Annotated in this window: 71 protein-coding genes and 1 pseudogene (2 of these 72 cut by a window edge); 65 read left to right on the forward strand and 7 right to left on the reverse strand. The window is 36.3% G+C overall.

The genetic code is table 11. The annotated features are described in order from the left end of the window. The 21 genes from ymfI to glnA all read left to right on the forward strand — a co-directional run. On the forward strand, positions 1–200 hold the 3' end of the coding sequence (gene ymfI / locus ACFSW4_RS05620) for an elongation factor P 5-aminopentanone reductase (protein WP_377328010.1). It extends 520 nt beyond the left edge of the window; only the last 200 of its 720 coding nucleotides appear in the window; the start codon falls outside the window, past its left edge; its stop codon occupies positions 198–200. Between the two features lie 72 nt (positions 201–272). Beyond that, positions 273–533 carry a DUF3243 domain-containing protein gene (locus ACFSW4_RS05625; RefSeq protein ID WP_054751443.1) on the forward strand — a complete coding sequence of 87 codons (261 nt, stop codon included), beginning with the start codon at positions 273–275 and terminating at the stop codon, positions 531–533. A gap of 208 nt (positions 534–741) precedes the next feature. Then, entirely contained in the window at positions 742–1,539 is a 798-nt protein-coding gene (locus ACFSW4_RS05630; RefSeq protein ID WP_377328012.1) for a DUF3388 domain-containing protein, read from the forward strand. A gap of 18 nt (positions 1,540–1,557) precedes the next feature. Next, the gene (locus tag ACFSW4_RS05635) at positions 1,558–2,460 is read left to right on the forward strand and encodes a helix-turn-helix domain-containing protein (protein WP_279401193.1); all 903 of its coding nucleotides are present in this window, start codon (positions 1,558–1,560) and stop codon (positions 2,458–2,460) included. A 58-nt stretch (positions 2,461–2,518) separates the two neighbouring features. After that, positions 2,519–3,097 carry a CDP-diacylglycerol--glycerol-3-phosphate 3-phosphatidyltransferase gene (gene pgsA, locus ACFSW4_RS05640; protein ID WP_054751440.1) on the forward strand — a complete coding sequence of 193 codons (579 nt, stop codon included), beginning with the start codon at positions 2,519–2,521 and terminating at the stop codon, positions 3,095–3,097. Next, on the forward strand, positions 3,094–4,347 hold the full coding sequence (locus ACFSW4_RS05645) for a competence/damage-inducible protein A (RefSeq protein ID WP_377328014.1): 1,254 nt from the start codon (positions 3,094–3,096) through the stop codon (positions 4,345–4,347). The genes pgsA and ACFSW4_RS05645 overlap by 4 nt, the downstream gene beginning before the upstream one ends. A gap of 168 nt (positions 4,348–4,515) precedes the next feature. Continuing rightward, a complete protein-coding gene (recA, locus tag ACFSW4_RS05650; protein ID WP_377328016.1) occupies positions 4,516–5,556 on the forward strand; it encodes a recombinase RecA in 1,041 nt (346 codons plus the stop codon). Between the two features lie 488 nt (positions 5,557–6,044). After that, positions 6,045–7,604, forward strand: a complete 1,560-nt coding sequence (rny, locus tag ACFSW4_RS05655) for a ribonuclease Y (protein ID WP_377328018.1) — start codon at positions 6,045–6,047, stop codon at positions 7,602–7,604. A 96-nt stretch (positions 7,605–7,700) separates the two neighbouring features. Beyond that, entirely contained in the window at positions 7,701–8,498 is a 798-nt protein-coding gene (locus ACFSW4_RS05660; RefSeq protein WP_377328020.1) for a TIGR00282 family metallophosphoesterase, read from the forward strand. Positions 8,499–8,616: 118 nt separating this feature from the next. After that, a complete protein-coding gene (spoVS, locus tag ACFSW4_RS05665) occupies positions 8,617–8,877 on the forward strand; it encodes a stage V sporulation protein SpoVS (RefSeq protein ID WP_054751438.1) in 261 nt (86 codons plus the stop codon). A 201-nt stretch (positions 8,878–9,078) separates the two neighbouring features. Then, positions 9,079–10,662 (forward strand): tRNA (N6-isopentenyl adenosine(37)-C2)-methylthiotransferase MiaB, encoded by a 1,584-nt coding sequence (miaB, locus tag ACFSW4_RS05670; protein WP_054751436.1) that lies wholly within the window; start codon positions 9,079–9,081, stop codon positions 10,660–10,662. Continuing rightward, positions 10,663–11,085 (forward strand): RicAFT regulatory complex protein RicA family protein, encoded by a 423-nt coding sequence (locus tag ACFSW4_RS05675; RefSeq protein ID WP_054751434.1) that lies wholly within the window; start codon positions 10,663–10,665, stop codon positions 11,083–11,085. A 187-nt stretch (positions 11,086–11,272) separates the two neighbouring features. Continuing rightward, on the forward strand, positions 11,273–11,800 hold the full coding sequence (cotE, locus tag ACFSW4_RS05680) for an outer spore coat protein CotE (RefSeq protein ID WP_054751432.1): 528 nt from the start codon (positions 11,273–11,275) through the stop codon (positions 11,798–11,800). 132 nt (positions 11,801–11,932) lie between these two features. Continuing rightward, on the forward strand, positions 11,933–14,479 hold the full coding sequence (mutS, locus tag ACFSW4_RS05685) for a DNA mismatch repair protein MutS (RefSeq protein ID WP_377328023.1): 2,547 nt from the start codon (positions 11,933–11,935) through the stop codon (positions 14,477–14,479). Positions 14,480–14,491: 12 nt separating this feature from the next. Then, complete coding sequence (gene mutL, locus ACFSW4_RS05690; RefSeq protein ID WP_377328025.1) at positions 14,492–16,315, forward strand: DNA mismatch repair endonuclease MutL; 1,824 nt, start codon at positions 14,492–14,494, stop codon at positions 16,313–16,315. Between the two features lie 7 nt (positions 16,316–16,322). Then, complete coding sequence (gene miaA, locus ACFSW4_RS05695; RefSeq protein WP_377328027.1) at positions 16,323–17,273, forward strand: tRNA (adenosine(37)-N6)-dimethylallyltransferase MiaA; 951 nt, start codon at positions 16,323–16,325, stop codon at positions 17,271–17,273. Between the two features lie 38 nt (positions 17,274–17,311). Beyond that, the gene (gene hfq / locus ACFSW4_RS05700) at positions 17,312–17,533 is read left to right on the forward strand and encodes an RNA chaperone Hfq (RefSeq protein WP_054751429.1); all 222 of its coding nucleotides are present in this window, start codon (positions 17,312–17,314) and stop codon (positions 17,531–17,533) included. A 170-nt stretch (positions 17,534–17,703) separates the two neighbouring features. Then, entirely contained in the window at positions 17,704–18,936 is a 1,233-nt protein-coding gene (gene hflX / locus ACFSW4_RS05705; RefSeq protein ID WP_054751427.1) for a GTPase HflX, read from the forward strand. 14 nt (positions 18,937–18,950) lie between these two features. After that, positions 18,951–20,198, forward strand: a complete 1,248-nt coding sequence (locus ACFSW4_RS05710; protein WP_377328029.1) for a methionine gamma-lyase family protein — start codon at positions 18,951–18,953, stop codon at positions 20,196–20,198. 115 nt (positions 20,199–20,313) lie between these two features. Further along, on the forward strand, positions 20,314–20,724 hold the full coding sequence (locus ACFSW4_RS05715; protein ID WP_377328031.1) for a MerR family transcriptional regulator: 411 nt from the start codon (positions 20,314–20,316) through the stop codon (positions 20,722–20,724). A 33-nt stretch (positions 20,725–20,757) separates the two neighbouring features. Beyond that, complete coding sequence (glnA, locus tag ACFSW4_RS05720) at positions 20,758–22,092, forward strand: type I glutamate--ammonia ligase (RefSeq protein WP_054751425.1); 1,335 nt, start codon at positions 20,758–20,760, stop codon at positions 22,090–22,092. A gap of 118 nt (positions 22,093–22,210) precedes the next feature. On the opposite strand, the gene ACFSW4_RS05725 is transcribed toward glnA, so the two are convergent. Next, a complete protein-coding gene (locus ACFSW4_RS05725; protein ID WP_377328033.1) occupies positions 22,211–23,359 on the reverse strand; it encodes a tyrosine-type recombinase/integrase in 1,149 nt (382 codons plus the stop codon). Positions 23,360–23,374: 15 nt separating this feature from the next. Then, a complete protein-coding gene (locus ACFSW4_RS05730; protein WP_377328035.1) occupies positions 23,375–23,998 on the reverse strand; it encodes a LexA family protein in 624 nt (207 codons plus the stop codon). 132 nt (positions 23,999–24,130) lie between these two features. Here ACFSW4_RS05730 and ACFSW4_RS05735 point away from each other — a divergent pair, with 132 nt between their 5' ends. The 3 genes from ACFSW4_RS05735 to ACFSW4_RS05745 all read left to right on the forward strand — a co-directional run bounded on the left by ACFSW4_RS05735 (position 24,131) and on the right by ACFSW4_RS05745 (position 25,093). After that, on the forward strand, positions 24,131–24,367 hold the full coding sequence (locus ACFSW4_RS05735; protein ID WP_377328037.1) for a helix-turn-helix domain-containing protein: 237 nt from the start codon (positions 24,131–24,133) through the stop codon (positions 24,365–24,367). A gap of 109 nt (positions 24,368–24,476) precedes the next feature. Then, the gene (locus tag ACFSW4_RS05740) at positions 24,477–24,734 is read left to right on the forward strand and encodes a group-specific protein (protein WP_054751422.1); all 258 of its coding nucleotides are present in this window, start codon (positions 24,477–24,479) and stop codon (positions 24,732–24,734) included. Between the two features lie 125 nt (positions 24,735–24,859). Continuing rightward, a complete protein-coding gene (locus ACFSW4_RS05745; protein WP_054751420.1) occupies positions 24,860–25,093 on the forward strand; it encodes a hypothetical protein in 234 nt (77 codons plus the stop codon). Between the two features lie 5 nt (positions 25,094–25,098). Here the strand turns inward: ACFSW4_RS05745 and ACFSW4_RS05750 are convergent, their stop codons facing one another. Continuing rightward, a complete protein-coding gene (locus ACFSW4_RS05750) occupies positions 25,099–25,353 on the reverse strand; it encodes a hypothetical protein (protein ID WP_054751418.1) in 255 nt (84 codons plus the stop codon). A 67-nt stretch (positions 25,354–25,420) separates the two neighbouring features. Between ACFSW4_RS05750 and ACFSW4_RS05755 the strand changes: the two genes are divergently transcribed. Both ACFSW4_RS05755 and ACFSW4_RS05760 read left to right on the forward strand, forming a co-directional pair. Further along, positions 25,421–25,633 carry a hypothetical protein gene (locus tag ACFSW4_RS05755; RefSeq protein WP_054751416.1) on the forward strand — a complete coding sequence of 71 codons (213 nt, stop codon included), beginning with the start codon at positions 25,421–25,423 and terminating at the stop codon, positions 25,631–25,633. 15 nt (positions 25,634–25,648) lie between these two features. Then, complete coding sequence (locus ACFSW4_RS05760) at positions 25,649–25,813, forward strand: hypothetical protein (RefSeq protein ID WP_377328040.1); 165 nt, start codon at positions 25,649–25,651, stop codon at positions 25,811–25,813. Between the two features lie 29 nt (positions 25,814–25,842). Here ACFSW4_RS05760 and ACFSW4_RS05765 read toward each other — a convergent pair whose 3' ends face one another. Beyond that, positions 25,843–26,058, reverse strand: coding sequence for a hypothetical protein (locus tag ACFSW4_RS05765; RefSeq protein WP_054751414.1), 216 nt, complete (start codon positions 26,056–26,058; stop codon positions 25,843–25,845). Between the two features lie 69 nt (positions 26,059–26,127). Here ACFSW4_RS05765 and ACFSW4_RS05770 point away from each other — a divergent pair, with 69 nt between their 5' ends. The 8 genes from ACFSW4_RS05770 (at position 26,128) to ACFSW4_RS05805 (ending at position 30,768) form a co-directional block, all read left to right on the forward strand. Then, on the forward strand, positions 26,128–26,259 hold the full coding sequence (locus ACFSW4_RS05770) for a hypothetical protein (RefSeq protein WP_279401188.1): 132 nt from the start codon (positions 26,128–26,130) through the stop codon (positions 26,257–26,259). A 2-nt stretch (positions 26,260–26,261) separates the two neighbouring features. Continuing rightward, on the forward strand, positions 26,262–26,474 hold the full coding sequence (locus tag ACFSW4_RS05775; RefSeq protein WP_377328042.1) for a hypothetical protein: 213 nt from the start codon (positions 26,262–26,264) through the stop codon (positions 26,472–26,474). Continuing rightward, positions 26,471–27,244, forward strand: coding sequence for a phage antirepressor KilAC domain-containing protein (locus ACFSW4_RS05780; RefSeq protein ID WP_054751412.1), 774 nt, complete (start codon positions 26,471–26,473; stop codon positions 27,242–27,244). The genes ACFSW4_RS05775 and ACFSW4_RS05780 overlap by 4 nt, the downstream gene beginning before the upstream one ends. 14 nt (positions 27,245–27,258) lie before the next feature. After that, positions 27,259–27,510, forward strand: coding sequence for a hypothetical protein (locus ACFSW4_RS05785; protein WP_377328044.1), 252 nt, complete (start codon positions 27,259–27,261; stop codon positions 27,508–27,510). Positions 27,511–27,623: 113 nt separating this feature from the next. Next, entirely contained in the window at positions 27,624–28,331 is a 708-nt protein-coding gene (locus ACFSW4_RS05790) for a hypothetical protein (protein WP_377328139.1), read from the forward strand. A gap of 121 nt (positions 28,332–28,452) precedes the next feature. Then, entirely contained in the window at positions 28,453–29,514 is a 1,062-nt protein-coding gene (locus ACFSW4_RS05795) for a DnaD domain-containing protein (RefSeq protein ID WP_377328046.1), read from the forward strand. Further along, the gene (locus ACFSW4_RS05800; protein WP_054751407.1) at positions 29,511–29,714 is read left to right on the forward strand and encodes a hypothetical protein; all 204 of its coding nucleotides are present in this window, start codon (positions 29,511–29,513) and stop codon (positions 29,712–29,714) included. Before ACFSW4_RS05795 ends, ACFSW4_RS05800 begins: the two co-directional genes overlap by 4 nt. A 238-nt stretch (positions 29,715–29,952) precedes the next feature. Next, the gene (locus ACFSW4_RS05805; RefSeq protein WP_054751405.1) at positions 29,953–30,768 is read left to right on the forward strand and encodes a DNA adenine methylase; all 816 of its coding nucleotides are present in this window, start codon (positions 29,953–29,955) and stop codon (positions 30,766–30,768) included. A 92-nt stretch (positions 30,769–30,860) separates the two neighbouring features. Here ACFSW4_RS05805 and ACFSW4_RS05810 read toward each other — a convergent pair whose 3' ends face one another. Next, complete coding sequence (locus ACFSW4_RS05810) at positions 30,861–31,400, reverse strand: CBO0543 family protein (RefSeq protein WP_377328048.1); 540 nt, start codon at positions 31,398–31,400, stop codon at positions 30,861–30,863. Between the two features lie 335 nt (positions 31,401–31,735). Then, the gene (locus ACFSW4_RS05815; RefSeq protein ID WP_279401185.1) at positions 31,736–31,891 is read right to left on the reverse strand and encodes an aspartyl-phosphate phosphatase Spo0E family protein; all 156 of its coding nucleotides are present in this window, start codon (positions 31,889–31,891) and stop codon (positions 31,736–31,738) included. Positions 31,892–32,135: 244 nt separating this feature from the next. Between ACFSW4_RS05815 and ACFSW4_RS05820 the strand changes: the two genes are divergently transcribed. The 31 genes and pseudogenes from ACFSW4_RS05820 (at position 32,136) to ACFSW4_RS05970 (ending at position 56,443) form a co-directional block, all read left to right on the forward strand. After that, the gene (locus tag ACFSW4_RS05820; RefSeq protein ID WP_377328050.1) at positions 32,136–32,339 is read left to right on the forward strand and encodes a hypothetical protein; all 204 of its coding nucleotides are present in this window, start codon (positions 32,136–32,138) and stop codon (positions 32,337–32,339) included. Positions 32,340–32,358: 19 nt separating this feature from the next. Further along, positions 32,359–32,709: a DUF7694 domain-containing protein gene (locus ACFSW4_RS05825; protein ID WP_377328052.1), complete on the forward strand. Its 351-nt coding sequence runs from the start codon at positions 32,359–32,361 to the stop codon at positions 32,707–32,709. 4 nt (positions 32,710–32,713) lie between these two features. Next, entirely contained in the window at positions 32,714–33,097 is a 384-nt protein-coding gene (locus tag ACFSW4_RS05830; RefSeq protein WP_377328054.1) for a hypothetical protein, read from the forward strand. A gap of 12 nt (positions 33,098–33,109) precedes the next feature. Further along, complete coding sequence (locus ACFSW4_RS05835; protein WP_377328056.1) at positions 33,110–33,253, forward strand: hypothetical protein; 144 nt, start codon at positions 33,110–33,112, stop codon at positions 33,251–33,253. Between the two features lie 4 nt (positions 33,254–33,257). Beyond that, positions 33,258–33,605, forward strand: a complete 348-nt coding sequence (locus tag ACFSW4_RS05840) for an HNH endonuclease (RefSeq protein WP_054751395.1) — start codon at positions 33,258–33,260, stop codon at positions 33,603–33,605. Positions 33,606–33,647: 42 nt separating this feature from the next. Then, complete coding sequence (locus ACFSW4_RS05845) at positions 33,648–34,181, forward strand: hypothetical protein (RefSeq protein WP_054751393.1); 534 nt, start codon at positions 33,648–33,650, stop codon at positions 34,179–34,181. 242 nt (positions 34,182–34,423) lie between these two features. Further along, positions 34,424–35,029, forward strand: a complete 606-nt coding sequence (locus ACFSW4_RS05850; RefSeq protein WP_377328058.1) for a hypothetical protein — start codon at positions 34,424–34,426, stop codon at positions 35,027–35,029. A 41-nt stretch (positions 35,030–35,070) separates the two neighbouring features. Continuing rightward, positions 35,071–35,388: an HNH endonuclease gene (locus ACFSW4_RS05855; RefSeq protein ID WP_377328060.1), complete on the forward strand. Its 318-nt coding sequence runs from the start codon at positions 35,071–35,073 to the stop codon at positions 35,386–35,388. Between the two features lie 116 nt (positions 35,389–35,504). Next, positions 35,505–35,852 (forward strand): hypothetical protein, encoded by a 348-nt coding sequence (locus tag ACFSW4_RS05860; RefSeq protein WP_377328062.1) that lies wholly within the window; start codon positions 35,505–35,507, stop codon positions 35,850–35,852. Next, complete coding sequence (locus tag ACFSW4_RS05865; RefSeq protein WP_377328064.1) at positions 35,827–37,485, forward strand: terminase TerL endonuclease subunit; 1,659 nt, start codon at positions 35,827–35,829, stop codon at positions 37,483–37,485. The genes ACFSW4_RS05860 and ACFSW4_RS05865 overlap by 26 nt, the downstream gene beginning before the upstream one ends. Positions 37,486–37,499: 14 nt before the next feature. After that, positions 37,500–38,651, forward strand: coding sequence for a phage portal protein (locus tag ACFSW4_RS05870; RefSeq protein ID WP_377328066.1), 1,152 nt, complete (start codon positions 37,500–37,502; stop codon positions 38,649–38,651). Continuing rightward, a complete protein-coding gene (locus ACFSW4_RS05875; protein WP_377328068.1) occupies positions 38,644–39,411 on the forward strand; it encodes a head maturation protease, ClpP-related in 768 nt (255 codons plus the stop codon). Before ACFSW4_RS05870 ends, ACFSW4_RS05875 begins: the two co-directional genes overlap by 8 nt. 35 nt (positions 39,412–39,446) lie before the next feature. Continuing rightward, positions 39,447–40,610 (forward strand): phage major capsid protein, encoded by a 1,164-nt coding sequence (locus tag ACFSW4_RS05880; RefSeq protein ID WP_279401181.1) that lies wholly within the window; start codon positions 39,447–39,449, stop codon positions 40,608–40,610. After that, positions 40,594–40,875 carry a fibronectin type III domain-containing protein gene (locus ACFSW4_RS05885; RefSeq protein ID WP_279401180.1) on the forward strand — a complete coding sequence of 94 codons (282 nt, stop codon included), beginning with the start codon at positions 40,594–40,596 and terminating at the stop codon, positions 40,873–40,875. Before ACFSW4_RS05880 ends, ACFSW4_RS05885 begins: the two co-directional genes overlap by 17 nt. Positions 40,876–40,895: 20 nt before the next feature. Then, positions 40,896–41,267, forward strand: a complete 372-nt coding sequence (locus ACFSW4_RS05890; RefSeq protein WP_054751381.1) for a hypothetical protein — start codon at positions 40,896–40,898, stop codon at positions 41,265–41,267. Between the two features lie 12 nt (positions 41,268–41,279). Beyond that, on the forward strand, positions 41,280–41,597 hold the full coding sequence (locus ACFSW4_RS05895) for a hypothetical protein (RefSeq protein WP_054751379.1): 318 nt from the start codon (positions 41,280–41,282) through the stop codon (positions 41,595–41,597). After that, complete coding sequence (locus tag ACFSW4_RS05900) at positions 41,581–41,931, forward strand: head-tail adaptor protein (RefSeq protein ID WP_377328141.1); 351 nt, start codon at positions 41,581–41,583, stop codon at positions 41,929–41,931. Before ACFSW4_RS05895 ends, ACFSW4_RS05900 begins: the two co-directional genes overlap by 17 nt. Next, the gene (locus ACFSW4_RS05905; RefSeq protein WP_054751376.1) at positions 41,924–42,319 is read left to right on the forward strand and encodes a hypothetical protein; all 396 of its coding nucleotides are present in this window, start codon (positions 41,924–41,926) and stop codon (positions 42,317–42,319) included. Before ACFSW4_RS05900 ends, ACFSW4_RS05905 begins: the two co-directional genes overlap by 8 nt. Further along, a complete protein-coding gene (locus ACFSW4_RS05910; RefSeq protein ID WP_279401179.1) occupies positions 42,297–42,716 on the forward strand; it encodes a hypothetical protein in 420 nt (139 codons plus the stop codon). Before ACFSW4_RS05905 ends, ACFSW4_RS05910 begins: the two co-directional genes overlap by 23 nt. Further along, positions 42,716–43,303, forward strand: coding sequence for a hypothetical protein (locus ACFSW4_RS05915; RefSeq protein ID WP_054751374.1), 588 nt, complete (start codon positions 42,716–42,718; stop codon positions 43,301–43,303). The genes ACFSW4_RS05910 and ACFSW4_RS05915 overlap by 1 nt, the downstream gene beginning before the upstream one ends. A gap of 13 nt (positions 43,304–43,316) precedes the next feature. Next, positions 43,317–43,562, forward strand: a pseudogene (locus ACFSW4_RS05920) (fibronectin type III domain-containing protein); the annotation flags it as partial. 55 nt (positions 43,563–43,617) lie between these two features. Then, positions 43,618–44,094: a hypothetical protein gene (locus ACFSW4_RS05925; RefSeq protein ID WP_377328071.1), complete on the forward strand. Its 477-nt coding sequence runs from the start codon at positions 43,618–43,620 to the stop codon at positions 44,092–44,094. A 187-nt stretch (positions 44,095–44,281) separates the two neighbouring features. Beyond that, complete coding sequence (locus ACFSW4_RS05930) at positions 44,282–47,602, forward strand: phage tail tape measure protein (RefSeq protein ID WP_377328073.1); 3,321 nt, start codon at positions 44,282–44,284, stop codon at positions 47,600–47,602. Between the two features lie 11 nt (positions 47,603–47,613). Further along, positions 47,614–49,071: a phage tail domain-containing protein gene (locus ACFSW4_RS05935; RefSeq protein WP_279401178.1), complete on the forward strand. Its 1,458-nt coding sequence runs from the start codon at positions 47,614–47,616 to the stop codon at positions 49,069–49,071. A 14-nt stretch (positions 49,072–49,085) separates the two neighbouring features. Continuing rightward, complete coding sequence (locus tag ACFSW4_RS05940) at positions 49,086–52,826, forward strand: phage tail spike protein (protein ID WP_377328075.1); 3,741 nt, start codon at positions 49,086–49,088, stop codon at positions 52,824–52,826. A 1-nt stretch (position 52,827) separates the two neighbouring features. Next, complete coding sequence (locus tag ACFSW4_RS05945; protein WP_377328077.1) at positions 52,828–53,250, forward strand: DUF1617 family protein; 423 nt, start codon at positions 52,828–52,830, stop codon at positions 53,248–53,250. After that, positions 53,243–53,461 carry a hypothetical protein gene (locus ACFSW4_RS05950; protein WP_054751352.1) on the forward strand — a complete coding sequence of 73 codons (219 nt, stop codon included), beginning with the start codon at positions 53,243–53,245 and terminating at the stop codon, positions 53,459–53,461. The genes ACFSW4_RS05945 and ACFSW4_RS05950 overlap by 8 nt, the downstream gene beginning before the upstream one ends. 102 nt (positions 53,462–53,563) lie before the next feature. Beyond that, positions 53,564–53,989: a phage holin family protein gene (locus tag ACFSW4_RS05955; RefSeq protein WP_377328079.1), complete on the forward strand. Its 426-nt coding sequence runs from the start codon at positions 53,564–53,566 to the stop codon at positions 53,987–53,989. Positions 53,990–53,991: 2 nt separating this feature from the next. Beyond that, positions 53,992–54,735 carry a M23 family metallopeptidase gene (locus ACFSW4_RS05960; protein WP_054751350.1) on the forward strand — a complete coding sequence of 248 codons (744 nt, stop codon included), beginning with the start codon at positions 53,992–53,994 and terminating at the stop codon, positions 54,733–54,735. A 368-nt stretch (positions 54,736–55,103) separates the two neighbouring features. Continuing rightward, positions 55,104–55,508, forward strand: a complete 405-nt coding sequence (locus ACFSW4_RS05965; RefSeq protein WP_377328081.1) for a hypothetical protein — start codon at positions 55,104–55,106, stop codon at positions 55,506–55,508. 23 nt (positions 55,509–55,531) lie between these two features. Further along, a complete protein-coding gene (locus ACFSW4_RS05970) occupies positions 55,532–56,443 on the forward strand; it encodes a hypothetical protein (protein WP_377328083.1) in 912 nt (303 codons plus the stop codon). Between the two features lie 26 nt (positions 56,444–56,469). Here the strand turns inward: ACFSW4_RS05970 and ACFSW4_RS05975 are convergent, their stop codons facing one another. Then, positions 56,470–56,863: the 3' portion of a hypothetical protein gene (locus ACFSW4_RS05975; protein WP_377328085.1), read on the reverse strand. It continues 11 nt past the right edge of the window; 394 of the gene's 405 nt are visible here — the last part of the coding sequence; its start codon lies off the right edge, out of view; the stop codon is at positions 56,470–56,472.

Here is a 56,863-nt window from a genome sequence, read left to right on the forward strand (position 1 = left end):
CTGTAAGTCCTGGTTTTATTGAATCCAAAATGAATGGTCATTTATCTTTAAAAGATACACAAGACTATTTAAAGGATGTGCCTTTAGGAAGGTTAGGTACTCCAAAAGATGTTGCGAAAACAGTATTATTTTTATGCCATAAAGACGCTCAGTATATTCACGGGGAAGTGATTAGAGTCAATGGAGGTCAATTAACTTAAATAATCTGTGTATAATGTTAGATCTTCCGTAAAAAATAAGAATTGAAAGTATGTATATAAGGAGGAACTAACATGTCAGTATTAGATAACTTCGAACAGTGGAAAGACTTTTTAGGTGATCGCTTACATCAAGCGCAAGAAAATGGTGTTCCAGACAGTACGATTAACGAGCTTGCTTATGAAGTTGGAGAACATTTAGCAACTCAAGTAGATGCTAAAAATGATGAAGAAGCAATGTTACGTGATTTATGGAATGTAGCTTCTGAAGAAGAACGCCATGTCATTGCGAATATGATGGTTAAGTTAGTACAAAATGAAGGAACTGGTCAATAAGGTTAATCCCGAAAGATATTCTATCTTTCGGGATTCCTTTTATTGTTAAATTTTTAATGAGTCTTTTAATTTATTATTAAATATAAAGGACAAGTTTTTACTAAAATATGATAAACATCCTTTTATTATATAGAAAAATAATTTATTATAGTATTAACATTGTTAATTATTTCATATAAGTTTAGGAAACTTGGTTGGAGGGCCTATGATGGAAGAACGTAAAGATTGGTATCTAGAATATGAAATTTTGTATAACCGACCAGGTTTATTAGGAGACATCTCATCACTTCTTGGGATGTTATCGATTAATATTATTATGATTAATGGTGTAGAAGATGCACATAGAGGAATGCTTTTACTAAGTAAAGAAGATAAAAATATGAAACGTCTTGTGACGATATTAGATACAATGAGGACGATTCAAGTCAAAAAAATTAGACGGCCGAAATTACGTGACCGTTTGGCTGTTATGCATGGCCGTTACATAAAAAGTGACTCGGATGATAAAAAGACGTTTCGTTTCGTTCGAGATGAGTTAGGTATTTTAGTAGACTTTATGGCTGAATTATTTAAAAAAGATGATCATGTTTTAATAGGTATTAGAGGGATGCCACGAGTAGGAAAAACCGAATCTGTCGTTGCTGCAAGTGTATGTGCCAATAAAAAATGGCTGTTTTTATCAAGCACTTTGTTAAAGCAAACAGTCAGAAGCCAACTAATTAAGCATGAATATCATAAAGATTATTTATATATATTAGATGGCGTAGTATCGGTTAAACGCTCGAGTGATAAACATTGGCAAGTCATAAGAGAGGTTATGCAGTTACCTGCAGTTAAAGTTGTAGAACACCCCGATGTGTTCGTGCAACATTCTGAGTATACTTTGGATGACTTTGATTACTTTATTGAACTGCGCAATAATGAAGATGAAGAAATTACGTATGAGAAAATTAATAAACCAGAATTTGATGAGCAAGATGGGTTTTCAATGTTTGATTTTGAATAAAACTGGACGGTGTTAGACATGCAAATAGGCGAAAGACTTAAAGAAGCAAGAATTGAAAAGGATTTAACTTTAGATGATCTGCAAAAGGAAACTAAAATTCAAAAACGTTATCTAGAATCTCTTGAAAATAATGATTGGTCAGTTTTGCCTGGCGTTTTTTATGTGCGAGCATTTGTTAGAGAATATGCAGAAGCTGTTGGCTTAAATGGAGATGAACTATTAGATGAACATAAGGATGAATTGCCTGCATCTCAAGCTGCTCAGCAATATGAATATGTGACGCCATCAAGATCCAGTCGAGCCTCAAGTGGAGGTTCTAATCCACTGTTCAATTACTTACCTAAAGTACTTGTCATTTTACTTGTAGTAGCTATATTATTTGCCATTTACTATGCAGTGATTAACTTCATGGACCCAGGTGAATCTAACCCTGGTAATCAAGTTGATGATAATGAAGTGATTACAGCACCTGAAGAAGATGAACAAGGAACAAGTGGTGAAGAGGAGTCTCAGCAAGAGGAAAATACAACTGAGCAAGAGAATCAAAATGAAGATGAGAATGCTAATGAAGAACCAGAAGAGCCTTCTACTGAGATTAATGTAGTTTCCAGTGATGAAAGTAAAGTGGAAACAATCTATGAAGTTAGTAATGTAGACCAAATAAAACTATCTTTAGCAACTACTAGTGATCAAAATTGGTTACAAGTTCAAGGTAACTCAGAGTATTTTCAGGGAATGCTTACTCCTGATAATTCTCCATTAGAATTTGACATTGAGGAAAATGAAGTATACTTAAACATTGGTAGTGCGCAGGGATTAACTATTACAGTTAACGGAAAAGAACTACAATATGAATTTGATCCTAACGAAGATGACAATTACATTCGTCAACATATCTACATTAGATTAGCGGAAGAATAAGTTATAATCCTTTGCTGTATGCAAAGGATTTATTTCATGTGAAGTTGGAGGGCTACAAATGAATATACCAAATAAGATTACTATTTCTCGTATTTTTTTAATTCCTATTTTTATCATTTTAATTGTTGTTCCTTTTGACTGGGGTTTGCTATCAATTGGAGAGTATGATTTACCAGTTGACCATTTAATTGCAGCGATTTTATTTTTAATTGCATCATTTACAGATTGGGTCGATGGTCACTATGCACGCAAATATAATCTAGTAACGAATTTGGGTAAGTTTTTAGATCCGTTAGCTGATAAGTTACTTGTGTCTGCAGCTTTAATTTGTTTAGTAGAACTAGGGATGGCTCCAGCTTGGATTGTCATCATTATTATTAGCCGTGAATTTGCAGTGACTGGGTTAAGGTTAGTAGCAGCTGGAGAAGGAATCGTGTTAGCGGCAGGTCAAATGGGAAAACTCAAAACAACTTTACAAATTGGAGCAGCGGGCTTCCTTTTATTACATCACTTCCCATTTTCATATATAGGTTTTCCGATTGGAACCGTCTTTTTATATGCTGCTGCACTAATAACGGTTATTTCAGGTGTAGACTACTTTATTAAGAACTGGCATGTCATGAGGGATTCGAAATGATTGAAGACACTAAATGTGAAATTATTACAGTTGGAACAGAATTGCTCTTAGGCCAGATTGTCGATACCAACTCAGCTTGGTTATCGGAAGTGTTAGCAAACTCTGGTATAAATGTTTACTATAAACAAACTGTTGGCGATAATTTTGATCGCTTATATTCAGCTTTTTCTGAAGCACAAAATCGATCGAACATAGTATTTGTAACAGGAGGTTTAGGGCCAACGGATGATGATTTAACTAGAGAAGTGGCTGCTAAGCTATTTGGTACGGAACTTGAAACTGATCAGAGTACAATCAATAAAATTAAACATTATTTTGAACTGAAAAATCAAACTATGACAGAAAACAACCAAAAACAAGCTCTTTGCTTTAAAGGTGGTACGGTTTTTAATAATGAAGTAGGTATGGCACCTGGTTTATTTTATGAATTTAACAACACTTGGTGGATCTTTCTTCCTGGCGTACCACGTGAGATGAAGTGGCTTGTATCAGAACAGGTTGTGCCTTTTTTAGATAAACATGGTGTTTTAACAACTAAATTATATAGTAAAGTGTTAAGCTTTCAAGGTATTGGTGAATCCATTTTAGAAACTGAACTTCAAGATTTAATAAGAAATCAGTCCAATCCTACCATCGCTCCGCTGGCAGGAAACGGTTATGTTACCTTAAGGTTGACAGCTAAAGCAACAAGTGAGATCGAAAGTGATGAATTAATGGCACCAGTTGAACAACAAATCATGGATCGAGTAGGAGGATACTTTACAGGTTATGGGCATATTCCATTAGAAGTTCAGTTAATGAATATATGCAAAGATAAAAAACTGACCATTAGTTCTTGTGAAAGTTTAACAGGCGGATTGTTTGCTTCGACTCTTGTACAACATGATGGTGCATCATCCATATTAAATGGCTCAATTGTTTCTTATACAAATGAAGTAAAAGAACACGTAGTTGGTGTTTCTTCTTCAATATTGGATAACCAAGGTGCTGTTAGTAAAGCATGTGCTAAGGATATGGCTGAGAAGACTAGAGAAAAGTTAAACACTGAGATTGCTATTAGTTTTACTGGAATAGCTGGAGATGATCCTGTAGATGGACATGAACCTGGCACCGTGTTTATTGCAGTTTCATCAGAAGACCATACAAAGGTACACGAAAGACACCTATCGGGTGGAAGGAACATAGTGAGAGAACAAGCTGTTCTAGAAGGTTTTAAGCTTTTAATAAATTTTATAAAAAAATTTTACTAGCTGGGAAAACATCATTTTCTTTTCATTTTTTATCAAAAATGATAGCTTTGGTATGAGAAAATGATGTTTTCTTACGATATAAAACAGAACAAATATTCGCTTTTTTGTTGGCAAATAATCTAAAAAGTAGTATGATAGAGTTACTTAATCGAAGGGGGACTATTTAAGATGAGTGATCGTAAACAAGCATTAGATATGGCTTTAAAACAAATTGAAAAGCAATTTGGTAAAGGGTCCATTATGAAATTAGGAGAACAAGAAGGACAAACGGTTTCAACCGTATCAAGCGGCTCATTATCATTAGATGTAGCACTTGGTGTAGGTGGTTACCCTCGCGGACGCGTTGTTGAAATATATGGTCCTGAATCTTCTGGTAAAACAACAGTTGCCTTGCATGCCATTGCAGAAGCGCAAAAACAAGGCGGACAAGCTGCGTTTATTGATGCTGAGCATGCACTAGATCCTGTATATGCTAAGGCATTAGGAGTAAACATAGATGATTTATTACTTTCTCAGCCTGACACAGGTGAACAAGCATTAGAAATTGCTGAAGCGTTAGTTAGAAGTGGAGCAGTTGATATTATTGTCGTAGACTCAGTAGCGGCATTAGTACCAAAAGCTGAAATCGAAGGCGAAATGGGAGATGCGCACGTAGGTTTACAAGCTAGATTAATGTCTCAAGCGCTTCGTAAACTATCAGGTGCTATTAATAAATCTAAATCTACTGCCATTTTCATCAACCAGATCCGTGAAAAAGTTGGAGTTATGTTCGGTAACCCTGAAACGACACCAGGTGGACGTGCACTAAAATTCTATTCTTCTGTAAGATTAGAAGTACGCCGCGCTGAAACTTTAAAACAAGGTAATGAAATGGTTGGTAATAAGACTAGAATTAAAGTTGTTAAAAACAAGGTAGCACCACCATTCAAGCAAGCTGAAGTAGATATCATGTATGGAGAAGGAATTTCACGTGAAGGTGAAATATTAGATATTGGTTCAAACCTAGACATTGTTCAAAAGAGTGGTGCTTGGTTCTCGTATAATGGTGAGAAACTAGGACAGGGCCGTGAAAACGCTAAACAATTTTTAAAAGACAATCCAGATGTTTATGATGAAGTAACACAAGCAATCAGAGCTCACTATAACTTTGAAAAGAATGATGAGGACGTTGTGGAAGAAGAAGGGCAAGAAGAATTAAATTTAGAATAAATTTGTCGTCTTGTTAATAGTAAAGAGGCTGAGACAAGAAGAAAAATAACTATTTAAAAACCAAACATTGAATGTTATTAGCGTAGTCAAAATGCGAGACTCCAGCAGGAACAGCACGAGCTGAAAATCACTCCATACGTACGGAAGTACGTATGGAGAAGTTGAAGCCGTGCCTGCGGAAAGCGAAGCATTTGATTACGCTAAAAATGAGGACGAACTTTAGGGAGTGATTTATTCTCTAATTTTCGTCTTTTTCTAAATTAATACATATTTTCCCCAGCCTCTTTAAATATAGAGTTAGCTAAGAAAAAATATGTAAAGTACCTGTAAATAGTTTGACAATTCCTTGACACGAAGGATAGACAGGCTTAAAATTAAATTGTATAATTTTCATTTTTACCTAAAAAATGATGAAATGAATGATTGTACTTTACCGACTGAAATGTATGAAAGAAAAAGAAATTTGAATAGCAAGAGGAGGTGAATGTATGGATAGTATGGCAATACTCATCTCCATTTTGCTTTTAGTTGTCGGTATTGTTGTTGGGTATTTGGTTCGCAAATCAATTGCCGAAGCCAAAATTTCTAGTGCAGAAGGACTCGCGAAACAGATTGTCGAAGAAGGCAAACGTAACGCTGATTCGGCAAAGCGTGAAGCTCTTTTAGAAGCGAAAGATGAAAACCATCGTTTGAGGCAAGAACAAGAAAATGAGCTTAGAGAACGTCGAACAGAGGTTCAAAAGCAAGAAAATCGACTCTTGCAAAGAGAAGAAACGCTTGATCGAAAAAGTGAAACATTAGATAAACGTGAGCTAATGTTAGAAAAGAAAGAGGAATCGTTAAGTGAAAAACAACAACAACTAAATGAAACCGAGAGCAAAGTGGATGAGTTATTAAAGACACAACAAACAGAACTAGAACGTATTTCAGGACTGACTCAGGACCAGGCTCGAGAAGAGATATTAGATCGTGTGAAGAAAGAATTAGAACACGAGACGGCTCTAATGGTCAAAGAAGCCGAAAATCGAGCTAAAGAAGAAGCAGACAAGAAGGCAAAGCAAGTCCTTTCACTTGCAATGCAGCGTCTTGCGGCCGAGCATGTATCTGAAACAACTGTTTCTGTTGTTAACTTACCGAATGATGAAATGAAAGGTCGAATTATCGGTAGAGAAGGTCGTAATATCCGTACGCTTGAAACGTTAACTGGTATTGATCTCATCATAGATGATACTCCTGAAGCTGTTATTTTATCAGGTTTTGATCCAATTAGAAGAGAGATTGCAAGAATTGCTCTTGAAAACCTTGTTCAAGATGGACGAATTCATCCGGCTCGAATTGAAGAGATGGTTGAGAAATCTCGTCGTGAAGTTGATGAATATATTCGAGAAGTTGGTGAACAAGCGACATTTGATATTGGATCACATGGGATTCATCCGGATTTAATCAAGATTATTGGGCGTTTGAAGTACCGTACAAGTTATGGTCAAAACGTCTTAAACCATTCATTAGAGGTTTCTTATTTATCTGGATTATTAGCAGCAGAACTCGGAGAAGATGAACAGTTAGCAAGACGTGCAGGATTGTTACACGATATCGGTAAAGCAGTGGACCATGAAGTAGAAGGCAGCCACGTTGAAATTGGTAAGGAATTAGCACAGAAATACAAAGAACACGAAGTCGTAATTAATGCGATCGCATCTCACCACGGTGACGAAGAGGCTACTAGTGTCATCTCAGTTATTGTAGCTGCAGCTGATGCTTTATCTGCCGCAAGACCTGGTGCTAGAAGTGAATCGTTAGAAAACTACATTAAACGACTCGAAAAACTTGAAGAAATAGCGGATACTTATGAAGGCGTTGAAAAATCATTCGCTATTCAAGCAGGACGCGAAGTTCGCATAATGGTGCGTCCAGAAGATATTGATGATGCAAAAGCTACACAATTAGCACGTGAAATCAGACAGAAAATTGAAGATGGCTTGGATTACCCTGGCCACATTAAAGTTACAGTTATTAGAGAGACACGCGCAGTTGAATATGCGAAATAAAAACGGCTATTATAAGCCGTTTTTATTTTTGACTTTAAAACTTGATTGTGTAACTATTTACGTATACATAAGACTAAGCAATAGAAGGGGTCGCGTATGAATATTTTGTTTATCGGAGATGTTGTAGGGAAGCCTGGTAGAGAAGCACTTAGACAAAATCTATCTAATTTACAGGATCAACATAAAGCGGATTTAACCATTGTTAACGGTGAGAATGCTGCTCATGGTAAAGGATTAACTAAAAAACTTTATCACCAATTTTTAGAATGGGGAGCTGACGTTGTTACATTAGGTAATCATGCTTGGGATAAAAAAGAGATTTTTGATTTTATTGATGATGCGGAGTATTTAGTAAGACCAGCCAACTATCCTGAAGGAACACCAGGAGAAGGGTTACGCTTTGTTAAGAAAAAGCAAAAGACAGTAGCTATTATTAATTTAATGGGAAGAGTATTTATGAATCCATTAGATGATCCATTTCAAGTTATAGACTCATTAATAGATCAAGCAAAATCAAAAACTAATTTAATATTTGTAGATTTCCATGCTGAGGCAACAAGTGAGAAACAGGCGATGGGATGGTATTTAGATGGGAAAGTTTCAACAATAGTTGGTACACATACTCATATCCAAACTTCGGATGAACGTATTTTAACGAATGGAACTGGGTATATTACTGATGTTGGGATGACTGGTGCTTACGATAGTATATTAGGGATGGAAAAAGAATCAATCATTCGTAAGTTTAAAACGGGTTTACCCGCTAAATTCGAGGTTCCAGAAACAGAAAAAACAGTTTTAAGTGGAATTAGTGTTTCAATTGATGACCAAACGGGTAAAACTAATAATATAAAACGAATTTTAATCAATGCTGATCATATTAATTTTAATTGATTAAAATTGTAATATTTGAATTTTTCGGAAAACTAGTTCATAATAAAAGGAATAGAACCATAGAATGCTGAATAAATTAGTTATGAAATCATAATAGTCAATTAAGGAGGAACTAGTAATGGAAATATTAAAAGTTTCAGCAAAGTCAAATCCAAACTCTGTAGCTGGTGCGTTGGCAAATGTGTTACGCGAACGCGGATCAGCAGAAATTCAAGCAATTGGTGCGGGTGCTCTTAACCAAGCCGTTAAAGCAGTAGCGATTGCAAGAGGATTTGTTGCTCCTAGTGGTGTTGACTTAATTTGTATACCAGCATTTACGGATATTCTAATTGATCAAGAAGAGAGAACAGCTATTAAGTTAATCGTAGAGCCTAGATAACTTGCAAAATGAACGTTCAAATCCTAGTAATGGGTTTGAACGTTTTTTTGTATGGATTAGTTTTATTTATGACAAATTTAGTATATTTCTTTGGAATTAATGGTTCTGTATTGTTAAAATTCGTTGTAGGATTTATACTGTATTAATGGATAATGCTGTTTAGAATATCCTTAAGTAGTGCGTGAAAGGAGTCTTATATATATGAACGAAAAACAAAGGAAAGAGCAGAGTCAAATTAACCAAGTCGATCCAGCGGACGTAAAATCCGACCAGGATAACTTAAAAAGACTCAAAGATAAAACTTCCGATGATTTTATGAAATACTTTGAAGTAACATATGAACCACCAAATATGAAAAAAGCTAAGAAACGTTTAAGAAAAGAAGTTGAATACCATGATGACTTTGAAATTGAGGAGCAGTTTCAAGGTCTAGGTAAAGGTAAAAAATTCTTAATTAGAACATATGGCTGTCAAATGAATGAGCATGACACAGAAGTTATGTCGGGCATTTTGACTGAAATGGGATATGAAGCAACAGCAGACCAAAATGAAGCTGACATTATCTTGTTAAATACTTGTGCGATTCGTGAAAATGCTGAAAACAAAGTATTTGGTGAGATTGGTCACCTCAAAGCTTTAAAAAGAGAAAACCCAGATTTAATTATTGGTGTTTGTGGCTGTATGTCTCAAGAAGAATCAGTTGTGAATCGTATTCTTAAAAAACACCAATATGTTGATTTGATTTTCGGAACTCATAACATTCACCGTTTACCGCAACTAGTTTACAATGCACTCATGAGCAAAGAGATGGTTGTTGAAGTATGGTCTAAAGAAGGTGACATCATTGAAAATCTTCCTAAACGCCGTGAAGGAAGAATAAAAGCTTGGGTTAATATTATGTATGGATGTGACAAGTTCTGTACATACTGCATTGTGCCTTATACTCGTGGTAAAGAACGTAGTCGTAGACCTGAGGATATCATTCAAGAGATTAGACATTTAGCGGCGCAGGGATATAAAGAAGTGACATTACTTGGCCAGAACGTTAATGCGTATGGTAAAGATTTAGATATGGATTATGGGCTAGGCGATTTAATGGATGAAATTCGAAAAATTGATATTCCGAGGGTTAAGTTTACAACATCTCACCCTAGAGACTTTGATGATCGTTTAATTGAAGTCCTAGCTAAAGGTGGCAACTTAATGCCTTATATTCACTTACCTGTTCAATCTGGTAGCTCTGAAGTGTTACGTGTCATGGCGCGTCGTTATACACGTGAAAGTTACTTAGAACTCGTAAGAAAAATAAAAGAACAAATTCCAAATGCAGCTTTAACTACAGATATTATTGTAGGTTTCCCTAATGAAACAGAAGAACAATTTGAAGAGACAGTCTCTCTATACCATGAAGTAGGTTTTGAAGGGGCGTATACCTTTATCTTCTCTCCTCGTGATGGTACACCTGCGGCAAGAATTGAAGACAATGTATCTGAAGATGATAAGAAGAAACGTTTACACCGCTTAAATGAGGTTGTCAATCAATATTCTAAGCAGGCAATGGAAAAATATAAAGGTAAAGTGGTTAAAGTTCTTGTAGAAGGAACAAGTAAAAGTAATGATGAAAAGTTAGCAGGTTATACTGAGCGCGGCAAATTAGTCAACTTTGTAGGCCCTAAATCAGCTGTTGGTGAAATTGTTAACGTGAAGATTACAGAAACAAAAACTTGGACCCTTGACGGTGAAATGATTGAAGAAACCGTCGCTGAGCCAGTAGAGGTGATATAAATGGCAGAATACACAAGGCAGCAAGTCGTTGCTGAAGCTAAAGAGCTAGCGAAAAAATTATCAAAAATAGACGAGATTGAACGTTTTAAAGAGTTAGAAATTAAAATTAATAACAATAATAAAGTTCAAGCTCATATTAAGAAGATCAAAGCACTGCAGAAACAAGCAGTTAACCTTCAACATTATGGTAAAGGCGAGGCGTTAAAGCGTGTTGAAGAAGAATTAGACAGATTTCAAGCTGAATTAGATGAGATTCCGATTGTACAAGAGTTTAAGGATTCTCAAGTAGTTGTAAATGATATATTACAACGAATTACGAATACGATTGCTAATGAAGTAACTGACGAAATCATTCGCCAAACCGGCGGGAACGTCTTAAAAGGTGAAACAGGAAAAGGTTTAGAAAAAGAAAATTCAATGTAATCTACTACAAAGCCATTAATTGAGGTGCTACCCCTCAATTAATGGCTTTTTTTATGAATTGACTAACACACATTAATGGGCAAATACATATGAATGAGTATGAAAACATAAAACATCGCGGCCAAGAATCACAACAAATACCTAATTTGCATAAAATACATTGGCTAACAAAGGAGGAGGATCACGCATGTTCGACCGCGAATATCGCGAAATTATAACTAAGGCGGTTTGTGGTAAAGGGAAGAAATTCACAGAAACACTTCATATGGTAAACCCAAACCATAAACCTACTAGCATTTTAGGGTGCTGGGTCATTAATCATCAATATGAGGCTAAGAAGAAAGGGCGTTTCGTTGAAGTTACAGGGGCATATGACATCAACGTTTGGTACTCGCACAGTAATAACACAAAAACAGAAGTTGTAACAGAAAGAAAACAATATGTAGATAAGGTACCAATTGTAATGAAGGATGATAAATGTCTTTCAAATTCTTTCGACGTAGTAGCTCGAGCAACTCAACAGCCGAACACGTTAGAGTGCACGATTGATGAAAGTGGTAAGGTGAAAGTTGAGTTAGAAAGAGAATTTGTAGTTGATATTATTGGAGAAACTAAAGTATGGGCTAAAATCGAACCAAACGGTTTCGATGAAGATGATTTTGACTTCGATGATCTTGAAGCTGAATTAGCAGAAATTGATGTAGATAAGGAATAAAAAGGCTGAGACTATCAGCCTTTTTATTTTGGTTAATTTCTTAAATAGAATAGAGCTAGTGATGTTCATGAATTTTGCCTGTTACCTATGCTATAATGACGGATAGACATACATTAATGGGGGATACATACCATGGCAAAATATACGCCAATGATGAAGCAATATCTTCAGATTAAAAAAGAAAATCAAGATTCATTTTTATTTTTTCGATTAGGTGACTTCTATGAGATGTTCTTTGATGATGCGTTAAAAGCAGCTAAGGAACTAGAAATCACCTTAACTCAGCGTGACGGTGGTGATGAGAAAATCCCTATGTGCGGGGTTCCTTATCACTCTGCGGAACGATATATCAAAATATTAATAGAAAAAGGATATAAGGTTGCGATTTGTGAACAGGTTGAAGACCCTAAAACAGCTAAAGGGGTTGTTAAAAGAGAAGTCGTACAAGTGATTACCCCTGGTACGATCATGGAAGGTAGTATGCTAAATGAAGAAGAAAATAACTTCATTGCCTCAATCACACCTGTTATAAATGATTTCGTTATCTCTTATGTAGATTTATCAACCGGTGAAAGTTTTGTAAGTTTTATTGAGCGAGAATTTAAAGATGTCATAAGTGAGCTATATAATAGGCCTGTTAAAGAAATTGTAGTGCCAAGTGAGATTGATAATCAAGCTAAGGCTGATCTATCACTATATCTAAATGCAACTATTTCAACAGAGGATGAAGAAGAAATTCCTTCAGACTATCAATATTTAGTTGAAGATTTCTCAGATGAACGGTTAATTCGAGGTTTTGGACGAGTTTTTCAGTATATCTATAAATCGCAAAAACGTTTTCTATTACATTTACAAAAAGTTGTATATATCGAATTAGCCCAGTACATGAAGTTAGATCTATACTCTAAACGTAATCTTGAATTAATGGAGTCGATTCGGGATAAAAGTAAAAAAGGAACATTGTTATCCGTGCTAGATCAAACCGCAACAGCTATGGGCGCTAGGAAGTTAAAGAAGTGGATTGACAGGCCGTTACTATCGAAAGAGCTTATTGAAGAGCGCCATCAACAAGTACAAGCGTTGATTGATCATTTCTTTGAAAGAGAAGAATTAAAAGATTCATTAAAAGACATGTATGATATTGAAAGGCTTGCAGGCCGTATTTCTTATGGAAATGTTAATGCGCGGGATTTATTACAGTTAAAGCGTTCATTAGCAACATTTCCTAGTGTAAAAGAAATTTTAAATCAAATTAATAACGACTTGCTTCAAAATTTACTCCCAGAAACGAAACCTTATGAGGAAATCTATCAGTTGCTAGATGCGGGTATTAACGAGGAGCCGCCTATATCGATTACAGAAGGTGGAATTATTAAAAATGGTTATCACGAACAACTCGATCAATATCGTGAAGCTTCACGGAATGGTAAAGCTTGGGTAGCCAATCTAGAAGCTGATGAACGTAAGCGTACAGGTATTAAATCATTAAAGGTTGGTTACAACAAAGTATTTGGTTATTATATTGAAGTAACTAAGGCTAATCTTGCTAATGTCGACTTAACTAGATACGAGCGAAAACAAACGTTAACGAATGCGGAACGTTATATTACACCAGAATTAAAAGAGAAAGAGCGATTAATTCTAGAGGCTAATGATCAAAGTGTCGAACTTGAGTACGATTTATTTGTTGAAATAAGAGAGCAAATGAAAAATTATATTCCCGCGTTACAATTATTAGCCGATCGCATTAGTCAATTAGATGTGTTATTAAGCTTTGCTAATGTGAGCGAAACCAATAACTATATTAAGCCTAATATGGTTGATTCGCATGTTGTTCATGTTGAGGATGCACGTCACCCAGTTGTTGAAAAAGTCATGAAAGATGAATTTGTTCCCAATCATTTTAATTTAGATGAGGAAACCAACATCCTTCTCATTACCGGGCCAAATATGGCTGGTAAAAGTACGTACATGAGGCAGCTAGGATTAATTGTGATTATGTCACAGATCGGCTGTTTTGTGCCTGCTAGATCTGCCAAGCTACCTGTTTTTGACCAAATCTTTACTCGCATTGGTGCTGCAGATGATTTAGTGTCAGGACAAAGTACGTTTATGGTTGAGATGTTAGAGGCTGAACATGCCGTTAGAAATGCTACTAATCATAGTTTAATATTATTTGATGAGATCGGTAGAGGTACGAGCACATATGATGGCATGGCCTTAGCCCAGTCAATTGTTGAGCATATTCATGATCATATAGGTGCTAAGACTCTGTTTTCAACCCATTATCATGAACTGACTGCCTTAGAGGATACCTTACATCAATTAACTAATGTACATGTAGAAGTGGATGAACATGATGGTGAGGTTGTGTTCTTACACCATATTAAAGAAGGTAAAGCTGATAAAAGTTACGGCGTTCATGTAGCTAAACTTGCAAACTTACCAGATGATATTATTGACCGTGCTAATTACTTACTCAATACTTATGAAGCAACAAGTAGTATTCGAGAAAAAAGCACGAATGAAGAACAATTAACATTATTCGAGCCGAAAGAAGAGCCACCTATTCAAAGAGATTTACAGGTCGTACACCAATTGCAGGATTTAAATTTATTAAATATGACGCCTATGGATGCGATGAACTTTCTATATGAAATAAAGAAGAAGTTGGACTAAAGGAGGTCAATGATGGGGAAAATTATTCAATTGCCAGATGATTTGTCCAACAAAATTGCAGCAGGTGAAGTCGTTGAAAGACCTGCTTCAGTAGTAAAAGAGCTATTGGAAAACAGCGTGGATGCTGATAGTAAGTGGATTAAGCTAGAGCTTGAAGAAGCGGGTCTTCGTATGATTAAGGTCATTGACGATGGACATGGCATAGAAGCGGATGATTGTGAAAAGGCCTTCTTTAGGCATGCGACGAGTAAAATTACTGATGAATTTGATTTATTTAGAGTGAAAACGTTAGGGTTTAGAGGTGAGGCTTTAGCAAGTATCTCATCTGTCAGCCAATTAACATTAAGAAGCTCCACTGGAGATCAAACTGGTACTGAAATCGTTGTGCATGGCGGGGAAGTTAAGAGCATTCAAAAGCATACCAAGCGTAAAGGAACAGAAATTAGTGTGGAGAATTTGTTTTATAATACACCAGCACGATTAAAATATTTAAAAACGATCCATACTGAGCTAGGTCATATTACAGATACGGTTAATAAAATGGCTTTGTCACACCCAGATATACGTTTTGAGTGCTATCACAATGGCAAAAGAATTTTCTTTACACCAGGTAACGGACAGTTACTTCAAGTCGTCCAGCAAATCTACGGAAAGAAAATCGCTCAAAATATGTTAAACGTTCAAAATGAATCACTAGATTATAGTATTCAAGGATATATAGCGAAACCAGAGATCACACGTTCAAACCGGAACTTCATTTCACTTATTGTAAATGGACGATTTATCAAAAACCCAATTATTAATAAAGCGATTATTGAAGGTTATCATACGTTTTTACCAATAGGTAGGTATCCGATCGTGGTGCTTCAAATAAATATGGATCCCTATTTAGTCGATGTCAATGTTCATCCAGCCAAGACTGAAGTTAGGTTTAGTAAAGAAAAAGAGTTATTTGATATTGTTAAGCAATCTGTTTACGATGTATTACATCGTCAGACTCTGATCCCATCAGGTGCTAAGCAAGAAAAACCAAAATCAACACAGACAAGTTTGTCTTTTGATCCTTTAGAAAACCAAAGTCGTGTATCGGAAGATCGAAAACAACTTGAAGATCTTAGCAACGGTTTTCAAATAAATGAAACATTAAATGATAATGATAACTCCAAATTTATTGCAGACGTAACAATAGACCAAGACAACCCTTATGAAAATATAAAAGAAGAGCCTGCAGAAAGCGAGACAATACAAAACGAGCGTATGCCTGTTATGTATCCAATTGGTCAGCTTCATGGTACATACATATTAGCTCAAAATGAGAAGGGGCTATATATGATTGATCAGCATGCGGCTCAAGAGCGAATTAAATATGAGTTTTTTAAGAAAAAACTCGGAAATCCTGTTAAAGAAGTACAAGAATTATCTGTTCCACTAAGCTTTGAGTTTACAAGTAAAGAGGCTATAACAATTGAGGAAAACAAAGAATTATTCGAGAGTGTAGGTTTATTTTTAGAAAATTTTGGGGATTATAGTTATATCGTTAGAGCTTATCCTAGTTGGTTCCCGAAAGGTGAAGAAGAGCAGATTATTCGAGATATGGTAGATGAATTAATCGATGGCAGGTCAATTAGTATAGAGAAAATTAGAGAAGAAGCGGCTATTCTAATGTCTTGTAAACGATCCATTAAAGCAAACCATTATTTAAATCACCAAGAGATGGAATACCTATTAAATGAGCTTAGAACTTGCCACGATCCATTTACGTGTCCTCACGGAAGACCTATTGTGATACACTTTAGTGAGTATGAATTGCAGCGTATGTTTAAACGAATTATGTAAAGGCTAGGTGTCACAATTGGAGAAACCATTTGTCGTAAGTGTAATCGGTCCAACTGCAGTAGGAAAAACTAAATTAGGAATAGAAATTAGTAAACGATTTAATGGTGAAGTGATAAACGCTGACTCCATGCAATTTTTTAAAGGTTTTGATATTGGTTCTGCTAAAGTAACAGACGAAGAAAAAGATGAAATACAGCATCATTTAATCGATCACTTAGACCCGGAAGAAGATTATTCTGCAGCTGAGTTTAAGACTGATTTAAATAAAACGGTTACTAACTTAAATTCTTCTCAAAAGCTTCCAGTTGTTGTGGGAGGTACTGGATTTTATATCCACTCAGCATTATTCAATTTCCAGTTCTCAGATATTAAACGTGATTCTGAATATGTTGAACAAGCTCTTAAGGAGATTGAAATTAAAGGAATTGACCCGTTTTACAATCGTTTAAGACAAGTAGATCCAAAACAGGCAGAAAAAATACATCCACATAATATAAGACGTGTCATAAGAGCACTTGAAGTATATGATTTGTCTGGAAAAACAATGTCAGAAATAGAGGATCAACAAATCGTAACACCAACTTATCGTTCCTTCATTATAGGTTTAAACATGGAACGTGAAATACTATATCGACGAATTAATAAACGAGTCGATTTAATGGTTGAACAAGGGTTAATTGAAGAAGTGCGGGAACTTTATGAAACATATGGACCTAATGTTCAGCCTATGCAAGGCATTGGCTATAAAGAGTGGATTCCTTATTTTAATGGTGTATATGACCAGAGCAGAGCTATTGAATTGATTAAACGAAATACGAGACGGTTTGCTAAGAGACAATTAACGTATTACCGTAATAAAATCCCAAATGTGAATTGGTTTAACATAAATCCAGACAATTATTGGCCAATATTTGAAAATATTTTCAAAAAAGTAGAAGGAAAGATTAATCATTTATAGAATTATTAATATAACAGATAGATAGAGGAGGAGTTTGTATGGCTAATTCTACAAACGTACAAGATACTTATTTAAACAAATTACGCAAGGAAAAGGTACCATTAACTGTATTTTTGACTAACGGGTTTCAATTACGTGGGGTCGTAAAATCTTTTGATAACTTCACAATTTTAATCGAAGTGGAAGGGAAGCAGCAATTAATTTTTAAACATGCAATCTCTACCTTTGCACCTTCTAGAAATATTGATTTGGAATCATAATATTTACTAAGAGTGTAAATTGATTAAGCCTAACTCTATCACGGGGTTAGGCTTTATTTGATGATAAATACTATTTAAGTATTTTGTTATGAGTTATGTTATAGTAATGATTGCCAAAGAAGATAGTGGTTATATTATATAACAGAGTAGGATAAAAAAGGAGCCATTAAATGAACGAACAAGCCATATTAATTGGATGTCAAATTCAAACAGAACATGATCGGATGTTTCAATCATCTATGGATGAACTCAGAGCATTAGCATTTACTGTTGATGCTGAAATTTTAGAAACGTTCACTCAAAAACGTGATAAAGTACATTCAGCTTATTACGTAGGAACTGGAAAAGTCGAAGAAATTAAGTATTATATTCAGGAGAATGAAGTGGATGTTGCTATCATTAATAACGAGCTAACACCTTCTCAATCTCGTAACTTATCCAATACGTTAGATGTTAAAATCATTGATCGAACACAATTAATTTTAGATATATTTGCTATGAGGGCAAGAACGAAGGAAGGTAAACTCCAAGTCGAGCTTGCTCAATTAGAGTATATGCTGCCTCGTTTACATGGTAAAGGTGTTGAATTGTCCCGATTAGGTGGGGGAATTGGTACAAGAGGTCCTGGTGAAACAAAATTAGAAACAGACAGAAGGCATATAAGGAATCGAATTACGGATATTAAAGCCCAATTAAAACAAGTAGCTAAACATCGGAATCAATATCGAGAAAATCGAAAAAGGCGCTCTGCATTTCAAATCTCGATTGTTGGTTACACCAATGCTGGCAAATCAACTTTGTTTAATCGTTTAACACAAGAAACATCACTAGAAGAAGATAAGCTTTTTGCGACTCTTGATCCGCTTACAAGGAGACTAACCTTACCATCTGGCTTTCAAGCTTTACTATCTGATACGGTTGGATTTATTCAAAAATTACCGACAACATTGATTGCAGCTTTTCGCTCGACACTTGAAGAAGTGACAGAAGCTGATTTTATTTTACATGTCGTTGATTGCTCTGACCCACAAGCAATCGAACATGAAAAAACCGTTAAAGAGTTACTAAATGAATTAGAAGCGGATCACTTACCAATTTTGACGGTGTATAACAAAATTGATTTACTTAAAGACGAATTTATTCCTTATTCTCAGCCGAGCATATCGATCACAGCTAAAGATGAATCTCATTTAAAACAACTGTTATTAAAAATTGAAGATGTATTAAAACACGAATGGAAATCTTATAATTTAGCTTTACAATCTGACCAAGGTAAAGTGTTGAATGAATTAAAACATGAATCCATCGTATCGTCTTATACTTTTGATGAAGAACAAGAAGTGTACCACGTGGAAGGATATATTGATCAAGAGAAACCATTATACAATCAATTAATAAAGTGAGTGAACCAATACTGATGGACGCAAATATTTTACAAGTAATAGAAAATACTGAAGAAAACATCAAAGAGCAGTTGAATAAGATCTCTCAAATCGTAACTGATAATCAAGATAAGGTTTTGAATGCATTTCAAATAGCTAAGGTTGGAGACTATCATTTTAACCCAACAACAGGTTATGGTTACGATGATTTAGGGCGCGATAAACTAGAAGAGGTTTATGCGTCGGTTTTTGGAGCGGAAGACGCACTCGTTAGACCACAGATTGTGTCAGGCACACATGCGATCACGACAGCACTTTTTGGAAATTTAAGGCCAGGGGACGAGCTAGTATCGATTACAGGAAGACCTTATGATACGTTAGAGCAAGTGATTGGTATTAATAAACAAGTCGATGGTTCGCTTAGAGATTTTGGGGTTAACTATAACGAGATTATGTTAACTCAAAGTGGAGGAATTGACTATGAGCAAATAGAACAAGAAATTAGTTCTGATACAAAAATGGTCATGATTCAGCGCTCTAAAGGTTATGCTAACAGACCTTCTTTTTCAATATCTGATACTGAGGAAATGATTCAATTCGTAAAAAATATTAATGAAAATATTATTGTTTTCGTTGATAATTGTTACGGCGAATTTGTTGAAAGACAAGAGCCGACCAATGTAGGCGCTGATTTGATCGCTGGATCACTAATCAAAAATCCTGGAGCAGGTATTGTGAAAACGGGTGGTTATTTAGTTGGAAGAAAAGATTTAATCGAAAGAAGTGCCAATTACTTAGTGGCACCTGGATTAGGAAAAGAGACGGGAGCAAGCCTATATAGCTTGCAAGAGATGTTCCAAGGTCTATTCTTAGCTCCACATATAGTCGGTGAAGCATTAAAGGGAGCCATTTATACTTCTAAGCTATTAAATGAAAACGGGTATGAAACAACTCCAAGTTCATATGATCACCGTACAGATTTGATTCAGTCTGTAACGTTTAACACAAAAGAAGAAATGGTGAAGTTTGCCCAAGTTATTCAAAAACAGTCACCGATTAACTCACATGTTACGCCTCATCCGGACTATATGCCAGGGTATGATCATGATGTCATTATGGCTGCTGGAACGTTCATTCAAGGTGCAAGTTTGGAATTAACCGCAGATGGACCTATAAGACCACCTTACACATTATATGTCCAAGGTGGACTAACATATGAACACGTTAAATTAGCTATCACGAAAGCATTAATCATGTTACAAAACTTAAAATCAGGGGTATAAGAACATAGCAGATAACTGTTATGTTCTTTTTTATCCTTTTGTGTTAACTTTCCTAACATTCGTTGACACCTTTTATTCCGTTGTGTATAATATATACTAATTAGGAGGTGGCAAAATGGATTATAAAGACCGAAAAGCGATGCCATTATTTCCGATTAGTATTGTCTCAGAACTGACTGAGCTTAGCGCAAGGCAAATTCGTTACTACGAAGAAAAGAAGTTGGTCACACCTTTACGCTCAGAAGGTAATAGACGATTGTTTAGCTTTTATGATGTTGATCGTTTAATTGAAATTAAACGGTTAATTGATGAAGGCGTAAATTTAGCTGGTATTAAGCAAGTTTTAAAACTTCGAGAAAACCAAGTTCAAGAAAGTCAGGCTAAGTCGCAATCAGAGCACAAAGACTACAAAAAAGATCTTAGTGAAAAAGAACTTCATCAGCTATTACGACGAGAACTTCTTGAATCTGGTTACTTAAATAAAACATCCATCAACCAAGGAGACCTATCAAGGTTTTACCATTAAATGATGGAATAAAAAACAGGAGGAACATATTGAATGAGTAAATTTACTAAAGAAGAGATTTACAAGATCATTAAAGAAGAAAACGTGAAATTTATCCGCCTACAATTTACAGACCTATTAGGAACGATTAAAAACGTTGAAATTCCTTATAGTCAGCTAGACAAAGCATTAGACAACGAGATGATGTTTGATGGGTCTTCAATCGAAGGTTTCGTACGTATTGAAGAATCAGACATGAAATTGCATCCAGATCTTGATACATTTGTTGTATTCCCATGGACGTCTGAAAAAGGTAAAGTAGCTCGTTTTATTTGTGATATTTACAATCCAGATGGTACACCATTTGAAGGGTGCCCTCGTTATAACTTAAAGCGTAATTTAGAACGAATGGAAAAGTTAGGCTTTACAGCATTTAATATTGGAACTGAGCCAGAGTTTTTCTTATTCAAGTTAGATGAAAAAGGCGACCCAACGATGGAACTTAACGATAAAGGTGGTTATTTCGACCTTGCACCTACAGACTTAGGTGAGAACTGCCGTCGTGATATCGTGCTTGAGTTAGAAGAGATGGGATTTGAAATTGAAGCATCCCACCACGAAGTTGCGCCAGGTCAGCACGAAATTGACTTTAAATATTCAGATGCCGTTAAGCACTGTGACGATATCCAAACATTTAAGCTTGTTGTTAAAACAATCGCTCGTAAACATGGCCTGCATGCAACATTCATGCCAAAGCCACTGTTCGGTGTCAATGGTTCGGGTATGCACGCAAATATGTCGCTATTTAAAGGTAAAGAGAATGCGTTCTTTGATGAAAATGGAGAAGAACAGTTAAGTAAAACAGCTTACCAGTTCACTGCAGGTATCGTAAAACACGCGGTTAACTTTACAGCTGTCACAAACCCAACTGTTAACTCTTACAAACGTTTAGTGCCAGGTTATGAAGCGCCTTGTTATGTAGCGTGGTCTGGTCAAAACCGTAGTCCATTAATCCGTATTCCAACTTCACGTGGTTTAAGTACACGTATTGAAGTGCGTAGTGTGGACCCTGCTGCAAATCCATACATGGCGATGTCAGTTATGTTAGCAGCTGGATTAGATGGCGTTGAAAATAAATTAGAGCCACCAAAGCCAGTTGATCGTAACATTTATGTGATGGATAAAGAAGAACGTGTCGCGAATGGTGTTCAAGATTTACCGGCAACTTTATACGATGCCCTTCAAGAACTTAAGAGCGATGACGTGATTAAAGGTGCACTTGGTGAACACTTATTAGAACACTTTATTGAATCAAAAGAAATCGAATGGGATATGTTCAGAACACAAGTTCACCCTTGGGAACGCGAACAATATATGAGTAGTTATTAAACCTCTAAACCTCTTGATACACAATGTATTGAGGGGTTTTTATATATGTGTATCTTATTCAGAATGATTATTAATGGGTAGTTACCCATGATTTACCCATAAAAATTGCAAAAAAATTTTAATCTCCCAAAATATCATTCATATGGTTTTCGAATTTATTCATTTCTTTCTCATCTAATCGTTTAGAGATGTGAGAATAGACATCAGCTGTAATCTGATAGCTACCGTGACCTACTCGTTCTTGAATGGACTTCATATCCCATCCAGCTTCTAAGAGCAAGACAACGTGTGTGTGTCTTAAAGAGTGAATTGGTAAGGTGGGTAGTCCAGCTTGCTTTAAAATACGTCTAAATGAATTAAACAAAGAACTTTTTGGTAAGTGGCTACCATCTTCTCTACAAAAGACTAAATTCAAATCATGTTTATATTGATCGTCCAGCTGTGTTTTATTTTCATTTTGCCATTTAAGATGAAACTTTAATTTGTCCATTAAGTTTTTTCTTATTGTTATTGTGCGTTTAGATTTATAAGTTTTAGGATCTCCGAATAATTCTCCATCTGAGTTAGCTTGGAAGTCTAACGTTTTATTAATGGTAACTGTAGACTCTTTAAAGTTAATATCAGTCCATTGAATGGCTGCTGCTTCCCCTTTACGAACTCCTGTTTCAATCATAAAGTAATAGAAAATCCAATAAGTATAACCATACTGTCTGGCTGTCTTCAAAAATAAAGGGATATCGTAGGAATCAATAAATTTAATTGATTTCTCTTTTTTCTTCCCTTTAATTACTGCTCCAATAGTTGGATTTCTTTCAACCATATTTAGGTGATATGCTTTTTCCAAAGAGTTTCGTGCTGTGCCATGCACAATTTCTATTGTCCGTTTAGAATATCCTTGGTCATATAAGTGATTTAAAAACTTTTGATATAAAGTTGGCTTTATGTCTTTTAATTTGATATTTTTAAAGTAAGGTATAATATGTTTGTCAATATTTCTTTGGTGTAGTTCATAAGTGTTTTTACGAACTACATCTTTTTTATATTCTAATAACCAATCTTTAAGGTAATGTTTAAATTGAATATCACTACTAGCCAACTCAAAGTTATTCATTAATTGTTTCTCAACTTCTTGTGCAGCTTGTCGAGCTATAGTTTTCCCAGTAAAACCACGCTTTGACCGTTCCTTTTGTTTGTTAGATATGGGGTCTTTGTATATGACTCGGTACTCCCACATTCCTTTCTTATATTCACGCAAACTTATTCCCATTGTATATTCCTCCCTTTATAGATTTTTGATAACTCTAACAGCTTTTCCTATAATTTTAGCGGGATTTTCTTCAGTTACTAAAATAGGGTCGTAGTTTGTATTATCAGATATTAAAAAAACGGTTTCGCCGTGTTTTTTAATGCGTTTAAGGACTGCTTCTTCGTTTCCATTAATTAACACAGCTGCAATTTCTCCTGACTCAACTGTTGCCTGTTCTCTGATGGTTACTAATGATCCATTAGGAACGGTGGGATACATGGAATCACCTGTAGCTTCTAAACAAAATAAGTTTCCTTTTGGAAGGTTTTCAGGAGATTCATATGTATAACCTTTTATATTTTCCTCTGCTGTAATGGGATCACCGCAAGCAATTTTACCGAGTATTGGTATTGCTAAAGTTCTTGGTGATTCAGGGTAGATGTTATTTGGCTTATCAATTCCTAGTAAATGTTCTGTTGATGTATTTAAAACTTCTGCATATTTACCTATATCATTAATCGGAAACTTTCTTTGTCCACTTTCGTATCTGGATTGAGTTGATTTTGCAATACCTACCCTTCTAGATAGTTCTTCAACAGATAAACCTCGTTCCTTTCTTAATTTTTTTATTATTCTTATTACTTCTTCTGACGTATTCATCTTAACACTCCTTTTTAAAGAATATATTAACATAGTTCCCATAAGGAAACAATAAAATGTTTTTTGATTATTTTGTTGACAAACGGGAACAACTAAAATAGAATAAGAAACAACAGATGGAGGTGATTCATAGTGAGGTTCAACTTACAACGTTTGAGATATGAACGTTTATCTAGAAAGATTTCTCAAGAAAAGATCGCTGACGCACTTGGCATTACAAGGGCAACCTACCATAAAAAAGAAAATGGAATTATAAAAATAAGTGTAGAAGAATTTTCTGTAATATTAACTATATTAAATATTCCTCATAGTGAAGCGGGTATTTTTTTTGAACGAATTGTTCCCGAACGGGAACTAACTAAATATTAAGTATCTTTGGCAGCGCATTAGCGCTCTTCTTTTTAACTAAAATGGCGAAAAATGCTGTAAAAAAATGTTGTGATTAGTAAAACGTTGCTATGAAAGGTAGGTGAAATAGTTGTTAGAAGTAAAAGTTGACGGGAAGGTAGTTGAAGAATTGGCCCAAGAAGAAATTCGTAAACGGTTAAAAAATGCCGAATTTGATTTAGTTCTATGGGACAAACACGAATTAACAAGACGTACATGCATGAGTTGGAGCACAATACAAAAATTATTTTTCCATAACCCTGAATTTCCTAAGAAAAAGATAGGGGGAAAATGGTACTTCCCAGCAAAGAAAACGACTCAATTTTTACTTGAATGGTTAGAAGAATAGGAAAGGTAGGTGAAAACCATGTCAACAATATCATATTACCTTAGTGGCTTACTAGGTACATTAATTTGGGTTTTAATTTTTTGGTTAATTACTGGATAAATCGTAATGAAAGGTAGGTGTAGTAATTGACTGACCTTCTAAATAAAAAATTGATCAACCACCACTTCGCCCAGGTAGAGCAATCAATTATCAGTACCATAGAAAGCCAGTGTAAAACTTACGGACAAGTAAAAACGCTTCTAAATTCTGAGAAAAGAAAAGCAATTTGGATAGATGACCAAGTACTTGTCTCGTTGTTAAATCGAATTAGTGATAAATACGAAAAAGAAAAAGACGACTTACTAATCAAGTCGCCTTAACCTTATCAAACCACTTCAAGTTTAACTATCGCAGACACACTGTAAACTTTATTCTTATTGTCTGCTTCAAAGAAAAATAAAGAGTTAGAAAACAATTCAGTCAAACAAGGAATCAAGCCATCATGTGTATGTGACCATAACTCAACAGGTTCACTTAGTGATGTGCCTTCATTATTTACTTTTTTAATAGGAATTAGGATACCTCCTTCGTAAACAGTAATTGCTTCATTATTGCTAAAAGTGATTTTGACATTATTCATAACAAAACACCTCCTTCCTAAAAACCATTTTAGCAAAGAGAGGACTATTTGAAAGGTAGGTGAGAGCATGCCTAGATATTCAAAAATGACTTGGCCAGAGTGGAATCGTATTTTAAATCGAATTGAGGACATTCAATCAATGGACAGTGAACAGATGAAATTTGAACGTTTCGAGTTATTAAAACGTGATATTGAAGAAGCTTATGATCTAGAAAAAGATGTTATGGCTAAGCGTATGTATAACCGAGTTAAATTATTGACACTTAAAGTGTTGGTGTAGAAAGGAGTAAATAAGATGCCGAAGGTTCAGATAAAACAAGAACAAGAAGCTAAGTTCACTAACCACTTAACGGACTTCATTCGTAGAGAAAATCTTTCCCAACAAGAATTTGATGAGTTAGTAATTCGAGCAAAAGAACACGTCAAAAACCTTTTTTATACAGATGGAGTTATTAAGTAACCCGCCTAGCAGACGGGCTACCTACTAACTTATCCATTGTGACATTCACGAGAACAATGATAACAACCATCGAATTTTCTGTGAGGATAATCTCTTTTGGCTTGTTGAATAGCGTCCTCACAATTTTTAAATATACCAATGTATGTTCTGTTTTCTTTGTTAGGAAGTCTAAAACAGTCTTCGTCATGAACCTCATGTCGATCATACCGATCTTTGAAGTCGTAGAAGTAATAGTATTTATACATTTCTCACACCCCCTTCCTATATATGTCATTCGACAATTAGGAAGAAAATCCTACAAGGAGGGTCATTAAATGAATGAAACTTTAAAAGAGTTTGTCGAGGATTATAAAGATTTTCCGTTATGGGTGTATTTGTTACCAATATTGGGAGCAATAGTTTTCTTTCCACTTATGACTTTATTTCTAATCGTGTTAGGAGCATAAATATGAATGATTTATTACTAGCATCAAATATTAGAGGGATTGCCAAGGCACTAAAAGATATGCAGGACGAACGCGGAAAAGATGCAATGATTCATTGTGAGGTTGTAGAAAAACATTTAATCCAAAGCTTAAAAGAATCTGGTTATGATGCCACTTACCGTGGCAAGGCTGAAACAAGGGCACAATATGTTCTAAAGGAAGGAGAACTTAAATGAGTGACTTAACACTTGTGACGAAAGATGGACGTTTCCTAGTTGATAGTCGTGAAGTTGCAATGATGGTGGATAAACAGCATAAGAATTTGATTCGGGACATTTCTAGATATTGCAAAATATTAGCCGGCTCAAATTTGAGCCCACAGGATTACTTCATAGAAAGTTACTACACAGATAAGCAAGGAAAGGTTAGACCTCATTATTATTTAACTAAAATTGGATGCGATATGGTCGCCAACAAAATGACGGGTCAAAAAGGTGTTTTATTTACTGCAGCATATACAAAGAAATTTCAAGAAATGGAAAATCAGCTTCAATCGAGACATCAACCTTCATATATGATTGATGATCCAAAAGAACGAGCTCGCAAATGGATTGAGGAATATGAAGAGAAGGAGCGGTTAGAAATTGAAAATCAAGAACTTAAACCGAAAGCCACTTATACAGACCATGTGCTACAAACCAAATCTCTCATGTCCGCTACAGATATCGCAAAAGATTACGGTTGGGGAGCTCCTACTCTTAATAAAGTGCTAAGTGAATTAGGTATTCAATATAAACAGGGTGGTTCCTGGCATTTGTATTATAAATTTCAAAACAAAGGTTACACCGGATCTAAAACGCACATTATTGATGAGGAAACATCGAAGCGCCATATGTACTGGACCCAGAAAGGGCGAATGTTCATTTATAACGCGTTAAAAGAAGAAAAAGGCATTGTGCCGATTATGGAAAGAGAACGGGACGGAAACCAGCTGAAATTAATCTAGAAAGGAGAATAACATTGGCTCAAAACCAACAAGTATCGCTTGCCAAAAAATTAGAAATCCTACACCAGCAAGTTCATTCCTATGCACATGATCTAGAAACCATTATGGCTGGATTAGAAGAACATCAGAATTCGCATTCTATTGAGTACCTTCACGACACGATAAAAGGTGCGTTAAGCGATTTGGAATCACTTTATGGTGAATTAAAAGGGGATGGCGAGAGCGATGAAACATTGTCAGAGGTTTTTCATCGCGCCCACCTGTAAAAGTAACTTAGTTTATTATACATCTTCTATATTTGGTACGCAATGAAAGGAGGGGAGATATGAGAAAGACGGACTTTTTACCGAATTTACTCAAGACAAAGGAGAGGTTATCAATGATTAAAGATGCATTAGAGTACTTATTGGGATTAAAAGAAGCCACGATTCATAAAGAGAATGATCAAGTGTATTCCGATCAACCGCTTCATTTACTCAAAGAACCAACACCGGATATGTTAACGGTTAATAGCTTAAGCAGCGTGGTGAACTATATTCAGTCACATTTTGATACTAAGGACAAGCTAATGATTCATATTGAGAGTCCGACTGACGTTTATGTATTTTCACAAGTTAACGCTAACTTGAACCGTGAACAATGGTTACATGCTCAGGCCTTATTACCTCGATTCCGTTTTGATCACTTCTATGATACAGAAGAGATTAACATTAAGCTTCAATCTTGCTTTGTACGAAATGACCATCGAGATATCATGCTCAAAATTGTTGGAAATATCAAGGAAGAAGCGGTCCGATCAATGGGAGATGACGGTGTATCACAAGCTGTTACAGCCAAAACAGGAGTTGCAACTGTAGGAAATGTCAAAGTACCTAACCCAGTTTCATTAGCCCCTTATCGTACATTTGTTGAAATTAAACAACCGGTTAGTGATTTTGTCTTCCGTATGCAAAATGGACCGTCATGTGCTTTATTTGAAGCGGATGGTGGAGCCTGGAAGTTAGAAGCGATGAATCTCATTAGACATTATTTTGAGGAACAGTTAAAGACTGAAATTGAAACCGGAGACGTTCATATTATCGCTTAAACATAAAAAATCCTGCTCTCTCAGGTGAGAGCAGGACAAAAAATAGAGTCTTGCATGAATTAGTTTAAACAACAATGGAATTGATTGCAATAGTTAGCACAACGCACAGGAGGTCATAATCATGGCTAAATTTAGAATGGTTCATACTGATTTTTGGAATGATGCAACGGTAGTAGAGGAAATGACACCAGAGGATAAGTTTTTCTATTTATATTTACTCACCAATCCTAAAACGACCCAAATAGGAATCTATCAAATTACAAAAAAACAAATGGCGTTTGATCTAGGCTATTCACCTGAAAGTATTAATTCTCTTTTACACCGATTTATACATGTTCACAAGCGTGTGATTTATAATCCTGAGACCAGGGAGATCGCCTTAATCAACTGGGGAAAATATAACCTAAATCGTGGAGGCAAACCCATTTTGGATTGTGTAAAAGCTGAATTAAAAGAGATAAAAGATAAAAGTCTCATCCCTATCGTTGGTGAACATATTCAAAAACCGGAGATAAAATTCTTTTACGACTCGTATAACGACACGGTGAATGATATTAACGATACGTCAACTGGATTAGACGAAGAAAATACTAAAATCACTGACGAAGTGGCACTACATCAGCCTTTTTACGATACGTCAGACGATACGGTTACGATAAGGGGACAAGAAAAAGAAGAAGAAGAAGAAAAAGAAGAAGAAAAACAACAAGAAGAAGAAGTAGAAGAAGACACGCCAACTACTTCAACTCCGTCTTCTGATGATGCCATTGTTTTTTACCAACATAACATCGGTCTTCCAAGTCCTTTTGAACAAGAATCAATTTTAACTTGGATTAAGGACACCAATGAATCGTTAGTCATTGAAGCGATGAAGCGGGCCATATTACGCGGTAAACCATCTTGGGGTTATGCTCAGAGAATTTTAAGAGACTGGAACCGTAAAAACATTAATACAGTCGAGCAAGCTCAAGCTGAAGAAGTCGAGTTTGAAAACTATCAATCTAACAAATCTAATCGAAAAGCCGCTTCTGCACCATTACCCAAATGGTTTGAAGAAGAAAAACGAAAACCTAAGCCACAAGAACCTAAAGAACAAATGTCTGACGAAGAAAAGGCTAATAAACGAGCCGAGTTAGAACAGTTTGTAAAACAGTATAAAACTAAAGGGTCGGTCAGCCAGTGAGTATTCATATCGCATTAGGTGATTATAATTTAGATTTTACGGATCAGGAGTTAACACAGTTTAAAGACATGTGGAAAGAAGAGTGGTCTGTTAACGATATAGCGAAGCGGTTAAAGCGAGATACGGTCGAAATCATTGTGTTGGTTATGGACCAGTGGTTATCGAATCAAATCGCACCAAGAAACAGAGGCATTTTTTAACTTAATTTGAGAACGGAAGGGGCAACTAGAATGTTAACAGCTGTCGTAAGTGTCAGTGTACTAGCAGGCATTTGTTTATATTTACAAGGCTCTAAAAAATAGAGGTGATAATATTGAGTAAAACCGATGTAAAACAGTGTGTCGAGTGTAAAACCAAACGTGCTGATTATGCTGGTGGTCATCTATGTGAGGACTGCTATAGAAAGTTTTTAAGAGAGAAGGCATAGGAGTTGAAACAATGACAGTACCACGAATATTACATTATCCAGGTAGCAAATGGAGCATGGCCAGTTGGATTATTAGCCATATGCCAGAACATAAAACATATTTAGAACCGTTCTTTGGATCAGGAGCCGTATTCTTTAATAAGCCTAAAAGCAAGATTGAAACGATTAATGACTTAGATTCGAGTGTGGTCAATTTATTTAAAATGATTCGTGATAATCCGGAAGAGTTAGCCAGACAAATTAGTTTTACACCTTTATCGCGTGAAGAGTATTACACGTCTTATAACGATCATACAGGTGACTCATTAGAAGACGCTAGACGCTTTTTAATTCGTTGTTGGCAAGCGATAGGGGCGAAGACAAGCGACCGTACAGGATGGAGAAGCTTAATAAGTTCAAATGGACCAGATACTGCAGCAGATTGGAACAAGCTTTCTCAAAAGATATTGATAGTGGCTGAGCGTCTGAAACAAGCGCAGATTGAGAATCAACCAGCTGAGAAGTTACTGGAACGGTACCGAAGAGAAGACGTACTCATATATGCAGATCCACCATATGTTCTTGAGACTCGAACCAAAAGACATTATAAACATGAAATGGACACTAAAGGTCACATTGAATTATTAAGTTTACTAAATCAACATCCGGGTCCAGTTATTTTGTCTGGATATAATCACGATTTATACAATGATTACTTAGAAGGTTGGCATAAAGAAACGTTGCAAGTTTTGGCTGAAGCAGGAGCTAAACGTGAAGAAGTTTTATGGATAAATCCTATTGCTGCTGAAACAGGGTATTATCAGCAAAATTTATTTGAACTGTATTAGAAAGATTAACTCTATCAGTCCACATAAAACTAATGAACTAGGACTAAGTACATTCGAAAAATATATAAGTGGTTGTAAAGAGGCGATTAAAATTATTTCGTATTTTTAATTTGACTAGCTAAATATGCAATAACATAAATGCTAAACAACGCTATAAACGAATAAAAATAATTCCAATTATTTAAAACATAAATATCAATGCTGCTTAAAATGGGAAGTACTGTAAAGGCTACGATTACAGAATATATAGCCCCTTTTAAATAAGCATTAATATTCCTGAATAACTGAATGGTAAACATCACTGAAATAGGAATTAACACAAAGTCCCAGGGAACGTAATTCGGAGCCATGGGGAAAACGTCGTATCTGTAGTCATACCAACCAAAAAATTGACCTGAAGTATCAATTGCAGCTGCTAATATGGCGGTTGTTAAACCAGCTAATAATAAGCTTTTTCTTTCATTACGCTTATGGAACATAATCCATACAAGTATAGGGCCAATGGTTAATATAACACCTAACCACCAATGCCAATCAAATAGGACATATTCGGTCCACAGTTGTAATTTATATTCCCGTGCTTCAAGAAGTTGTTGGTTCATTTGATCAGATAATTTGGGGTATTGATTCATTTTAAATCACCTCTCATACATCTATAGTGTTACAAATCCTAATAATTCATACATCTATAGTGTTACAAATCCTAATAATGATATGTATGAAATTGTGAAAATTTAAATAAGGCTCCCTTCATATCAAGAGAGCCTTGTAGGCAGACTGAAGGATATACCTATTAACCAAATACATGATGAGGAGTTCAACCTCAGCTATATATATGCTCAAATATCAAAAGATGACAATACATTTGTATGAATGTTTTTAAAAGAATTCCCCACAAGGAAAAAGAGTTATGTTTTAATTGAGAGCTACTAGGGTGGATTAGTAACCGATTAAAACTGTATCAATACTATTCTTTATTTTTATTCAAGTATTGATAAATTAAGACGTCTAACTTTTGACTTAACTTTAGCGTTTCATGATGAGTTAATCCTTTTTCAAGACCAGTTCTCACCATTTCTTTACGTAAGTCGATAATTTGCTCATATAGATTTAGTTGAATCATCAACACCTCGATCATACCCTGTGGGGACAATACTATAAGCTTAACATTTTTATATAGTTAATTAGAACTATGATTTGGTTTTAATAAGGTTTGTTGGAAAAGGGGAGTAAATATTGAAAATCTACGTCCAAGAGATACATTATCAAAACCAAGATGGAGAACAGCTTGTTGCTATTAAAACATTCATGAGTCAGCCGAATCAATTTAGTTATATTGTGTTCATATAAACTCGGGAGGTAGTTCAATGCCAACAGTTACCAGACAATCCATTATTCCAGCAGGTCACCCGCTTCCTGAAATTAATAAACATGTTTGGATAAAGATTGCTGATGTTTATTATATTTACCGGGTACTGTCTATCGACAACATTAGTTGGACTTCTCAATGCGACATTAAAGTTAAATATCAAGCTGTACTAGAAGCTAAACGTGAACTACTCGTATTTTGATTAAAAGGGGGACAGTCAATTGAGAAACTTAAAGCATTTAGATCCTTATCGTTATCCACTCATGGGCCACTGGGGAAATAGCTATAACGGAGCATTTAAATTGAAAATCAATGGTGAGCGATACACTGTCATCGCATCTAACGGAGAAGGATGGGAACATGTGTCGATTAGTCATCACCAAATGGTTCCGAGTTGGGATACAATGAATCAACTTAAAGATTTATTTTTTGAAGAACATGAAGCGGTTATGCAGCTGCATCCACCTAAGAACAACTACATAAACAACCACCCTAACTGTTTGCATTTATGGATACCAGTTGACCAAGTATTACCCGTACCGCCTTATTGGTTAGTGGGAATGAAGGGATGATCGTATGTTCAAAGATGTAGAGCAAACTATGACATGGATAAGAGATGTATTACAAGAGGTACCTAAACGCTATGAACAAAATGAAGCGGCTATTGTTGAATTAGAACAAGAACAACTAGATTTATTACATGTAACAGAGTTTAGCAATTTCAATGCAAGCGAAGGTTATAGTTTATCTAAAGAAGTTAAGGAAGTACGAATGAAACGCCGACAATTAAAAAACGAAAATGAATTACTTCATGAGTGTTTGAAGGTCATTAAGAAAATGAACCCTCATATAAATCAACTGAATCAATCCATAGGCACCATTCGAAACATTAAAAAGAATCAGGAAGTCCGTTCTTATAAATGCCGAGTACGAGACGATTTACAAAGAAGAGTCATCTAAAGGTGGATCACGATGAACTGTTCAAGATGTGATAAAGACTTAGTGAACAAGGTTTATAAAATAAAATTTCGTGATGAAGTTTTATGTTGGCCATGTTATAAAAGTATTCCTCAACAAGAACGCCTACAAGCGATTCAAGAACGTCACAAAGGATGATGACATGTATACCAAAGAACAGCAAATAGGAAAGCGATACAAACAGAAGCGGAGTCAAAAAACACGGATTACTCAAAAGGTTAGAAAAGAAGTGAAAAGGAGATCACAAGGAAAGTGCGAACGTTGCGGAACCACAAGTGCCTGGTCATTTGAAATGGCTCATTTAATTCAAGCAAGTCAAGGTGGTCGTGGTGACGATCCAGCTAATATTGTTCTCCTTTGCGGTCCATCTGTCAATACAGGAACCTGTCATAACGTTGCGGATTATACAGCCAAAGGGCGTGAATGGCGAATAGCTAAACACAAAGAACTCGAAGCTTATTACGGTCAAGCAAAAAACATAAAGGGATGAAGCGGTTAACAAGGGTTATAAACAGAAAGATGAGGTGTAACCATGCATATTACTGAAAAGCAACTGAAATTAATAACAGAAACAGCCTCTCAAGAAGCTATTAAAGCTTACCGAGAACAAGAATCTAAACAACAGAAGGATAAACATGATCGTCGCCTCAGAAATATTAAATTATTACTTAGAAACTATCGAATGTTTATCTTGCATTGTCGTGATGTTAAACAGGATTTAATAGAATTAGAGAAGCCTAAGGATATCATTGCAGAACTTGAAGCGGATGAGCATGCTATTGAAGCCATTAAACGCAGCAAAGAACGGACATTAATTATGGTGAACTTCATTAATGAAATGTTGGACGTTTATAAACTTATTTGTGAACGGTCGATTAAGCCAGAAGTCAAACGTCGTTATGATATCATCCATCAGCTGTATATCTCAGATAAGGAAAAAACGGCAAAAGAAATTGCGACATGTCACTTTATCGATGAAAGAACCGTTTATCGTGATGTAAATAAAGCTTGCGAAACCTTGTCAGCCTTGATGTTTGGTGTTGACAGTATTAAGTTTAACGGCTAGTAGTTCATGTCATAAACGTGTCAGTTACATGTCAGTCAAAAGGTGTTACTATAGTAGTATCAAATAATTATGACAAAATTTGATGTTATTAGATTTGTTAACTGTATTCCCCTAAACACTAACTGTAATTGCCTTGCAGTTAGCCAGATTAACACCCATACACTGTGTGGGTGTTTTTGTTAATTAGGAAGGAAACACCTAGCTTTTTGTCGAATTACACCGTAAGGAAGGGAGGTGTAATTATGGCAATTGATCCGACTATCGTAGATTTAAGCACCAGATTAGGAAGCGTTGTCGCAAACAATACTATTCCTACAATTATGGATCGTATTAATCAAGCGAAAGCAACAAAAGAAAAAGACCAAACGATTAAGTATTTAGAAGGAATAATTAACGATCTAATCTCAGATAAAAATGAATTAGTTACAATATCAAGAGCTTATGAAGAGGAATTGATTGAGAAAAAAATTTCGGAAGATGATATTGATTATATCTCAAACAATTTAATGCCTTTAATTGAAAATTTAGTTCATCAGCAATCCGATGAACATAAAGCTGAGAAGATGGAAAAGGACTTAGAAATGATGAAACCTTTACTGTCTGATAGAACATTTAAAATCCTTCAATTACTTGGTTTTAATTTTAAAAGAGCAATTGGTGAACCTCTTACTGAATTAGTAGATAATTATATAACAAGTCAAATTCCACTTAATGATGAAATTAGCATAGAAAACAGAAACCTTGCAGAGAGAAAAACTATTGAATTTTATAAAATTCTGCAGGACAAAGAAGCATATGAAAGATTAAAGGAAGTCAATAGTAGATTATTTACTAATGAACAAAGTTAAAGGCATCTCTCAATGAGGTGTCTTTTTTATGTGGTGATTAGATGGATTTAAAATTAATTAAACAACTAATCTTAGAAGATAAACTCGTAAGATTCTATCAATCTAAAGCTTGGCGTTCATTAAGGATTAATGTTTTAGAACGTGATAACTACGAATGTCAGGAGTGCAAACGACAGGGCAGAGTTTCACCAGCACAAAACGTTCACCATATTAAAGAAGTGAAGAAGCATCCAGAGTTAGCTTTAGTTGAAGACAATTGTGAAGGTATTTGTATTAAATGTCATAATAAAGAGCATGAACGTTTAGAAAAATATATACGAAAAAAGAAACCCAAATTCATCAGTGAAGAGCGCTGGTGAATTTTTTATGCCCCCCGGTCAAAACTTTTCGCGATTTATTGGGGAACGTCGAAACGGGGAGGGGCTAACGGAAAAAATATTTTGCCTCGCGCGCACATGAGAGGGGGGTGGGGGTTATGCCGAAGCCATCAAAAACGAAACAAAGTGAAATGGTTCAAGAGGAGATTGACCGCTTAAATTCCGTTTTTATTGATTTGCCTGAATCTAAACGAGAAGTGGCCAAAGAATTAATCGAACGAATTGCATTCATGACAATTCAATTAGAAATACTGGAAGACACGATTAAAACTAAAGGTCCAACTTATACTTATAAAAATGGATCTCAAAAGATGTTGATTGAAAATCCTGCTCAGAAATCTTACAACACAACGATGAATCGATATACAGCTGCATATGGAAAATTGTTTGACTTGCTTAATTTTATAAAAGAAGTAGACGATGACGATGAACCAGAAGACATCTAAGTATCATCCTTACATCGATGATTATATGCAGATGGTTGAGCAGGGGGAAATCGAGGCCTGTCAAGAACAAAAACAATTGATGTCATTTTTGAGGTGGAAGCTTGATCAACCAGGTGTTGTCATAGATGCCGAAGCTATCGAACAGTCGGTTGAGAAACCAAAACCTTATTTTCCATTCGAGCTATATGCCTGGCAGCGTTTTTGTAATGCTTTCATATATGGTGTCAGGTATGATGATGGCCGGTTAATGTTTAACCGGTTTTTGATTGAAATTGGACGTGGGGCCGGGAAGAATGGATACATTTCTTATAACTCGTTTTACATGATGAGTGGTCACCATGGAATTAAGAATTATGATATTGATATTGTGGCCACTTCAGAAAAGCAGGCAAAAACCTCCTTTGAAGACGTATACAATGTTTTGGATGAGCCTAAACGTCAGGAAAAGATGAAAAAGATTTTTTACTGGTCCAAGATGCTTATTCAACATCGTAAAACGAAATCAAAATTAGAATACAATACGTCCAATGCACGAACAAAAGATGGTAAACGAAGCGGTGCTGTTATTTTTGATGAAATACATGAGTATGGCGATTACAGTAACGTTAAAGTGTTTACCTCTGGTTTAGGTAAGAAGAAAGACCCCCGAACGTTTTACATCACAACGGATGGTTATGTTCGAGGCGGTGTATTAGATGACTTAAAAGCTGAAGCTAAAATGGTGTTGAATAAAGAGTTGCCTAAATCAACGTTGTTTCCGTTCATTTGTAAATTAGACGATGAATCAGAAGTGGATGATTTAACAAAATGGCCAAAAGCAAATCCGTCATATCCTTATAACGAAGATCTACAACATGAAATGCAGCAAGAATATCATGATATGCAGATTAACGCGCAGCTGCGAATCGAATTTATGACAAAGCGAATGAACCTTCCTCAAGAAGACGTTAAGAAGCAAGTGGCTGCTTATGAAGATGTGTTGGCAACAGACCAGCCGTTTCCGGATAACATACAAGGTATTGATGCTGTAGGTGGAGTTGACTTTGCGGATGTTCGTGACTTCTGTTCAGTAGGTGTGTTATTTAAAGCTAATGGCAAGAGGTATTGGCGACAACATACGTTCATTCATCATTTAGCGTTAAAGCTTCAAGATATTAATCCTGAAATCATAGACCTCGCGAAAGAAAAAGGTCTATGTACGATTATCCATAACGAGAAATCGATAGACCCAGACAGAGTTGTTAACTGGTTCATTGATCAATTACAAACGTTCCATATTAAAAAAGTGGCCATGGATAAATTCCGCGCATCAATCTTAAAACCTAAGTTCGAGGAAGCGGGTTTTGAAGTTGAGATTGTAAGGCGAGGACCTGTGACACACGCTATGTTATCGCCAATGATTGATGATATGTTCATTAATCATAATATCGTTTTTGGTGACGATCCGATGATGCGGTGGTACGTCGGCAATGTTTATAAAGACGAGAAAGGGAACGGCAACATGGAGTATTGCAAAATTGAAAAAGATAAACGAAAAACGGATGGCTTTTTCGCCTGGACTCATGCACTTGTATTGGATGACGAGTTAGAAGAGTATGTTCCATTTGAACCAATGCCAACGTTAATCTTTTAAAAGGGGGTGAGAGCTTGGGGATTAAAGAATTATTTGGCTTTACAAGTAGTGATAAAAATTCTTTTCAACTAGACGAAATTTGGGTGGATCTAGGAGTCGAGTATTTTTATAAAAACTTGGCTGTTCAGAGCTGCGTCAACTTAATTGCGAATACCTTAGTGCGATCTAAATTCAGAACGTATGAAAAAGGTAAGGAGAAAAAAGGACATAATTTTTATTTATTTAATGTTCAGCCCAATCAGAATCAGAATAGCAGTGAGTTCTTTCATGAGTTTGTATCCAAGTTGGTTTTTGATAACGAATGTTTAGTCGTTATGCAAAACAAAAAGCTTTATGTTTGTGATTCGTATGACATGAAAGAGTATGCGTTAAACGAAAACATGTATCACAATGTTGTCATTAAAAACTATCAATTACACAAAACATTTTATGAACATGAAGTATTTCATTTCAAACTCAATAACGAAAAAATCAAGAGTGTGATCGATAATATGTATGCTAGTTATGGCAAGTTGTTATCAACATCTATGAACTATTATAAACGTTCCAATGCGTTAAGAGCTCTATTAAGAATGGAGGGTGTGAGAGCTCAAAATGCAGAAGAGCAAAAGAAACTTGAAGATATGTTCAATGCACAATTAAAAGCTTTCATGACAGCTGAAGGGTCAGCGGTCCTTCCTTTGCAAAAAGGAATTGAGTTTGATGAGACTCAAAAATTATCTAACTCTGGTAATACCAGCCGAGATGTACGAGCATTAGTCGATGATATATTCGATTTTGTCAGTATGGCATTTCTCATTCCTAAAGGATTATTAAAAAGCGATTTGGCCGATGTTGAAAATCAAACAAATAACTTTCTAATGTTCTGTGTGGCTCCCATTGCAGAGCTTATAGAAGACGAGATTAACCGTAAATTTTACTCAAAAGATGAGTACCTTGAACGAACGTATCTTAAAATCGATACCTCTCTCATCAAGTATGTCGACATCGTTTCGATTGCAGGTGCGTTTGAAAAACTATTATCAAGCGGTGCTCATTCTGTAAATGATAATTTAAGATTAATCGACAAAGAACCAATAAATGAAGATTGGGCAGAGCAGCACTTTATCACGAAAAACTATGAAGAAATTCAAAAGTTTTTGAAAGGGGGTGAGAAAGATGACTAAACAACAAAGTTTAGAAGCTATTTTTGATCGTTTTAAAAATGCGAATGCGAAGTTCGAAATCAAAAACGAGCAAGGCGAAGAAGGGCCAGCCAAGATTTTTATTTATGGATCTATCGGCGGTTGGTTTAGTGAGACAAGCGCCCGTGAGATTCGCCGCAAGATTAATGCGATAGAAGCGGATGACATTCATGTCCATATTAATTCTCCTGGTGGTGATGTATTTGATTCAGTGGCCATTCATAATCAGCTTAAGAAACATCGGGCGAATGTTACCATTCACATTGATGGGTTAGCTGCTAGTGGTGCTTCGGTAATTGCTATGGCCGGTGATCATATTGAGATGCCAGGTAACGCAATGATGATGATACACAATGCATGGACGTTTGCAGCTGGGAACGCAAAGAAATTACGCAAAATTGCAGATGATTTATCAAAGATTGATGCTGGCCCTGTGAAAGCAAGTTACTTAAATCGGTTTGTCGGTGAAGAAAAGGAACTCATTAAGTTGCTTGAAGAAGAAACATTTTTAACCGCTGAAGAGTGCCTAGCCTTTGGATTTGCGGATGAGATTGTTGAAGATATAGAGCTAGAAGAGGAAACGCAGGAAGAAGAGAGTGCAAAGAATCAGTTATTAGCTAAATATGCTGCTCAAATTCAACCTCAACCTGAAGTAAAAAATGAACATGACGATTCAACAACTCAAGGTTTGGAACACAATACAAAAATATTGGAAAGTTTCTTAAGCGCTTTTAACAAATAAGCGTTTATTTTATGCTCAAAAAGGAGGAAAACAAAGTGAAAACAGTTCAACCATTAACACTCGATTTACAATTTTTTAATGGTGGCATTCAAAATTTAGATCGAGAACAGAATAAGCAAAATGAGTTAAAGCAGAATATCGCAAACGCGTTAGAAAGTGGCGACTCTGACGAAATGGCTAAAGCATTAACAGGATTAGCTGAAGGAATTCAAGCTGATATTTTACAAGAAGCGCAAACGTTAGCTTCTAGCCAATTAAACGACGAAAAGGTATTAGCTCAGCGCGGGATCCATGCATTAACAAAAGAAGAAACAGAGTATTATAACGAGGTTATTGATGGTGCCGGATTTGATGGAGTTGAAAAACTAGTTCCAGCCACGGTTATTGATCGTGTATTTGAAGAATTAGTACAAGAACATCCCTTATTAGATTTAATCAATTTTGTAAATACAACAGGCGTGACAAAATGGGTTCTAAAGAAAGGTGATGTAAACCCAGCATGGTGGGGTAAACTGGTTGATGCTATTAAAGAGCAGCTCGATGATGGCTTTGAAACCGTTGATACTAATCTTTATAAACTATCAGCATTCTTACCAGTGGCAAACGCTATGCTAGAATTAGGCCCTCGTTGGTTAGATCGTTATGTTCGCACGGTATTAGTTGAAGCAAGTGCGGTGGCATTAGAAGAAGCAACGGTCGCTGGTACGGGTAAAGACCAGCCGATTGGCATGATTAAAGATTTACAAGGTTCGGTGGTAGACGGTGTTTATCCGGATAAGACAGCTACGGCTTTAACCGATTTTGGCGTTAAGTCACTATTTAAAATCCGCGGTGATTTATCAAACAACGGTAAACGTAAAGTTCGTAATATGATTTTACTTGTTAATCCAAATGACTATAACTATAAGTTAGCTGAGCATGTCGTATACCGAAATGCAGCGGGTCAGTTTATGACGAATCTACCTATTGATGCAACGATTATTGAATCGGTAGCGGTACCGGAAGGAAAATTAGTCGCTGGTATGGCTAAGAATTACTTCATGGGTGTGGGTTCAGAACGTAAAATTGCTTCTTCTAAAGAATATCGTTTCTTAGAAGACGAAACAGTTTACATTACTCGCATGCTAGCCAATGGTCGACCTAAAGATAATAGTTCATTTAAGGTCTATGATATTAGTCAAATTGGCGGGACTCCCTAATGCGCCCGCCAACCTGGCTACATCTAATGTAACGGATACCACATTATCGCTTACATGGGATGCAGTCAGTTATGAGGCGGGAATCGAACATTATGAAATTTATCGTGATGGTGCTTCAGTGGGCACGAGTACGACAGCAAGTTTTGATGATACAGGCTTAACAGCAGATACAACTTATCAATACCAGGTTAAAGCCATTGCAACAGAAGGAACAGAATCACCATTAAGTGATGCGGTATCTGTCACTACGGCCCCAGCGGTCTAATCTAAAGGAGGTTAACATGCATGAATTATCAAGTGAACAATCGATTTAGAGATACCCAAGACCCCAATGACTCAGATAAAGACAAAGTGATTTATGAAGAAGGAGATCCATTCCCGCGCGAAGGATATGAACCTTCTCAAGAGCGTCTTCAGGAACTAGAAACAGAGCATCCAACTTATAAACGAGTCTTCATTAAGAAAGTTGAAAAGCCGAATAAACAAGAGTCAGAGTTACTGTCTAAAACAGATATTCGCAAAATGAATAAAGGACCTCAAGAAGAGCTAATTCAACAACTCGGAGGTAACCCAGATGAAGCTAGCAATGAAGATGAACGAATTGAACTGATTTTGAAGTTGCAGGAGCAAACAGCAGAAGAGTCATCCTCAGAGTAGGGGGTGACTTTTTTGACTGAACAAGAACTTCAAACCCTACGAGATAAACTTAAAAGTCGACTCGATATCACATGGGATGATGCCGGTACCGATAATGATTTACTTGACATTATTAAATCGGGTATCGCTTATCTAGATGAAATCGCCGGTACTAACCTCAACTATATTGAGGATTTAAAGGCTAAACAATTGTTATTGGATTATGGGCGTTACGTTTACAACAATGTGTTTGAGTTATTTGAAATTAACTTTAATCATGAACTCTTAAAACTATCCATTCGTGAAGGGGTGGTAGCTTATGAAGCGTCTACAGATGAAACCACTTCATGAGCCCTTAAATGATGGTTTTTTAGAGTATGGCCGAGTCACACCAGTCAGAAACGGTGTTGGAAAACGAACGGGCGAGGCTTTTGTGTCTGAAGGAAAATTAGCCTTTAAAGAGCTGAGCGCTCGAGAAGAAGACTACCGCATGGCCGGACTAAAAGGGGCAAGTCTTGATATCAAGGTTAAAACGTTATGTCCGCCTAAATTAAAGCGCATAAGTAAAACACAGCTGACCGTAATGATTGACCAAATTGAATATGACGTGATTGAAGTGGACCGAGATAACCAACAACGTTATCTCTATTTTTATTTGCAGGAAGTGGGTGTGAGAGATGAATGAAAAACCTAAAGCCTATATGCAAGAACAAAGTCAAAAGATTTATGATCAACTAAACCAACACTTTAAACTACCGATTTTCCAAGATGAAGTAGGAGAAAACGAAATACCGAGTGATTATCACTTTTTTCTATTGGTGTATGGAGATATCCAGAGCACTAAAAATGATGTATTACTCCAAGATGTTTATATCATTTATACATCTCAAAACAATGCAGCAGTTGATCAAGACGTACTCGACATCATCTCTCTCATCAATCCTGTTAAAGGGGTTTCATTCAACCGAACTATTAAGCAGCGTTTAGAAATTAAAGAAACAGATGATTATTTGGATGAAGTAACCGTTCATTTTAGGAGGAAGCTAAGTTATGAGCACCAGTTACAATCTTGATTATTCAGATATACAAGCGTTAGAAGAAAAATTGGCTCGTCTTCCAGGTCAAATGGAACAAGTCATGAATGATGTGTTACATCGACAAGGAATCGAAATCACGGCTCGTCATATTACTGAACGAATGCCGGTTTCTGATCGTAATAAACGTCACGCAAAATATAGTAAATGGTGGAAAAGTGAACGTCATAATTTAGGATTTACGATTAAGGCTAAAGGCGGAGCTGCGAATAAACCGAGAAGTTTCGGTTATTTAGTTTTTCCGAATGAAGGTCGCGGTCCTCACAATCCGATGGAACAGCGTTTTATGGAAGAAGGATTAGCAGAAAGTGTTAATCCCATTCTTAATGAGTTGAATGAAGCAATTGATCAAAAATTGAAGGAGGAATTAAGCTAATGGCTACAATCGTTGAAAAATTTGATCCCATGACGATTACGAATGTGGGAGTTCAAATGATAGATACCGATGGGACCCAACAAGATGGAACCAAATTTGGTGCTGCAGGTTCTATTGGCGGTGAAACAACACTACGTGAGATTATTAAAACAGAAGAGGGCGTTGAGGTGGATAAAATTGTGAAGCCTCAAAAAATGGATTTAACGGTATCCTCTCATGTTCAGCTGAAAGTCATGCGTGATATTTTTGGCTTTTCAAACCAGGACTTAAAGCCAGGTGTTTATTCTTATGGTCAGGATTCAAAAGGGAAGCACTTTGTCTTAACGGCTGATGTGATTGATGAATTTGAAGATCACACGAAATTAGTGGCTTTCCCTAAATGTGTTAGCGCGACTGGTTTTACGTTTACGATTGAAAACGGAGCGGATGAGGTTGCGTTAATGGAATTGACATTAACGGCTTATCCGGATGACTTTAAACAGTTTTATTATGAAGCGATGGTGGAAGAACTTGAAGATACAACCATTCCAACGACATGGCATCAACAGTTTGATCGTACATTAGTAGAATCGGTTCCGACTCCCTAATGCGCCCTCCAACCTAGCAGCATCTAGCGTGACGGCTACAACCTTAACGCTAACGTGGGACGCTGTTAGCTATACGGAGGGAATCGATCATTATGAAATCTATCGTGATGGAGCATCAGTGGGGACTAGTGCGACAGCAAGTTTTGATGATACAGGTTTAACGGCTTCGACTTCTTACATGTATCAAGTCAAGGCGATTGGAACCGATGGAAAAGAATCAGAATTGAGTCAAGAACTACAAGTTACAACAACTGCTTAAAGAGTAGGGGGATCCCTGCTCTTTTTAATTTTGTGTATGATAGGAGGCTTAAATAGTGCCTAAAGTTGAAATTGTCACACTGAAAGATATGGAAGTCATTGAAGTCGATGGTGAATACGAAACTCGATTCATGAATGAAAAGCGGTACCCAGCAGCCATAACCAACTACTCATTAAGTATGGGTGAAAAAATGGGACTTACTAAGGGATCTCAATTAACCGATCTCATTAAATTATCAGCCATGGAATCTGTTCGAAGAGATCTTGAACAACAACAGTTATCAGAAGAAAGCATTGAAGCAGCTGAAGGAATTGATATTCACAATTACCTAAAAGTAATTTATCTTGCCATTATCGGGTTGAATCGAAAACTCGACCTTACTTTTGATGACTTTCTAGAAAAATACCACGAAGACACACTTACGATTATTCAAACGTATGTGAGCCTTGTATTAGCGAGTATGAACATCAATAAGAATCAGTTTGCGGAAGGATTCAAAAAAAGTACGGCTAAAAAAAGTAGGTCAAGATAAAGACGTTCGTCCACCCAATATTACATTTGAGTGTGTGGAGGACCGATATGTCATGTACTGCTTGGTCTATGGAATAGATTCCAATATTTTTTGGCATTCACCTATTCCGGATGTAGAGCGAATTTATGAAAGCAAAAAGGCATATGAAAATTGGGTACATAACCCGTTATGATAGGCAGGTGATAAGATGGCGAAACAACCTGAAACGAAAGTAACCTTTAGTGTTTTTAACAAAGAGTTCAATGAAGCTATGAATGAAATGAAAGGCGAAAGTAAACAGCTTCGAAAAGAGTTCAAGCTTCAGTCTGAACAAATGAAAGATACCGCATCCGAGACGCAAAAGTTAGAATCACGAATCGAGTATTTGGGTAAGCAACAGTCGATTGCCAAAAGGCAAATTCAAGAGACGGAAAAGCAGCTCGAAAAAGCGAAAAAAGTCTATGGCGAAAATTCAAATGAAGCCAATAAACTATCCAACCGTTTACTCGATTTGCGTATTTCTGAACAGAAACTACAAAATTCTATTAATCGAACTGAAACGGAACTCAATCAACAAGCGCAGGACATGGCTGATGCTCGAAAAGAAGCGGGCAAATTCAGGCAGTCATTAGATAAGACAGCTGAAGCAGCTAATAATGTCGGTGATTCTTTATCAACGGGTCTAACATTACCATTAGCTGGTGTAGGAGTTGCAGCCGGGGCTACAGCTATGAATGTTCAAGATTCTATTCGTCTTATGAATGACTTAGTCGGTGAAGCGGGTGATGAAGCTAAGCAGCTTGAAGAGGACTTTAGAGCTGTTTGGGATGATGGGTTTGGTAATAGCCCAGAACATGTCGCACGGTCTATTGCACTCATTAAGCAAAATATCCAAGGAATCAATAATGGATCTGAGCTACAAAAGGTCACTAAGGATATGTTAGCCCTAGCTGAAGTGACAGAGGTGGATATGAGCGAAGCGACCCGAGGGGTTAATCAGCTCATGCACAACTTCGGTATTACAGCCACGGAAGCTCTTGATTTATTTGTGAAAGGTCAGCAAGAAGGACTCAATTATTCAAATGAGATGTTTGATAATATCGCGGAATATGCCCCGTTATTTCAAGGTATGAAATTTTCGGCAGGGGAATACTTTGCGATTCTAGCCAATGGTACCCAAAACGGAGCATATAACTTAGACTACATTAACGATTTAATGAAAGAGTTTAATATACGTGCTCAAGACGGGTCTAAGCGAACAGCAGATGCCTTTAACCAAATGTCTAAAGATACACAAGAGGTTTTTGAAGCATTTGAAGATGGGGAAGCCACAACGAAAGATTTGTTTAATACCGTTATTCCTGAACTCGAAAACATGGATGATCAAGTCCAAGCCAATCAAATTGGTGTTGAATTGTTTGGCACAAAGTGGGAAGACATGGGGGCTGACACGGTTTATGCCTTAGATGATGTCAATGAATCACTGTCAGACACACAAGGGGCTATGGATGAGTTATCTAAGTCTCAAGAAGAGACGTTTAACCGTGAATTTCAGCGAACACTTAGAGGCATTTTAAAGGCATTAGAACCTATTGGTGAAGAATTACTAGAAATTGCTCAGGAGATCACACCTAAAATACAAGAGTTATCGGATTGGTTTGTTGAACTAGATGATGAAACGCGCAATGTTTTGTTAACTCTAGCAGGAGCTGCAGCGGTTGCGGGTCCAGCGTTAAAAGTGTTTAGTGGGCTAACTTCGATTGTTAAAACATTAACGGGTGCTATTGGACTAGCCAGTAGTGGCGGGTTAGTATCAAGACTTGCTTTATTAAGTCGTGCGGGTCCGATTGGGTTAGCTATTGCGGGGGTTGTTGGATTGGGGGCTGCGTTATATACCACGTTAGGCCGAACCAAAGAATTTGACGAAGCCTCGTTAGAGACGGCGGATAAACTCATGAAGCAACATCGTAGTAATGAAGAGTTAATTAACAGTTATGACGAGCTTCGCCAAAAGTCGAAGTTAACCACCGATGAGTTTGCGAGATATGTTGATTTACAAGACCGATTAGATGAAACACATAACCCTCAGACGTTAAAAGATATCAAAGATGAAATGGCTAAGCTGCAGGAAAAATCAGGTTTATCTGCGAAACAGTTTGACCGGATGGTTGGGTTAAACCAAGATTTAGTTGAAGTGATGCCAAACGCCACAACAAAGATCACAGAGCAAGGGAATAAAGTGGCCGGCACGACCGATGAAATGAAGAAATACAATCAAGAATTGCAGACCATGGCTACACGCAAAGTCGAAGACCATTTTTATCAGCAGCTCGAAAATCAAAACAAATTATTAGAAGAGCGTAATCAACTTGAAAAAGATTTGACCAGGACTCGCAAAGTCGAAGATGAAATTAGTAACATGTTGGTCAATTACAATAAGACCTTACTCGCGAATAAACGTGAACAATATGAACAAACACTTCAAGAACTAGATGCCCAAATTATCAAACGACAGAATCAAAATAAGTCAGTTAATAAACTTATGGAGCAAAAAGCCATCAATAAAGCCTTATTAGGATTAACGAGACTAACAAAAGATGAGCTATTCGAAGAGTATAACACTTACCGTAAGCAAAACACTGAACAAAAGGAAAAATTAGAAGCTAAAGAACAAGAACTAGGAAAGTTAGAGTTGTCTCTACAGCGTCTTCAGGAACAATACTTGCTTGAAGCAGGTATTACGGATGAAAATGCTAAACAAGCTGTTCGAGAAGGGAAGACATTATCTGTTTTAGATAAACAAATTGCAGCTCTAAAAGAAAACAAGCAAGAGCTTCAAGAACAATATCCAGCTGCATTGCGAAATACAGATGAATATCGTAAGGCAGTCAGTGAGATTGATAAACAAATTGGTAAACTGGAGTCTACTAAAGGCAAAATTAATGAGTTAAATGGAGTGGCAGCTGAATTCACAGATGAACTTGGCAGAGACGTTAACAAAAATGCCAATGTAAATGTATCACCATCTGTCAGTGATATCAATGCTGCATTATCTGAACCTGTTTATCGAAAGGTTAACGTGAGCGTTACTGAGTATACGCGAAGTCGATTATTGAGTTCTTACGCAGATGGTACCAACTTCCACACCGGTGGTCCCGCACTCGTTGGGGAAGAAGGGCCTGAGCTTATCCGTGAAGGTAACAAATGGTCGCTAACTAGTTTTGGCATTCTTCCACATTTAAAACGTGGTGCTCAGGTCTTCACCTATGAACAAACACAAAAAATCCTAAGAGGCATTAATCAGTTACCAGCTTATGCGAGTGGTGTAGGTGTAAGTGAATCCATGAATAACCGTCTAAATGATTTGTCTTCTGACTTAACGTTAAGGAATCAAGTGTCAAATCAAATGAAATTTGATATAGGTGTCGGAGATGTTGTTCTGGATGGTCAACAAGTGGGACAAATTATTTGGAAGCCTGTTCAAGACTATATGCAACGAGAAGAAGCAATTGAAAAAGAGTTTAAATAGAGGTGAGGGATGTGAAAAGTGAGTTAAATTTCAAAGTCAGAAAACAAAACACTGAATACGACATGCATGAATTAGGGGTGTGGGTTGAATCGTTTCACATACACTCACCAAACAGCCAAAAGACCACTTTACAAATGCCAGGTAAGCATGGATCACGATTAATGCAATCTTCGCAAGGTGTTCGAACGGTTGACATATCTATGCAGTTGGAACAGAACAGTTTGTTTGAATACGATGAATTGAAGCATCAAATTTATGATATTTTCTATTCGGATGACACACTGACCATTGTAAGAGATTTACGACCTGATCGTGAAATTTATGTCATTCAAGAAGGCGATTATGATTTGGAGAATATCACTAAATCTGATGGGCGTTTTGAGCTATCGTTAACTATGATTGACCCTTATATATACGGTAAAGAATTATTTGAACCATTAGCGTCAACAGCTGGAACAATTATCAATGTTGAAGGCACGAATCCTACTCAGCCGATTATTGAACTCGATGTGTTAGCTCCCATCACGTTTGCTTTAGTCAGTAATGGAGACGAATTTATGATGATTGGCCAACCTGTCGATGTGAAACAAACACCGGTCCAAAAAGAAGAGCGGGTGTTTTATCATGGCATGGAATCCATGACAGGTTGGGTATCAACGAATGTCATAGGTGAAGGTTATATTAACGGTTCAATGGATTTTGACAGCACGGGATTTTTCCCTGTTTTTGCTGCTCCCAATCCGGATGAACAGGAGTGGCATGGCCCAGCTATGAAACACAGCTTGTCAGAAACCGTCCAGGATTTTAAAGCTGATATGGGTTTTCGGTTCTATGCTGAAAGTCGCGGGGGTTCCGTTGGACGGATTGAAATGTATGGGTTAGATGCGACGAATGGCATTGTCTTTCGAGCGTTCATCGAAGATAAGTGGAAAGGGAGAGACCACTTTGGGGTTCAATTAGAGTTAGGTAACGGGATGGTAACGGACTATTTGACCTTGCCTAAGTCGCTAGAGGATATGTATGGACGCTTAAAAGTCTTTCGTGAGGGTAATAAATGGACATTAATTATTCAACATTTAAGAGATGGCACGGGACAAATTGTTGAAAGAGAATGGAGACGAACCCTAACGACAGATGCCGTGATGCAACCAGTGTCCCAAATCCAATTGGCGTTTCAAAAATTTTATGATTTACCTGAAGAAGACATGGAAGTACTCCTCATGCGCTGTTATAAACTTAATGATGTCCAAGGGATTCCATATATCGCAAACGCTGGTGACAAAATTGTATTTGATCATAGAGACACTCAACAACGCAGCCCAGAAATTCGGGTTAATGGTGAGTTGCGTAATGATCTCAAAGATTTTGGCGCTACACCGTTCAGTTTACAACCCGGTAAGAACACCTTAGCTTTATTACCTGATAATGCGGTTCAAGCTATTTTACGCTATCGCCCAGCCTATAAGTAAGGAGGTGATCATGATTGCAATCACTCATTCATCTAGCTGACAAACAAACAGGTGAAGTACTCGATTATATTACGGAAGATAATTACTGGCGAGATAACCGCCGAATTAATTTAACATCAAACCGAGATACGTTTGATTTTATTACCTTTTCAGATAAGGCATTTTCAACTCATATCCAAGATCAGAACCGTTTGGTGATTCCGGATAAAAAGGTAGGGTTTGCCGAATTTATTATTGATCAGCATATTGAAAGACTTAATCAAAATGGCAGTCACGAAAAACAAGTTTATTCGACAGCTAGTTATTTGCGATTAAAAAAAGCAAAAATCATTGACCCACAAGAAACAACGGCAGAGACTGCTGCATATCATACAACGGAAACTTTAAAAGGAACCGGTTGGAATGTTGGAAAAATAGCTCATACAACCTTACGGTCATTCAATATTGAAGAGCATACCAATCCTTATAGCTTTCTAAAGAGAATAGCCAGTGAGTTTAATCTTGAGTTGCAATTTCGAATTGCTATAGAAAATGGAAAGATTGTTCGGTATGTCGACATGCTAGAACGGATTGGCAGATGGCGAGGCTTTGAAGTCACCTTTGGGCACAATCTATTAGGCATTGAACGGAAAAGTAAATCTACGAATGTTGTAACGGCTTTACTCGGTGTGAGTCCAGCTGATGTCGATGGCCAAGTTAAAACAGCTCTTATCGAAGATCAAGAAGCCTTAAAACGTTGGGGTGTGCCAAATGCTAATGGTCAACTGCAACATTTATATGCGGTTTACCATCCACAGTCGTCTGACCCTGATATGACGCAAGAACGATTAGAAACGCTCACCACAAATGAACTCGAAAAGCGTGTGAACGCGACCATTGAATATACGACGGATATTGCTACCTTGTCGAATAAGTTAGGACAGCAAGTGTTTATTGGCGATACGGTCAGAGTAAAAGATGAAAAGTTTAATCCAGCCTTATATCTAGAAGCTAGAGTTCATACAGCTGAGGGTAGTATAAAAGAACATGCTAGAACTAAAATTGTCCTGGGCGACTATGTTGAGTTCACCCAGGAAGAAGTCATGTCAATTTGGCGTAGTTTACAAAAACAAGTAGCTAGTAAAATTGAAGATGCCGAGCTTCGAGATTACACTTACAATAAACTGACCATTGATGATAAAGATACTACCGTTTTTGAAGATGGCAAAACGTTCGCCGAATTACAAGCAAATGATGCCCAAACTGCAGCTGAAAGTTATGCAGATACCGTTTCAAGTCAGGCTCAATCAGCAGCCGAAAGTTATGCGGATGCAGCAGCTGGCCAAGCCTTAATTGATGCTCAAAATTATGCAGTCGCGCAAACCGTTTATGATAACAAAATGACTGAAATAGCGAGTGATTTAAGTGATAAAGCAGACATAACGTATGTTGATGGTGAACTCGTAAGCAAAGCTAATAAAGGCGATGTCTATACAATTGAGGAAGTCGATAATGCACTATTAAACAAAGTGTCCGTCACACAATATCAAACGGATATGGACGGTGTTGTTCAAGACTTAAACACTCATAGTACTCTTATTGGGCAAAACCAGGATGCTATAGCTTTAAAAGCTGACAGTAGCCGGGTGGATATGATAGAAGGAACTGTTCAGGATCATAGTGCTGAGTTAACTGTCATGAGTGATGAGATTTCAAGCAAAGTAGAAGCTGATTATGTCGATGGCATCGTGGGCAACATGGATACTAGATTGCGATTTGACGGTATGGATGATTATGTTGAAGTTAATAATGTGGGAAGTTACCTCAATTCTACTAATTCCTTCACTGTTGAGTTTAATATTAAGTATATTGAGTTTGTAAATCATATGGTGGCTTATGGAAATAAAGCAAAAGAATTCTGGTTTGAACCTTTTAAGACTGATGATGTAAGCACGGGTATTTCTGCAAATTTTGTAGATACAAATGGAACAAGTCATCAATTAAACACAGGATATGTTTTACCATCCACTGCCACTTGGTATTGGTTATCTTACACCTGGGATGGAAGGTATTTAAAAGCATTTTTAAATGGTGAAGAAAAAGGAAGTTTAGATACTGGCGGAGTTACTGCGGATTTACCTATTATTCACTATATAGGTTCATATGGTGATGGATCTAACAATATTAATGGGGAAATGAAAAATGTTAGAGTGTGGGATAGCCCTTTAACCAAAGAACAAATCCAAAGTAATATGAATTCTGAATTAACGGGTACAGAAACAGGCCTTGTAGGATACTGGAAAATGAATGATGGTGTTGGTAACATTGCATATGATAGTGCAGGTAATAACGACGGAATTATTAGCGGAGCAAGATGGCAAGGCATAGCTACAACACCTGCTGGTTTGCTGGACGTTACTGTATCTGAACACACTACTCAAATCACACAAAATGCTAATCAAATCGAATTAAAAGCGGAAGCTTCAACTGTCGACACGTTATCAGGTGATGTCAGTAATATGCAATCAACGATCACGCAACATGCCAATGAAATTGAGTTAAGAGTGCGGGAAGATAATGTAGTATCCGCCATTAACTTATCATCTGAAAGCACCACGATTAATTCTAGTAAAATTAATCTAGTGGGGGCTGTGACCGTTTTATCGGATATCACAGGTAATTTAGGAACGATTAACGCTGGTCAAATTCTAGGTATTTATATAGAAGGGGCAGAAATTGTTCAAAATGCAGGTAGTGGTCATACCAGTATCCACTTGAACAATGAAGGGTTGATTGTTAAAGATAGTACCAATAATGATCGACTCGCCATTGTAACCGATGAATATGCATTTCAGGGTGCAAATCCATCTAGTATTTATTTTGAACCGAATACATCACAAGAATTCATTCTAGGCACCCTTCATGAAGGATTGGGTGAAGCCTTTTTAGGGTTTGTTGATTATCACAGTGGTTACTTTTTTAATATCAGAAACCGCGGTGGTCGAATTACGCTTGATGCGAATGAAGTTTATTCTTATGCCAATCATGCCGTGCAAAGTAATGGTCCCGGTTTACAACTCGAAGGCAGAAATCACTTTTATATAGAGTTTTATAAAAATGGAAGAACTAATGGGCGTAGTGGTTATTTTGGTTATCCTAATTCGACATCAAATGATGTCACCTTTTCAAACGAGATGAATGGTGGTTGGATTAGTTTTAATGCTGTTGGCGGTGGTAATGCAAATAGAGTGGTTGACATGAGAGCTAACATTGGTTCTGGTAATAACGTTTCTCTCCGTTTACCTGGGCTTGACACGTATACCACTTCTTCAAGTCCGAATCTATATATTAGTGGGGCTCATCACATTATACGTTCAACTTCAGCAAGAAAATACAAGAAGAATATTGAACCTTTAGAAGAAGAATACGCGTTTAACTTTTTTGATAATGCCGAGCCTGTATGGTATCAATCTAAGGCCAATGCAGATCCTGATCATTATGGGTATTATGGTTATATTGCTGATGATATAGCGCCAATAGAACCTCGATTAGTTAAGTTTAAAGACTATGATGAAAACGGCGATCCATATTTTGAACCAATTGGCGACGTTTATGAATGGGCTGAACCAGAAGGGTTTCACTATGATCGCGTTCCAGCATTATTGCATAAAGTGATGAAAGTAAAATTTACAGAGTATGACAATCGACTCAATTATTTAGAAATTGAGAATCAGTTGATGAAAGAACGGATTAGACAATTAGAGGAGGCCTCTTAATATGCAGGTGAAAATTAAACACGCTAAACTAGGGCAGGTCATTGACCTGCTTTTTAATTTGAGTTTGAAAGGCAAACAATCAAGGCATCGTACTAAATTTATTCAAAAGCTAAGTGAGCGTTATAAAGAAGTCGAAGAACAACGCATTGAATTGGCCAAAGAGTTTGCGAAAAAAGATGAAAATGACGAGCCCCTAAAAACGAAAGATGGAAAAGGGTATGAAATAGAGGACCAAGAAGCGTTTCAAAAAGAAATAAAAGAATTGTTTGAAGAAGAGTTGGTCATTGATGGGGGTGATAACCAAGGAATGCTGCAAACCGTTAAGAAGGTGTTGGATGAATGCGATGTGGCTTTTAGTGGTGTACAAGCCACTGCTTATGACTATATATGCGATCAATTAGAGGAGGGTGTTAAACATGATTAACAGCTTAACTATTAAAGTGAACAATATCCAATTTGTGCACACAGGAGAAGAACCGACCGTAAATATTCATTTCCGCGGAGTGGATCCAGATAATCAACTTAACGTGAATGGGTATGTCCCCGTTACAAATGATGAATATGAAGCCAATTCAGGAGTTAACCAGCTAGAACAATTAGTAAGAGAAAAATTGACCGAACGAATGACAGTGTAATTCATCGTTGGGAGTACGAGAGGTGCCAATAACCTCTCTTTTTTAATGACCAAATATATAGAGGGAGGTCAAACTTATGACTAATAAGGAGATGAATCAAAGATGGGAAGTGTTAATTTGTCTTATTTAGAAGCAGCACATTTTTATTTATTCGGAGAAGTGAAATTTCTTCACTTACTACTATTATTAATGGCGCTGGATATCATCACAGGTGTGTTTAAGGCTTTTAAAAACCGTAATCTGTGGAGTAGGAAAAGTTTATTTGGATATGCCAGGAAGGTTCTTATATTAGTTGTGATTATCCTGGCGAACGTAATTGATCAAATACTAGGATTAAATGGAACGGTTGCCTATGCAACGGTTCTTTTTTATATTGCGAATGAAGGCCTGTCAATTATGGAGAACTTAGCAGCTGTTGGTGTAGATGTACCTCCAGGACTATCTAAGAAACTGAGCAGTATCAGTGAAGACAATAAGAGTGTAACCCAAGAAATGCGAGAAGAATTCTCAGATAAGGAGCGTCGATAAAGATGGCAACATTTATTTATCCAAGCGTTAAAAGAGTAACAAGTGAGTTTAGATCAAATACGAGGCCAGATCACCATGGAACCGATTATGCTCAACCAGGTTATCATGAAATTAAAGCGGTCGCTGATGGAAAAGTCACACGTTCGTACGAATCAGGTTCTTACGGCCAGTGTATTATGATTGAACATCACATTAATGGCGAGACATGGGAGTCCGTTTATGCTCATATGCGCGATGGTTCACGCAAAGTTCATGTTGGGGACCATGTTAAGCAAGGACAAGTTATCGGTGTAATGGGGAATACGGGCCATTCATTTGGCCAACATTTACACTTTGAATTGCATAAAGGAAACTGGAACATCAACAAAACGGATGCTGTTAATCCAGAAAAATATTTAGGAAGAAATCTTTACGCTGCTAACTTAAAAGTAGATGGATTATGGGGCAGTATAACAACTAGAGGTCTTCAAGAAGCATTAGGTACCGTAGAAGATGGTATTATTAGCGATCAATATAAGAATGACGTAACGAAAATGATTGTCAGTGGTATTACGTTTGGCCAAGGTGGCAGTTTAGTGATTAGAGCCTTGCAACGTAAAATCGGTGCAGCTGTTGATGGTTACTTAGGTCCTGAAACAGTTAGAAAACTTCAGAGATATTTAGGAACACCTGTTGATGGTGTGATTAGTGACCCAAGTTTAGTAGTTAAAGAGCTACAGCGAAGATTAAATAAAGGTATTCTATAAATACCAACTTCTATAATAATTCAATAATATTAAATAAAACAGATTACAAATAACGTCATTTATCCCCTCTTGGAATGGAGGGGGTGAATGATTTTTTTCAATATCATTATTCCAAGTGAAAATGGATAAATTCATCTTTTGATATAGTGACTATTATTTCTATGCAAAACAATTATTTCAAAGCTTTTATTAACAGTTCTTTGCTTTATAATCATTTAATATGAAATGGTTTAAGTACATCCACCATTGTATTTTATAAAATACAATTTATTTTTGCAGGATTTTCTCATTACATGTTGAAATATATTATTAACACACATTGAAAACTCTAACTAGTTACTAAAAATAATATAAACGGAGGTTTTATTATGAAGTTTTTATTATCTCTATCACTGATTTTGGCGTTAAGTTTTAGCTTTACGATTTATGTGTCAGCAGAAACTTTAACAGAGGATCAAACACAAATCCCAATTAATGGTTCAAGCTGGGATTATGGATTAGGTTACTCAGCATTTAATTTAACAAGCAGTGGAAGTATATATGTACTAGCACAGACAAATTATGTAGGGGCTAGTTCTGTATATGTTCAGATTGAACCAGGAACTAATGGGTCTTCTATTAAACGGTCTAATTCGAGTGCTGGAGGATCAGTCAGCATCACACAAGGTATGGGTACTTATAATAATTCAAATTTATATCATAATTATTCTACCCATAGAATTTATAAAAATGGAGTGCTTGCTGGCACCGGTAACACTAGTATTCATTGGTGATCATAAGCAATTAGGATGAAACTATGAAAAAAATTATAACAATATGCACTCTAGCTTGTTTTATTTTATTTAGTTGTAATACAACTAATGATATAAAACGAAATATACGATACAAACAATCTAATATAAATGGTTTCAGTTTAGGTTTATATGATGAGACTTCTAGTGATAGACATCAAGTAATATATAAATTAAAAAGCGATGAGTCCTTTACTCCGACTATTAAAATAAATAATAATTTTAATAGAGGTTTTACTTATAGACTATTAATATTACAAAATTATGAACAAAAAGAAATTAAACTCAATAATAAAATGATGGATTATATTGACGTTAATATAGGTAGAAATCAGAGCAAAGAATTTCGAATTGAAGTTAATGTTGAAAAAGGTGTTAATGATTTATTGATTTTATGTATTAGAGACCCTGATAATATTCTAGATAAAGAACAATACGTACCAACTGGCACTGTTTATTTAGCTAGAAGAGCTGTTACTATAAAAGGTGTAGAATATAAGCAAAAAAATATACCCCCTAAAAAAATAACTATTTATAAAGAAAATGAATCTAATGACGGTTCTCGAACTTCGCCATATGTTGTATTAGAAAATAACGATAAAAAAGAATTGTCTATGAATAGAATACCTAACAGCTTTTCCGGCTCAATGTATTTAAAAATGGGCAATAGTAGTAAAAGGACAAACTATGCTATATTCGCCATATTAGGTTCGGAATTAATGAAAATTGAAACTCCTTATATAATAGTGCATGAAAAAGGGGATTTTAAATTAAAGTTAATGGATTTGCCAATTGAAGGCGAACTTAATAAAAATTTGATAGTCGGAGTTATAGAAAATCCTTTCACTCTTGACAAAGATGAACTAGTTCAACAAAAAGTTGAATTTGTTAACTTAATTTCATTAGTGGAAAAATAATAAAAGAGGGAGTACTCCCTCTTTTATTATTTTTTGTTTTTACTTGTATAATGTGAACCTGCTTTAATCCATTTATTTGTTTTGGGATCAAAAACAGCATATTTAAACTGCAGTTTGTCATTTGAGTCTATCCAACTCGCATAAAAATAAACTTCTGTTTCAGGTGGCGAGTTCGGCTTTCCGTTGTATATTGAATCGGGTAAATACTTAAAAATCTTTTCCTTTTCCAATATCCTTTTTATTTCTTTATACTCAGTTATTATTCGTACATTTTTGTTAGCTAATTTATACTCCTCATAAAAGTCTGGATTTACTCTCTCTAATACTTTATCCAATTCACCGCTCTCGTTTTTTTCAGCAATAATTTCTTCACTAAAACTTATAAACAGTAAAAGAAACATTAAGGAAATTAATAAATGT

Origin of the sequence: Piscibacillus salipiscarius (assembly GCF_042685285.1) — a bacterium.
Classification (GTDB): Bacteria; Bacillota; Bacilli; order Bacillales; family Alkalibacillaceae; genus Piscibacillus; species Piscibacillus salipiscarius.

Excerpts from the sequence above, each read along its gene's own strand:
- ACFSW4_RS05770 (WP_279401188.1), top strand. The coding sequence starts at position 26,128 with ATGAATGAAACTTTAAAAGAGTTTGTCGAGGATTATAAAGATTTTCCG.
- ACFSW4_RS05960 (WP_054751350.1), top strand. The coding sequence starts at position 53,992 with ATGGCAACATTTATTTATCCAAGCGTTAAAAGAGTAACAAGTGAGTTT.
- ACFSW4_RS05635 (WP_279401193.1), top strand. The coding sequence starts at position 1,558 with ATGCAAATAGGCGAAAGACTTAAAGAAGCAAGAATTGAAAAGGATTTA.
- ACFSW4_RS05965 (WP_377328081.1), top strand. The coding sequence starts at position 55,104 with ATGAAGTTTTTATTATCTCTATCACTGATTTTGGCGTTAAGTTTTAGC.
- ACFSW4_RS05945 (WP_377328077.1), top strand. The coding sequence starts at position 52,828 with ATGCAGGTGAAAATTAAACACGCTAAACTAGGGCAGGTCATTGACCTG.
- hflX (WP_054751427.1), top strand. The coding sequence starts at position 17,704 with ATGAACGAACAAGCCATATTAATTGGATGTCAAATTCAAACAGAACAT.
- ACFSW4_RS05970 (WP_377328083.1), top strand. The coding sequence starts at position 55,532 with ATGAAAAAAATTATAACAATATGCACTCTAGCTTGTTTTATTTTATTT.
- ACFSW4_RS05815 (WP_279401185.1), bottom strand. The coding sequence starts at position 31,891 with ATGATTCAACTAAATCTATATGAGCAAATTATCGACTTACGTAAAGAA.
- ACFSW4_RS05820 (WP_377328050.1), top strand. The coding sequence starts at position 32,136 with ATGCCAACAGTTACCAGACAATCCATTATTCCAGCAGGTCACCCGCTT.
- ACFSW4_RS05715 (WP_377328031.1), top strand. The coding sequence starts at position 20,314 with ATGGATTATAAAGACCGAAAAGCGATGCCATTATTTCCGATTAGTATT.
- ACFSW4_RS05830 (WP_377328054.1), top strand. The coding sequence starts at position 32,714 with ATGTTCAAAGATGTAGAGCAAACTATGACATGGATAAGAGATGTATTA.
- mutL (WP_377328025.1), top strand. The coding sequence starts at position 14,492 with ATGGGGAAAATTATTCAATTGCCAGATGATTTGTCCAACAAAATTGCA.
- ACFSW4_RS05860 (WP_377328062.1), top strand. The coding sequence starts at position 35,505 with ATGCCGAAGCCATCAAAAACGAAACAAAGTGAAATGGTTCAAGAGGAG.
- ACFSW4_RS05890 (WP_054751381.1), top strand. The coding sequence starts at position 40,896 with ATGAATTATCAAGTGAACAATCGATTTAGAGATACCCAAGACCCCAAT.
- ACFSW4_RS05725 (WP_377328033.1), bottom strand. The coding sequence starts at position 23,359 with ATGGGAATAAGTTTGCGTGAATATAAGAAAGGAATGTGGGAGTACCGA.
- ACFSW4_RS05840 (WP_054751395.1), top strand. The coding sequence starts at position 33,258 with ATGTATACCAAAGAACAGCAAATAGGAAAGCGATACAAACAGAAGCGG.
- ACFSW4_RS05805 (WP_054751405.1), top strand. The coding sequence starts at position 29,953 with ATGACAGTACCACGAATATTACATTATCCAGGTAGCAAATGGAGCATG.
- ACFSW4_RS05625 (WP_054751443.1), top strand. The coding sequence starts at position 273 with ATGTCAGTATTAGATAACTTCGAACAGTGGAAAGACTTTTTAGGTGAT.
- ACFSW4_RS05955 (WP_377328079.1), top strand. The coding sequence starts at position 53,564 with ATGGGAAGTGTTAATTTGTCTTATTTAGAAGCAGCACATTTTTATTTA.
- ACFSW4_RS05660 (WP_377328020.1), top strand. The coding sequence starts at position 7,701 with ATGAATATTTTGTTTATCGGAGATGTTGTAGGGAAGCCTGGTAGAGAA.
- glnA (WP_054751425.1), top strand. The coding sequence starts at position 20,758 with ATGAGTAAATTTACTAAAGAAGAGATTTACAAGATCATTAAAGAAGAA.
- ACFSW4_RS05835 (WP_377328056.1), top strand. The coding sequence starts at position 33,110 with ATGAACTGTTCAAGATGTGATAAAGACTTAGTGAACAAGGTTTATAAA.
- ACFSW4_RS05850 (WP_377328058.1), top strand. The coding sequence starts at position 34,424 with ATGGCAATTGATCCGACTATCGTAGATTTAAGCACCAGATTAGGAAGC.
- ACFSW4_RS05730 (WP_377328035.1), bottom strand. The coding sequence starts at position 23,998 with ATGAATACGTCAGAAGAAGTAATAAGAATAATAAAAAAATTAAGAAAG.
- ACFSW4_RS05645 (WP_377328014.1), top strand. The coding sequence starts at position 3,094 with ATGATTGAAGACACTAAATGTGAAATTATTACAGTTGGAACAGAATTG.
- ACFSW4_RS05795 (WP_377328046.1), top strand. The coding sequence starts at position 28,453 with ATGGCTAAATTTAGAATGGTTCATACTGATTTTTGGAATGATGCAACG.
- ACFSW4_RS05845 (WP_054751393.1), top strand. The coding sequence starts at position 33,648 with ATGCATATTACTGAAAAGCAACTGAAATTAATAACAGAAACAGCCTCT.
- ACFSW4_RS05775 (WP_377328042.1), top strand. The coding sequence starts at position 26,262 with ATGAATGATTTATTACTAGCATCAAATATTAGAGGGATTGCCAAGGCA.
- ACFSW4_RS05755 (WP_054751416.1), top strand. The coding sequence starts at position 25,421 with ATGCCTAGATATTCAAAAATGACTTGGCCAGAGTGGAATCGTATTTTA.
- ACFSW4_RS05875 (WP_377328068.1), top strand. The coding sequence starts at position 38,644 with ATGACTAAACAACAAAGTTTAGAAGCTATTTTTGATCGTTTTAAAAAT.
- ACFSW4_RS05905 (WP_054751376.1), top strand. The coding sequence starts at position 41,924 with ATGAATGAAAAACCTAAAGCCTATATGCAAGAACAAAGTCAAAAGATT.
- ACFSW4_RS05810 (WP_377328048.1), bottom strand. The coding sequence starts at position 31,400 with ATGAATCAATACCCCAAATTATCTGATCAAATGAACCAACAACTTCTT.
- ACFSW4_RS05855 (WP_377328060.1), top strand. The coding sequence starts at position 35,071 with ATGGATTTAAAATTAATTAAACAACTAATCTTAGAAGATAAACTCGTA.
- ACFSW4_RS05630 (WP_377328012.1), top strand. The coding sequence starts at position 742 with ATGGAAGAACGTAAAGATTGGTATCTAGAATATGAAATTTTGTATAAC.
- ACFSW4_RS05865 (WP_377328064.1), top strand. The coding sequence starts at position 35,827 with ATGACGATGAACCAGAAGACATCTAAGTATCATCCTTACATCGATGAT.
- ACFSW4_RS05765 (WP_054751414.1), bottom strand. The coding sequence starts at position 26,058 with ATGTATAAATACTATTACTTCTACGACTTCAAAGATCGGTATGATCGA.
- ACFSW4_RS05930 (WP_377328073.1), top strand. The coding sequence starts at position 44,282 with ATGGCGAAACAACCTGAAACGAAAGTAACCTTTAGTGTTTTTAACAAA.
- ACFSW4_RS05900 (WP_377328141.1), top strand. The coding sequence starts at position 41,581 with ATGAAACCACTTCATGAGCCCTTAAATGATGGTTTTTTAGAGTATGGC.
- ACFSW4_RS05910 (WP_279401179.1), top strand. The coding sequence starts at position 42,297 with ATGAGCACCAGTTACAATCTTGATTATTCAGATATACAAGCGTTAGAA.
- ACFSW4_RS05750 (WP_054751418.1), bottom strand. The coding sequence starts at position 25,353 with ATGAATAATGTCAAAATCACTTTTAGCAATAATGAAGCAATTACTGTT.
- hfq (WP_054751429.1), top strand. The coding sequence starts at position 17,312 with ATGGCTAATTCTACAAACGTACAAGATACTTATTTAAACAAATTACGC.
- pgsA (WP_054751440.1), top strand. The coding sequence starts at position 2,519 with ATGAATATACCAAATAAGATTACTATTTCTCGTATTTTTTTAATTCCT.
- cotE (WP_054751432.1), top strand. The coding sequence starts at position 11,273 with ATGTTCGACCGCGAATATCGCGAAATTATAACTAAGGCGGTTTGTGGT.
- ACFSW4_RS05675 (WP_054751434.1), top strand. The coding sequence starts at position 10,663 with ATGGCAGAATACACAAGGCAGCAAGTCGTTGCTGAAGCTAAAGAGCTA.
- rny (WP_377328018.1), top strand. The coding sequence starts at position 6,045 with ATGGATAGTATGGCAATACTCATCTCCATTTTGCTTTTAGTTGTCGGT.
- ACFSW4_RS05790 (WP_377328139.1), top strand. The coding sequence starts at position 27,624 with ATGATTAAAGATGCATTAGAGTACTTATTGGGATTAAAAGAAGCCACG.
- ACFSW4_RS05950 (WP_054751352.1), top strand. The coding sequence starts at position 53,243 with ATGATTAACAGCTTAACTATTAAAGTGAACAATATCCAATTTGTGCAC.
- ACFSW4_RS05780 (WP_054751412.1), top strand. The coding sequence starts at position 26,471 with ATGAGTGACTTAACACTTGTGACGAAAGATGGACGTTTCCTAGTTGAT.
- miaB (WP_054751436.1), top strand. The coding sequence starts at position 9,079 with ATGAACGAAAAACAAAGGAAAGAGCAGAGTCAAATTAACCAAGTCGAT.
- ACFSW4_RS05915 (WP_054751374.1), top strand. The coding sequence starts at position 42,716 with ATGGCTACAATCGTTGAAAAATTTGATCCCATGACGATTACGAATGTG.
- spoVS (WP_054751438.1), top strand. The coding sequence starts at position 8,617 with ATGGAAATATTAAAAGTTTCAGCAAAGTCAAATCCAAACTCTGTAGCT.
- mutS (WP_377328023.1), top strand. The coding sequence starts at position 11,933 with ATGGCAAAATATACGCCAATGATGAAGCAATATCTTCAGATTAAAAAA.
- ACFSW4_RS05710 (WP_377328029.1), top strand. The coding sequence starts at position 18,951 with ATGGACGCAAATATTTTACAAGTAATAGAAAATACTGAAGAAAACATC.
- recA (WP_377328016.1), top strand. The coding sequence starts at position 4,516 with ATGAGTGATCGTAAACAAGCATTAGATATGGCTTTAAAACAAATTGAA.
- ACFSW4_RS05760 (WP_377328040.1), top strand. The coding sequence starts at position 25,649 with ATGCCGAAGGTTCAGATAAAACAAGAACAAGAAGCTAAGTTCACTAAC.